The organism is Methylobacterium sp. E-046 (assembly GCF_022829625.1).
In the GTDB taxonomy this organism is placed as follows: Bacteria; Pseudomonadota; Alphaproteobacteria; order Rhizobiales; family Beijerinckiaceae; genus Methylobacterium; species Methylobacterium longum.
Genome location: NZ_JAKSYP010000212.1, coordinates 115,344 through 169,402, shown reverse-complemented (window position 1 = coordinate 169,402; position 54,059 = coordinate 115,344). Strand labels below are relative to the sequence as shown.

61 protein-coding genes (2 of these 61 cut by a window edge) are annotated in these 54,059 nt (G+C 69.5%); 21 read left to right on the top strand and 40 right to left on the bottom strand.

What is annotated here, in order from left to right:
* The 7 genes from MKK82_RS22835 to MKK82_RS22805 form a co-directional block, all read right to left on the bottom strand.
* Positions 1–468, bottom strand: partial view of a hypothetical protein gene (locus MKK82_RS22835; RefSeq protein ID WP_238285518.1) — the 5' portion only. Its footprint begins 162 nt before the window's first position; 468 of the gene's 630 nt are visible here — the first part of the coding sequence; the start codon lies at positions 466–468; its stop codon lies beyond the left edge, outside the window.
* Between the two features lie 13 nt (positions 469–481).
* Positions 482–1,336: an ABC transporter permease gene (locus MKK82_RS22830; RefSeq protein ID WP_238285519.1), complete on the bottom strand. Its 855-nt coding sequence runs from the start codon at positions 1,334–1,336 to the stop codon at positions 482–484.
* Positions 1,333–2,082 (bottom strand): ABC transporter ATP-binding protein, encoded by a 750-nt coding sequence (locus tag MKK82_RS22825; protein WP_238285520.1) that lies wholly within the window; start codon positions 2,080–2,082, stop codon positions 1,333–1,335. Before MKK82_RS22825 ends, MKK82_RS22830 begins: the two co-directional genes overlap by 4 nt.
* Complete coding sequence (locus MKK82_RS22820) at positions 2,079–2,321, bottom strand: hypothetical protein (protein ID WP_238285521.1); 243 nt, start codon at positions 2,319–2,321, stop codon at positions 2,079–2,081. Before MKK82_RS22820 ends, MKK82_RS22825 begins: the two co-directional genes overlap by 4 nt.
* On the bottom strand, positions 2,321–2,752 hold the full coding sequence (locus MKK82_RS22815) for a hypothetical protein (protein WP_238285522.1): 432 nt from the start codon (positions 2,750–2,752) through the stop codon (positions 2,321–2,323). The genes MKK82_RS22820 and MKK82_RS22815 overlap by 1 nt, the downstream gene beginning before the upstream one ends.
* A 73-nt stretch (positions 2,753–2,825) precedes the next feature.
* Complete coding sequence (locus MKK82_RS22810; RefSeq protein ID WP_243986917.1) at positions 2,826–3,809, bottom strand: YVTN family beta-propeller repeat protein; 984 nt, start codon at positions 3,807–3,809, stop codon at positions 2,826–2,828.
* Between the two features lie 121 nt (positions 3,810–3,930).
* Positions 3,931–5,190, bottom strand: a complete 1,260-nt coding sequence (locus MKK82_RS22805; RefSeq protein ID WP_238285524.1) for an ABC transporter substrate-binding protein — start codon at positions 5,188–5,190, stop codon at positions 3,931–3,933.
* A 204-nt stretch (positions 5,191–5,394) separates the two neighbouring features.
* Between MKK82_RS22805 and MKK82_RS22800 the strand changes: the two genes are divergently transcribed.
* Genes MKK82_RS22800 through MKK82_RS22770 form a run of 7 tightly spaced genes read left to right on the top strand, consistent with a single transcriptional unit; the run spans position 5,395 to position 10,885 of the window.
* Positions 5,395–5,922 carry a DUF3280 domain-containing protein gene (locus tag MKK82_RS22800; RefSeq protein WP_243986916.1) on the top strand — a complete coding sequence of 176 codons (528 nt, stop codon included), beginning with the start codon at positions 5,395–5,397 and terminating at the stop codon, positions 5,920–5,922.
* A 27-nt stretch (positions 5,923–5,949) separates the two neighbouring features.
* On the top strand, positions 5,950–6,651 hold the full coding sequence (locus MKK82_RS22795) for a (5-formylfuran-3-yl)methyl phosphate synthase (protein WP_243986915.1): 702 nt from the start codon (positions 5,950–5,952) through the stop codon (positions 6,649–6,651).
* Positions 6,648–7,223 carry a uridylate kinase gene (locus tag MKK82_RS22790; protein WP_238285527.1) on the top strand — a complete coding sequence of 192 codons (576 nt, stop codon included), beginning with the start codon at positions 6,648–6,650 and terminating at the stop codon, positions 7,221–7,223. The genes MKK82_RS22795 and MKK82_RS22790 overlap by 4 nt, the downstream gene beginning before the upstream one ends.
* On the top strand, positions 7,220–8,782 hold the full coding sequence (locus MKK82_RS22785; RefSeq protein ID WP_238285528.1) for a DUF6513 domain-containing protein: 1,563 nt from the start codon (positions 7,220–7,222) through the stop codon (positions 8,780–8,782). The genes MKK82_RS22790 and MKK82_RS22785 overlap by 4 nt, the downstream gene beginning before the upstream one ends.
* 4 nt (positions 8,783–8,786) lie before the next feature.
* Positions 8,787–9,377 (top strand): DUF447 domain-containing protein, encoded by a 591-nt coding sequence (locus MKK82_RS22780; protein ID WP_238285529.1) that lies wholly within the window; start codon positions 8,787–8,789, stop codon positions 9,375–9,377.
* A gap of 21 nt (positions 9,378–9,398) precedes the next feature.
* On the top strand, positions 9,399–9,932 hold the full coding sequence (locus MKK82_RS22775) for an SRPBCC family protein (RefSeq protein ID WP_238285530.1): 534 nt from the start codon (positions 9,399–9,401) through the stop codon (positions 9,930–9,932).
* On the top strand, positions 9,929–10,885 hold the full coding sequence (locus tag MKK82_RS22770; RefSeq protein WP_238285532.1) for a YncE family protein: 957 nt from the start codon (positions 9,929–9,931) through the stop codon (positions 10,883–10,885). The genes MKK82_RS22775 and MKK82_RS22770 overlap by 4 nt, the downstream gene beginning before the upstream one ends.
* 230 nt (positions 10,886–11,115) lie before the next feature.
* Here the strand turns inward: MKK82_RS22770 and MKK82_RS22765 are convergent, their stop codons facing one another.
* The 8 genes from MKK82_RS22765 to MKK82_RS22730 all read right to left on the bottom strand — a co-directional run bounded on the left by MKK82_RS22765 (position 11,116) and on the right by MKK82_RS22730 (position 16,386).
* Positions 11,116–11,316: a hypothetical protein gene (locus MKK82_RS22765; RefSeq protein WP_238285533.1), complete on the bottom strand. Its 201-nt coding sequence runs from the start codon at positions 11,314–11,316 to the stop codon at positions 11,116–11,118.
* 86 nt (positions 11,317–11,402) lie between these two features.
* The gene (locus MKK82_RS22760; protein ID WP_238285534.1) at positions 11,403–12,566 is read right to left on the bottom strand and encodes an alpha/beta hydrolase; all 1,164 of its coding nucleotides are present in this window, start codon (positions 12,564–12,566) and stop codon (positions 11,403–11,405) included.
* Between the two features lie 150 nt (positions 12,567–12,716).
* The gene (locus tag MKK82_RS22755; RefSeq protein WP_238285535.1) at positions 12,717–12,917 is read right to left on the bottom strand and encodes a hypothetical protein; all 201 of its coding nucleotides are present in this window, start codon (positions 12,915–12,917) and stop codon (positions 12,717–12,719) included.
* A 79-nt stretch (positions 12,918–12,996) separates the two neighbouring features.
* Positions 12,997–13,452, bottom strand: a complete 456-nt coding sequence (locus tag MKK82_RS22750) for a response regulator (protein ID WP_238285536.1) — start codon at positions 13,450–13,452, stop codon at positions 12,997–12,999.
* Positions 13,453–13,642: 190 nt separating this feature from the next.
* Positions 13,643–14,515, bottom strand: coding sequence for a dienelactone hydrolase family protein (locus MKK82_RS22745; RefSeq protein WP_238285537.1), 873 nt, complete (start codon positions 14,513–14,515; stop codon positions 13,643–13,645).
* Positions 14,516–14,605: 90 nt separating this feature from the next.
* On the bottom strand, positions 14,606–15,010 hold the full coding sequence (locus MKK82_RS22740) for a hypothetical protein (protein WP_238285538.1): 405 nt from the start codon (positions 15,008–15,010) through the stop codon (positions 14,606–14,608).
* Between the two features lie 120 nt (positions 15,011–15,130).
* A complete protein-coding gene (locus MKK82_RS22735; RefSeq protein ID WP_238285540.1) occupies positions 15,131–15,622 on the bottom strand; it encodes a DUF192 domain-containing protein in 492 nt (163 codons plus the stop codon).
* 158 nt (positions 15,623–15,780) lie between these two features.
* Complete coding sequence (locus MKK82_RS22730) at positions 15,781–16,386, bottom strand: cold-shock protein (protein WP_238285541.1); 606 nt, start codon at positions 16,384–16,386, stop codon at positions 15,781–15,783.
* A 349-nt stretch (positions 16,387–16,735) separates the two neighbouring features.
* Between MKK82_RS22730 and MKK82_RS22725 the strand changes: the two genes are divergently transcribed.
* Positions 16,736–17,749 carry a DUF1624 domain-containing protein gene (locus tag MKK82_RS22725; protein ID WP_238285542.1) on the top strand — a complete coding sequence of 338 codons (1,014 nt, stop codon included), beginning with the start codon at positions 16,736–16,738 and terminating at the stop codon, positions 17,747–17,749.
* A gap of 12 nt (positions 17,750–17,761) precedes the next feature.
* On the opposite strand, the gene efp is transcribed toward MKK82_RS22725, so the two are convergent.
* Entirely contained in the window at positions 17,762–18,385 is a 624-nt protein-coding gene (efp, locus tag MKK82_RS22720; RefSeq protein WP_238285708.1) for an elongation factor P, read from the bottom strand.
* Between the two features lie 206 nt (positions 18,386–18,591).
* Between efp and epmA the strand changes: the two genes are divergently transcribed.
* The 5 genes from epmA to MKK82_RS22695 all read left to right on the top strand — a co-directional run bounded on the left by epmA (position 18,592) and on the right by MKK82_RS22695 (position 22,897).
* Entirely contained in the window at positions 18,592–19,647 is a 1,056-nt protein-coding gene (gene epmA, locus MKK82_RS22715) for an EF-P lysine aminoacylase EpmA (protein ID WP_238285544.1), read from the top strand.
* Positions 19,644–20,699 (top strand): lysine-2,3-aminomutase-like protein, encoded by a 1,056-nt coding sequence (locus MKK82_RS22710; RefSeq protein ID WP_238285545.1) that lies wholly within the window; start codon positions 19,644–19,646, stop codon positions 20,697–20,699. The genes epmA and MKK82_RS22710 overlap by 4 nt, the downstream gene beginning before the upstream one ends.
* 4 nt (positions 20,700–20,703) lie before the next feature.
* The gene (locus MKK82_RS22705) at positions 20,704–21,315 is read left to right on the top strand and encodes a glutathione S-transferase family protein (protein ID WP_238285546.1); all 612 of its coding nucleotides are present in this window, start codon (positions 20,704–20,706) and stop codon (positions 21,313–21,315) included.
* Positions 21,316–21,415: 100 nt separating this feature from the next.
* Positions 21,416–22,063: a dimethylmenaquinone methyltransferase gene (locus MKK82_RS22700; protein WP_238285547.1), complete on the top strand. Its 648-nt coding sequence runs from the start codon at positions 21,416–21,418 to the stop codon at positions 22,061–22,063.
* A 6-nt stretch (positions 22,064–22,069) separates the two neighbouring features.
* Positions 22,070–22,897 carry a YdcF family protein gene (locus MKK82_RS22695; protein WP_238285548.1) on the top strand — a complete coding sequence of 276 codons (828 nt, stop codon included), beginning with the start codon at positions 22,070–22,072 and terminating at the stop codon, positions 22,895–22,897.
* On the opposite strand, the gene MKK82_RS22690 is transcribed toward MKK82_RS22695, so the two are convergent.
* From MKK82_RS22690 to MKK82_RS22655, 8 genes are all read right to left on the bottom strand, one after another.
* Positions 22,834–23,142 (bottom strand): DUF3253 domain-containing protein, encoded by a 309-nt coding sequence (locus MKK82_RS22690; protein WP_238285549.1) that lies wholly within the window; start codon positions 23,140–23,142, stop codon positions 22,834–22,836. The genes MKK82_RS22695 and MKK82_RS22690 overlap by 64 nt on opposite strands.
* Positions 23,139–23,900, bottom strand: coding sequence for a DUF599 domain-containing protein (locus MKK82_RS22685; protein ID WP_238285550.1), 762 nt, complete (start codon positions 23,898–23,900; stop codon positions 23,139–23,141). The genes MKK82_RS22690 and MKK82_RS22685 overlap by 4 nt, the downstream gene beginning before the upstream one ends.
* Positions 23,901–23,993: 93 nt before the next feature.
* On the bottom strand, positions 23,994–24,278 hold the full coding sequence (locus MKK82_RS22680) for an acylphosphatase (protein ID WP_238285551.1): 285 nt from the start codon (positions 24,276–24,278) through the stop codon (positions 23,994–23,996).
* Between the two features lie 53 nt (positions 24,279–24,331).
* Positions 24,332–25,180, bottom strand: a complete 849-nt coding sequence (locus MKK82_RS22675) for a formate/nitrite transporter family protein (RefSeq protein ID WP_238285553.1) — start codon at positions 25,178–25,180, stop codon at positions 24,332–24,334.
* A gap of 157 nt (positions 25,181–25,337) precedes the next feature.
* Positions 25,338–25,769 (bottom strand): gamma-glutamylcyclotransferase family protein, encoded by a 432-nt coding sequence (locus tag MKK82_RS22670; protein ID WP_238285554.1) that lies wholly within the window; start codon positions 25,767–25,769, stop codon positions 25,338–25,340.
* A 465-nt stretch (positions 25,770–26,234) separates the two neighbouring features.
* Positions 26,235–28,238: an acetyl/propionyl/methylcrotonyl-CoA carboxylase subunit alpha gene (locus tag MKK82_RS22665; protein WP_238285556.1), complete on the bottom strand. Its 2,004-nt coding sequence runs from the start codon at positions 28,236–28,238 to the stop codon at positions 26,235–26,237.
* A 100-nt stretch (positions 28,239–28,338) separates the two neighbouring features.
* The gene (locus MKK82_RS22660; RefSeq protein ID WP_238285557.1) at positions 28,339–28,779 is read right to left on the bottom strand and encodes a hypothetical protein; all 441 of its coding nucleotides are present in this window, start codon (positions 28,777–28,779) and stop codon (positions 28,339–28,341) included.
* A gap of 162 nt (positions 28,780–28,941) precedes the next feature.
* A complete protein-coding gene (locus MKK82_RS22655) occupies positions 28,942–29,520 on the bottom strand; it encodes a L,D-transpeptidase (RefSeq protein WP_238285558.1) in 579 nt (192 codons plus the stop codon).
* A gap of 182 nt (positions 29,521–29,702) precedes the next feature.
* Here MKK82_RS22655 and MKK82_RS22650 point away from each other — a divergent pair, with 182 nt between their 5' ends.
* Positions 29,703–30,632 carry a histone deacetylase family protein gene (locus MKK82_RS22650; protein ID WP_238285559.1) on the top strand — a complete coding sequence of 310 codons (930 nt, stop codon included), beginning with the start codon at positions 29,703–29,705 and terminating at the stop codon, positions 30,630–30,632.
* Between the two features lie 10 nt (positions 30,633–30,642).
* On the opposite strand, the gene ribB is transcribed toward MKK82_RS22650, so the two are convergent.
* From ribB to MKK82_RS22630, 4 genes are all read right to left on the bottom strand, one after another.
* A complete protein-coding gene (gene ribB / locus MKK82_RS22645; protein ID WP_238285560.1) occupies positions 30,643–31,719 on the bottom strand; it encodes a 3,4-dihydroxy-2-butanone-4-phosphate synthase in 1,077 nt (358 codons plus the stop codon).
* Positions 31,720–31,753: 34 nt separating this feature from the next.
* Complete coding sequence (gene aroC / locus MKK82_RS22640) at positions 31,754–32,854, bottom strand: chorismate synthase (RefSeq protein WP_238285561.1); 1,101 nt, start codon at positions 32,852–32,854, stop codon at positions 31,754–31,756.
* 200 nt (positions 32,855–33,054) lie between these two features.
* Positions 33,055–33,669 carry a DUF3578 domain-containing protein gene (locus MKK82_RS22635; protein ID WP_238285562.1) on the bottom strand — a complete coding sequence of 205 codons (615 nt, stop codon included), beginning with the start codon at positions 33,667–33,669 and terminating at the stop codon, positions 33,055–33,057.
* The gene (locus MKK82_RS22630) at positions 33,666–34,799 is read right to left on the bottom strand and encodes an anhydro-N-acetylmuramic acid kinase (RefSeq protein ID WP_238285563.1); all 1,134 of its coding nucleotides are present in this window, start codon (positions 34,797–34,799) and stop codon (positions 33,666–33,668) included. Before MKK82_RS22630 ends, MKK82_RS22635 begins: the two co-directional genes overlap by 4 nt.
* 124 nt (positions 34,800–34,923) lie before the next feature.
* Here MKK82_RS22630 and tyrS point away from each other — a divergent pair, with 124 nt between their 5' ends.
* Both tyrS and MKK82_RS22620 read left to right on the top strand, forming a co-directional pair.
* Positions 34,924–36,195 carry a tyrosine--tRNA ligase gene (tyrS, locus tag MKK82_RS22625; protein ID WP_243986914.1) on the top strand — a complete coding sequence of 424 codons (1,272 nt, stop codon included), beginning with the start codon at positions 34,924–34,926 and terminating at the stop codon, positions 36,193–36,195.
* A 37-nt stretch (positions 36,196–36,232) separates the two neighbouring features.
* Positions 36,233–36,919, top strand: coding sequence for a response regulator (locus MKK82_RS22620; RefSeq protein ID WP_243986913.1), 687 nt, complete (start codon positions 36,233–36,235; stop codon positions 36,917–36,919).
* 123 nt (positions 36,920–37,042) lie between these two features.
* Here MKK82_RS22620 and tatC read toward each other — a convergent pair whose 3' ends face one another.
* From tatC to argS, 6 genes are all read right to left on the bottom strand, one after another.
* On the bottom strand, positions 37,043–37,843 hold the full coding sequence (tatC, locus tag MKK82_RS22615; RefSeq protein ID WP_238285566.1) for a twin-arginine translocase subunit TatC: 801 nt from the start codon (positions 37,841–37,843) through the stop codon (positions 37,043–37,045).
* Entirely contained in the window at positions 37,840–38,424 is a 585-nt protein-coding gene (tatB, locus tag MKK82_RS22610) for a Sec-independent protein translocase protein TatB (RefSeq protein ID WP_238285567.1), read from the bottom strand. The genes tatC and tatB overlap by 4 nt, the downstream gene beginning before the upstream one ends.
* Before the next feature lie 104 nt (positions 38,425–38,528).
* Positions 38,529–38,801: a twin-arginine translocase TatA/TatE family subunit gene (locus MKK82_RS22605; RefSeq protein WP_243986911.1), complete on the bottom strand. Its 273-nt coding sequence runs from the start codon at positions 38,799–38,801 to the stop codon at positions 38,529–38,531.
* Between the two features lie 147 nt (positions 38,802–38,948).
* Positions 38,949–39,953 carry a beta-N-acetylhexosaminidase gene (nagZ, locus tag MKK82_RS22600; protein ID WP_238285570.1) on the bottom strand — a complete coding sequence of 335 codons (1,005 nt, stop codon included), beginning with the start codon at positions 39,951–39,953 and terminating at the stop codon, positions 38,949–38,951.
* 291 nt (positions 39,954–40,244) lie between these two features.
* On the bottom strand, positions 40,245–41,603 hold the full coding sequence (locus tag MKK82_RS22595) for an SPOR domain-containing protein (RefSeq protein ID WP_238285572.1): 1,359 nt from the start codon (positions 41,601–41,603) through the stop codon (positions 40,245–40,247).
* Between the two features lie 48 nt (positions 41,604–41,651).
* The gene (argS, locus tag MKK82_RS22590; protein WP_243986904.1) at positions 41,652–43,403 is read right to left on the bottom strand and encodes an arginine--tRNA ligase; all 1,752 of its coding nucleotides are present in this window, start codon (positions 43,401–43,403) and stop codon (positions 41,652–41,654) included.
* 276 nt (positions 43,404–43,679) lie between these two features.
* On the opposite strand from argS, the gene MKK82_RS22585 reads away from it, so the two are divergent.
* Complete coding sequence (locus tag MKK82_RS22585) at positions 43,680–44,078, top strand: hypothetical protein (protein WP_238285576.1); 399 nt, start codon at positions 43,680–43,682, stop codon at positions 44,076–44,078.
* Between the two features lie 152 nt (positions 44,079–44,230).
* Here MKK82_RS22585 and MKK82_RS22580 read toward each other — a convergent pair whose 3' ends face one another.
* Positions 44,231–45,478: a deoxyguanosinetriphosphate triphosphohydrolase gene (locus MKK82_RS22580; protein ID WP_238285577.1), complete on the bottom strand. Its 1,248-nt coding sequence runs from the start codon at positions 45,476–45,478 to the stop codon at positions 44,231–44,233.
* A 153-nt stretch (positions 45,479–45,631) separates the two neighbouring features.
* On the opposite strand from MKK82_RS22580, the gene MKK82_RS22575 reads away from it, so the two are divergent.
* The 3 genes from MKK82_RS22575 to MKK82_RS22565 all read left to right on the top strand — a co-directional run bounded on the left by MKK82_RS22575 (position 45,632) and on the right by MKK82_RS22565 (position 48,604).
* Entirely contained in the window at positions 45,632–45,958 is a 327-nt protein-coding gene (locus MKK82_RS22575) for a HesB/IscA family protein (RefSeq protein WP_238285578.1), read from the top strand.
* A gap of 139 nt (positions 45,959–46,097) precedes the next feature.
* On the top strand, positions 46,098–48,056 hold the full coding sequence (locus tag MKK82_RS22570; protein WP_243986902.1) for a hypothetical protein: 1,959 nt from the start codon (positions 46,098–46,100) through the stop codon (positions 48,054–48,056).
* A 59-nt stretch (positions 48,057–48,115) separates the two neighbouring features.
* On the top strand, positions 48,116–48,604 hold the full coding sequence (locus MKK82_RS22565) for a DUF2165 family protein (RefSeq protein ID WP_243986900.1): 489 nt from the start codon (positions 48,116–48,118) through the stop codon (positions 48,602–48,604).
* A 107-nt stretch (positions 48,605–48,711) separates the two neighbouring features.
* Here the strand turns inward: MKK82_RS22565 and MKK82_RS22560 are convergent, their stop codons facing one another.
* The 3 genes from MKK82_RS22560 to MKK82_RS22550 are packed head-to-tail and all read right to left on the bottom strand — an operon-like array spanning position 48,712 to position 51,199.
* Entirely contained in the window at positions 48,712–49,446 is a 735-nt protein-coding gene (locus MKK82_RS22560; RefSeq protein WP_238285581.1) for an ABC transporter ATP-binding protein, read from the bottom strand.
* On the bottom strand, positions 49,427–50,164 hold the full coding sequence (locus tag MKK82_RS22555) for an ABC transporter permease (RefSeq protein ID WP_238285582.1): 738 nt from the start codon (positions 50,162–50,164) through the stop codon (positions 49,427–49,429). Before MKK82_RS22555 ends, MKK82_RS22560 begins: the two co-directional genes overlap by 20 nt.
* A 51-nt stretch (positions 50,165–50,215) precedes the next feature.
* Positions 50,216–51,199 carry an ABC transporter substrate-binding protein gene (locus MKK82_RS22550; RefSeq protein WP_238285584.1) on the bottom strand — a complete coding sequence of 328 codons (984 nt, stop codon included), beginning with the start codon at positions 51,197–51,199 and terminating at the stop codon, positions 50,216–50,218.
* Between the two features lie 187 nt (positions 51,200–51,386).
* Here MKK82_RS22550 and MKK82_RS22545 point away from each other — a divergent pair, with 187 nt between their 5' ends.
* A complete protein-coding gene (locus MKK82_RS22545) occupies positions 51,387–51,764 on the top strand; it encodes a 4a-hydroxytetrahydrobiopterin dehydratase (RefSeq protein WP_238285585.1) in 378 nt (125 codons plus the stop codon).
* A gap of 14 nt (positions 51,765–51,778) precedes the next feature.
* Here the strand turns inward: MKK82_RS22545 and MKK82_RS22540 are convergent, their stop codons facing one another.
* On the bottom strand, positions 51,779–52,000 hold the full coding sequence (locus MKK82_RS22540; protein WP_238285586.1) for a hypothetical protein: 222 nt from the start codon (positions 51,998–52,000) through the stop codon (positions 51,779–51,781).
* Between the two features lie 182 nt (positions 52,001–52,182).
* On the bottom strand, positions 52,183–54,059 hold the 3' portion of the coding sequence (locus tag MKK82_RS22535; protein WP_243986898.1) for an efflux RND transporter permease subunit. It continues 1,186 nt past the right edge of the window; 1,877 of the gene's 3,063 nt are visible here — the last part of the coding sequence; the start codon falls outside the window, past its right edge; its stop codon occupies positions 52,183–52,185.

Genomic DNA, 54,059 nt, shown 5'->3' with positions numbered 1-54,059 from the left:
GGCGTCCGAGGCGCTCGGAGCATCCTTGACCTGGCTGATCTTGTCGGCCTCGTCGCGGATCCGCTCCGCCATCCGGCGTTGACCCTGCGCGTAGCGGCCGATGCCGCTCATCACCTTGTCGCGCTCGCCGTTAAGCACCTCGAAGACGCCCGCGTAGACGCGGGTCAGCGCCTTGTCCTTGGCGTCCTTGTCGGTCCCGAGCTTGCTCACGAACGCGTCGAGGAGCGGTCCGACCTCCGACAGATCTGTGCGCCGGGAGGCGATCTTCTGCGCCAGCACCGCGGCGTCGTTGTCGCTGCCCCAGTCGCCGGCCGCTGCGATGTCGGGTCCGGTCCAGAACTGGCCAGGGCTCAGAGAGGCGACCTTGCGCTGGACACAGGGCCAGTCCGGATCCTGCCGGGGCTGCGCCAGGGCCGGCGGGACCAGGGAAACGAGGCCGAGGAGGCCGAAGAGGGCGGAACGATTCATCGGACGGACTCCATCAGGTGTTCTCGCCGGGCGGCCCGCCCCGCCGGGCCATGATGCCGCGGCCGGGGTCGTAGGCGATCACCGCCATGCCGAAGAAGGCGAGTGCGACACCGACCACCACCGCGCAGGCGACCGGCTCGAACTGGACGTAGAGGGCGTAGCGGACGAGCTGCACCGCGTGGCTGAACGGGTTCAACTCGCAGATCCAGTACAGGGTCTCGGAGGATTCCCGGATCCGCCACAGCGGGTAGAGCGCCGAGGACGCGAAGAACATCGGGAAGATCACGAAGTTCATCACGCTCGCAAAATTCTCGAGCTGGCGCACGAGCGAGGACAGGAACAGGCCGATCGCCCCGAGCATCAGCCCCGTGGCCAGGAAAGCCGGGAGTGCCGTCAGGTAGCCGAGGGGCGGGATGTCGGTCTCCCAGAAATACGCGACCGCGAGGAACGCGTAGGCCTGGACGATGGAGACCGCGACGCCCGCGATCAGCTTGGCGAGCAGCAGCAGCCAGCGCGGATAGGGCGAGGTCAGCAGCACCTTCATCGAGCCGACCTCGCGGTCGTAGACCATCGAGAGGGACGATTGCATGCCGTTGAACAGCTGGATCATCACGGCGAGGCCGGGGACGACGTAGGCCTCGTAGAGGACGTAGGTCTGGTAGGGCGGCTCGATCGACACGCCCAACGTGTTGCGGAACCCCGCCGCGAAGATGAACAGCCAGACCAGCGGGCGGACCAGCGCCGAGAAGAACCGCTCCTTCTGATTGAAGAAGCGCAGCAGTTCCCGGCGAACGATGCCGCCGAGGCAGATGAGGTAGCCGACGGCGTCCAGACGGCCGATGCGCTGAGCGGTCACGTCGGCTTTCATGCCGCGGCCCGCCCCGGCTCGGCCACGATGCGGCGGAACGCGTCGGCCAAGGCCTCGCCCGGGGCGCCGATGGCGCCGGCTCGGCCGCGGGCCACGATGCGCCCCCGGTGGAGCACGACGGCATCGTCCTCGGGGTCGATCTCCTCGAAGATATGGGTCGCCCAGAGCACCGAGAGGCCTTCCTCGCGCACCAGGGCGCGGACGATCGCGACGATGTCGGCCCGCGACTCGAGGTCGAGGCCCACGGTCGGCTCGTCGAGGAGCAGAAGGTCGGGCCGGTGGATCAGCGAGCGGGCGATCTCGATGCGGCGCGACTGGCCGCCCGAGAGCGTGCGGACCTTGTCGTGGCGCCGGTCCGCCAGACCGACCCGGTCGAGCAGCACGCCGACGCGGGCCTTGCCTGCAGCGCGGGCGATCCCGTGCAGGCTCGCGTGGTAGAGAAGGTTCTGCTCGACGGTGAGATCGGTATCGAGGGTCCGGGCCTGGAACACCACGCCGAGGCGAGCGAGGGCGCGGGAGGGCTCCCGGTCGAGCGCGTGGCCGAAGATCGCCACGCGTCCCGTCTGATTGTTGTAGAGCCGCGTGATCACCGAGAACAGCGTGGTCTTGCCGGCGCCGTTGGGCCCGAGGAGCGCGGCGAAGCGCCCGCGCGCGACCGCGAGCGAGACGTCGTCCAGCGCAGCCCGCGCCCCGAACCGGTGGCCGACCCGCTCCACCTGGAGGGCCGGCGTCCCCGCGGGGCTCATCGTCCCAGCACCTTCCGGGCGTCGGCGACCGCGTCGAGGCACTCGTCGAACTCGCCCTCCTTCTGCTCCCGCTCGGCGACGCGCAGGGCCTTCCTGAGCTTGGGCACAGCCGTTTCGGGCGGGTTCAGCGCGAGGGCGTCGCGGATCATCGTGATGCCCTCGGCGCAGGAGGACGCATCGTCGGCGGCGAGCGCGGGGCCCGCGAGGACGAGGCAGGAAGCCATCAGGAATGCACGCATCACTTCACCGTCAGAGTGCCGGTCATGCCCTTCGACTCCAGGCCCCGCGCCTCCCAGGTGTAGGTGCCGGGCTTGATGGCGACGAACTCGATGGCGATCTCGCCGGGATCGTCGAACTCGAGATGGTCGGGCGGGCCGCCGCCGTGAATCTCCTTGTGCTCGATCACGATCTGATTGAACCAGATATATCGGAAGAACTCCGAAGCATAGAACTTGTATTCTTGACGGCCCTTCGCGACGATCCGCAGGCGGTAGGCCTTCCCGGACTCCAGGGTGATGTCCTTGTTCTCGACCGCGAAGTCATTGCCCTGATCATCGCCCAGGACGAGGTCCGGCAGGTTCTCGCGCTTCTTGGTCAGGTCCAGGGCCAGCGCCGGCCCGGCCGCGAGCAGCCCCGCGCAGGCGAGGGCCGCCATCCGAAAGATCCGCATCCTGTCGTTCCCCAAATCTCGGCGCCGCGTGTTCCGCGACCCGCGTTCACTGCGGCGGGCAGGCCGCGTCGGATCAGTTCGGTGAGATCGCCACGCCCCAGGGCAACAGGCCGACCGGGATGCTCTTGACCACCTTCTCGGCGGTCACGTCGATCACCGACACGTCGTTCGACGTGCCGTTCGTGGTGAACAGCATCTTCTGGTCCGGCGTGAAGGCCAGCTGCCAGACGCGCTGGCCCACCGGCAGGTACTTCTCGACCTCGTAGGATTTGGCGTCGATCACGGCGACGCGGTTGGCCGGACCGAGGGCCACGAACGCCTTGCTGCCGTCCTTCGTGATCCGGATGCCGACCGGCTGGATCGCCTCGTCGTTCACGCTCGGAATCTTGAAGGTGATCTTCTTGATCACCCGATGCTGCGCCACGTCGATCACGCTGACCGTGCCGCCGACCTCGGCCGACACCCACAGGAACTTGCCGTCCGCGGTGAACTCCGCGAAGCGCGGCCTGGCATCCACCAGCACGTTGTCGATGACCTGGAAGGTCTTCGTATCGATGAAGTGGGCCATGTTGGTCGTCTCGGAGGTGTTGACGAGGATCTTCCCGTCCGGCGAAAGGCCCATCCCCTCCGGCTCGACACCCACCGGCACCTCGGCCAGCACCTTGTTCTTCTCGATGTCGATGATGGTGACTTGGCTGTCGTCCTCGTTGGCCACGTAGAGCGGGTTGCCCGAGGCATCGAGGATGAACTGCTCCGGGTCGGGGCCCGACCGCAGGGAGCGCACGACCTTTCCGGAGCTGGTGTCGAGCACGTCGATGCGGTCGTCGTCGCTGGCGCAGACGAACAGCTCCTTGCCGTCCTTCGACACGGTCACGCCGCGCGGCCGCCGACCCACCTTCCAGGTGCCGGTGACCGCCATCGTGGCGGTGTCGATGACGCTGACCGAATTGCCCTTCTCGTTGGTGATGTAGGCGGTGTAGGCGGCGGCCGGCCCGGAAAGGGCGAACCACGCACCGAGGGCGAACACACTCAGACCTGCCTCGACGCGGCCGCTCATGCCATTCCCTTCCCTTGCGCCTTCCCGACGTCCTGACGGGACGTTCTCGTCGGCCAATAGTAGTGCGATTTCCGCGCGTTGCGAGGGTGCCGCGCGTCCATCAACGCCGCAGGCACCCCGTTCACTTGAACTTGCAGGTGGTCTCCGGAAGATCCACCCCCAGCGTATCGAGGGGCGTGCGCTGGTGCAGAAACCCCTGCTCGGGCGCCACGGAGACCAGCGCCTTAGGCTGAACCACGATGATCGCCTGCCGCAGCTGATGGTCCCAGGGCCGGTAGCTCAGCGGCACGCCCTTGTAGGCCGGCAGCGTGAAATCCGGCTCCACCAGGTAGGGCGCGATCACCGCCGGATCGTTGGTCTTCTTGGCGGTCACGGCCTCGCCGACCGTCCGTACCGCGGCCCAGACCTGATAATCCAGGGGGCGCATCAGCCGTGAGGCGAGCCGCCGGAACCGGTTCTGCGCCTGCGCGGCACCCCAGGTCTCGAGAACCGGGGACCACGTCGTCGGCGTCAGCGCCTGCGTGCCGCCGACCGGCCGGGGATCCACCGTGCGGTAGGAGACGTAGTCGCCCCAGTCGCCCTCCTCGTCGGCCACGATCGCCAGGTCGTAATCGAGGCCCCGGGTGAAGACCATCGCCTCCGCCCGGGTGGGCGTGTCGCCGCGCGCCTTGGCGAGCGGGCCGAAGGTCCAGGGCTTCTCCGCGGTGATCTTCAGCGCGAACTTCCGCGCCGAGTTGCGCACCGCGTCGGCATAGGCCTTGTCGGCATCGGTCGGGCCGACGATCAGGAAGATCTTCCGCCAGCGCATCACCGTGAGGTACTGCGCCAGGGCGTCGGTGAGCATCGCCCGGGACGGCAGGACGTGGAACACGTTGGCGCGGCAATCCGCGCCGCGCAGCCGGTCGTCCGAGGCGCCCGCGTTGAGCACGACCACACCCGAATCCTTCACCGCATCCGACACCGCCAGGACCGCGTCGGCCGGCAGCGCCAGGATGAGGTAGCGGACCCCCTTCGCGACGAGGTTCTTGGCGGCCGCCACCGGATCCGACTTGTCGTCGGTGAGCGCTACGTCGTCGAGCGCGTAGGTCTGCTTGGTGAAGCGGCCGGTGGTGTTGTTGTCGGCGATGCCCATCCTGGCGCCGGCGAGCCCTTCATCCTCGGGCGCCGCCTCGGCGTCGTAGGAGGACGGGGCGGGCTGCGGCCGGTAGATCAGGCCGATATGCGTGTCGAGCGGCTGCGTCGGTGGTGGCGGCGCGGGCTGCGGCGCCTGCTGCTGCGCGTGTCCGACGGCCGGTGCCAGTGCGAGCAGGACGAGCGCCGTCCGGATCAGCCGCCGACGGCCGGGCCGCGGGACAAGGGTCTCGAATGCAGGATCGTGCATAGGCGCGGCCTCTATCAGCTTCCGCTCCGGCCGCTCAACCGCGACTGGTCGTCCCGACGTTCACGATCCCGTCGTGGCCCGTCGCGACCCGTCGTGGGTCATGGAAGCCGCGAAGTACATTGCCAAATTGTCCCTTCGCCCGACCTATGCGGGGACCGAGGTCGCCCGAGGCGGCGGCCGGATCGTCGAGAGAAAGGCCCATCCATGCGCCACCTGACCCTGCAAGCGGCCATTGCGTGCGGTCCCGTCGCCCTGGGGGCAGGTCTGCCCGGTGCCGCCCTCGGTGCCGAGAAGGCCGCCGTGTTCACGGTGGAGCTGTTCGAGCCCGGCGCCTCGTACGGAGCCCGAGCCCGGCCGGCTGACACCAAGAAGCTCGCCCTCGTGACCGACGAACTGCGCAAGGCGCTCCACGAGAAGGCTGGGCTGGAGATCGTCGACACGGCGCCGAAGGCCGATATCGTGGCGAAGGAGGGACCGCTCTACAAGTGCAACGGCTGCGCGTCGGATATCGGCAAGAGCCTGGGTGCGGACCTCGTCGTGACCGGCTATGTGGAGAAGGGATCGGGTCAGATCTTCAATCTGAATGTCACCATCGCCGAGGCCGAGACCGGCAAGACGGTGCGGGGTGGCCAGGTGACGATCCGGGCCGACACCGAGGACACCTGGGCCCACGCCATGCGGTGGGTGGTGAAGAACCGCCTGCTCGCCGAGCCGCTCCCCGGGAAATCCTGAGGCGTTCCGTCACATTTTGAGTCGTCCGTGCCCGCGTCCACCATCGAAGACAGTGCCCTCCCCCGTCTCCTCGTCAGCGTCCGCGACCCCGCCGAGGCCGAGGCGGCGCGGCTCGCCGGTGCCGACCTGATCGACGCCAAGGACCCCGGGCGGGGTGCCCTGGGCGCCCTCGACCCGGTCGTCGTGCGCGAGATCGTGGTCCGCGTGGCCGGCGCCGCACAGACCAGCGCGGTGGCCGATCCCGTCGCCACGGGCGTGGCCGCGATGGCGGCGACCGGCGTCGACTGGGTGAAGACCGGGCTCGACGCGGACGGTCGGCGGACCATCGCGGCCCGCGCCGAGCTTGCCGCCGCGGCGCCCGGCCGGCTCATCGCCGTGCTCTTCGCGGAGGACGGGCCGGCAGCCGCGCTGGTGCCGGAGTTGGCGCGGGCCGGGTTCGCCGGCGCCATGATCGATACCGCGGGCAAGGGCGGCGCCCGCCTGCCCGATCTGGCCGGGCCCGAGGATCTGGCGGCCTTCACGGCCGCCTGCCGCCGGCACGGGCTCATGAGCGGCCTCGCGGGCTCGCTGCGCGTCATCGACATCCCGAACCTCCTGGGACACGGTTCGGATTACCTCGGGTTCCGCGGCGGCCTCTGCCGCGACTTCGACCGGCGCAACGGCATCGATCCGCTGCGGATCGCTGAGGCGCTGCGGGTCCTGCGGCCGAGCCGGCGGGACGCCGCGTGACTGCGGTCTTCAAGATCGGCGGCAGCCTGGAGGCGGATCCACACCGCCGCCGCGCCGTGCTGCAAGCCCTGGCCGACGGCACGCATGGACGCTGCATCGTCGTCCCGGGCGGCGGCACCTTCGCGGGCGCCGTGCGGGCGGCTCAGGCCCGCGAGGGCTTCAGCGACGCCGAGGCCCATCGCCGGGCCCTGGATGCCATGAGCGACGCGGCCGGAATCTTCCGAGGGATCGAGCCGCGGCTCGTGCAGAGCTTCGAGCCCTGGGCGGAATCCACCACCGTCACGGCGCGGATCTGGAACCCGCGCAGACTGCGGGGCGGGCACCCGGACATCCCCGAGACCTGGGACGTGACCTCCGACAGCCTCGCCCTCTGGCTCGCCGGTCGGATCGATGCGGATCGCTGCGTGCTGGTGAAGTCGGCGGACGCCGCCGGCGGGCAGGATGCCGCCACGCTGGCGCAGCACGGTCTCGTGGACGCCGCCTTTCCGGCCTTCGCGGCCCGCTACGGTGGCCGGATCGAGATCTGGGGACCGAGCCGCACCGTGGCGGTCGCCATGAGGGATGCCGCATGAGCGCGCCCGAGCACCTCGTCTTCATCACCGGTCGCCTCGCCCGGGCCCGCCTGGAGAAGGTCGCGGCCGGCCTGCCCGAGACGTTCCGGTGGAGCATCGCGGATGCCGGCGTGAAGGTCGCGGCGTTGATGACTGAGGAGATCATTCGCCGCCGCGTCACGCTGCCCGAGGCGGCCACCCGGGTGATCCTACCGGGTCGTTGCCGGGCCAACCCTCAGCACCTCGCCGAACATTTCGGTGTTCCCGTGGAGCGCGGCCCCGATGAGGTGGTCGACCTGCCCGCCTGGCTCGGCCTGACCGCCCGGAAGGTCGACCTCTCCCGCCACGACCTGCGGATCTTCTCCGAGATCGTCGATGCGTCGAAGATGAGCGTCGCCGAGATCCTGGCGAAGGGGCTCGACCTCGCGCGGCGGGGCGCTGACGTCATCGATCTCGGCGGCCTGCCCGACACGCCCTTCCCGCACCTCGAGGACGCGGTGCGGGCTCTGAAGAACGCGGGGCTCAAGGTCAGCGTCGACTCGTTCTCCCGCGAGGAACTCGCCCGCGGCGCGGCGGCCGGAGCCGATTTCCTGCTGAGCCTGAACGAGGAAACCCTCGACCTCGCCTTCGAGACCGAGGCGGTGCCGGTGCTCGTGCCGACGCGTCCGGACGACCTGCCCTCCCTCGACCGTGCCATCGCTCGGATGCAGGAGGCCGGGCGACCGTTCCTGGCGGATCCGATTCTCGAGCCGATCCACCACGGCTTCGTCGACTCTGTCGCACGCTACCGCGACACCCGCGCCCGCTGGCCCGGGATCGAGATGATGATGGGCACCGGCAACCTGACCGAGTTGACCGAGGCGGATTCGCTCGGCGTGACCGCGCTCCTCGTCGGCATGTGCTCCGAACTCGCCATCCGCAACGTGCTGATCGTCCAGGTCTCAAACCACACCCGCCGAACCGTCGAGGAGCACGACGCCGCGAGACGGGTGATGTATGCCGCGAAGGCCGATTCCTCGCTCCCGAAGGGCTACGGCCGGGCCCTGCTGGCGCTCCACGACAAGCGTCCCTTCGTCCAGACCTCCGAGGAGCTTACCCAGGCCGCCTCCGAGGTGCGCGATCCGAACTACCGGATCGCGGTCGCGGAGGACGGGATCCACGTCTACAACCGCGACATCCACAAGGTCGGGACCGACGCGATGGCCTTCTTCCCGGACCTGGACGTCGCGAGCGACGGCGCCCACGCCTTCTACCTCGGTGCGGAACTCGCCAAGGCCGAGACCGCGTGGCGGCTCGGCAAGCGCTACGTGCAGGACGAACCCCTCGACTGGGGCTGCGCTGCCGATGCCGATCTCGAGGACGCCACCGCTTTCAAGAAGGCGGGTCACACCCGCCATTCCGGGCCCGACGCCCCGCCGCCGGGCACCCGCGACGCGCGCCTGTCCGGGCCGGAGGCCGATGCGGGTCCGCCCCGCACCGTGTCGGAGGCTGAGGCGCGCGCCGAATCCGCCCCCGAGCGACCGCAGGACCCGCCGGCGAAGCTGGTCTGTGGCCGCCTCGTGCCGGCCGACAGGGCGTGATCCGATGCCGCTGATCCTGGAGACCGTCGTCACGACCGTGTCACCTGCGGGTGAATTGCACCTCGTCCCCTTCGGCCTGATCGGCGAGGCGGACGGCTATGTGCTGGCGCCGTTTCGACCGTCACCGACGATCGTCAACCTGGAGGCGATTCCCAGCTTCGCGGCCTCCAGTCCGCGCGACATCAGGGTGATCGCCGGCGCCGTGACCGGCCGGCGCGAGTGGCCGACGCGGGCCTGTGACGTCATCCCGGGCCGCCGCCTCGCCGACAGCTTCGGCCATGCCGAGTTCGAGGTCGCCGGTGTCGAGCACCACGAGACGCGGCCGCGCTTCCTCGGACGCCTGGTCCACAGCGCGGCGCACGCACCCTTCATCGGTTATAACCGCGCCCAGGCCGCCGTTCTGGAGGCCGCCATTCTTTCAACGCGGCTTCACATGCTGGAGCCCGACAAGGTGTTGACGGAGATGGCCTATCTCGCCATCGCCATCGGCAAGACCGCGGGTCCACGCGAGCGCGAGGCCTGGGGCTGGATCGAGGACAAGGTCGCGGCGGCTCTCGGCTCCGAGGCGCGCGTTCTCGGTCGCGACGACCGCTGAAGGCGGGAGGAGAAGGACAAGATGAAGAAAATTACCCTGGCCTTGGCGGCCACGGCGGCGCTAGTTGCCGCCACCGCGCAGGCCCATGGCCCGACCCGGCGCAAGATCACCGAGTCGATCGAGATCAACGCGCCGGCCGACAAGGTCTGGGCGGTCGTCGGCGACGTGAAGAACGCCGATTGGGTTCAGAACGTCGCCAAGACCGAGCTGACCGGAGATCCGGCGAGCAAGTTCAAGCGCACCCTGACGCTGAAGAACGGCGATCAGATCGCCGAGACGAGCAACAAGTACAAGCCCGAAGACAAGACCTGGTCCTACTATATCGACAAGGTCGACGTGAAGGATCTGCCTGCCAACGACTATTCGGCGACGATCACGGTCGAGCCGGCCGGCGACGCGAAGTCGAAGGTCGAGTGGAAGGCCGCCTTTTACCGCGGGTACATGAACAACGATCCGCCGCCGAACCTGAACGACGAAGCGTCCGAGAAGGGCGTCGGCGACTGGATCAAGGCGAGCCTCGCGAACCTCAAGGCGAAGGTCGAGAAGGGTTCATGAAGCTGCGGCTGGGCCAGGCGGCACGCGCCGCCGGCCTCGTCCTCATCGCGTCGGCCGCGCATGCCGAGCCGGCGCGGGAAGCGGTCGTCACGGCCCAACTCGGCGGCGCGGTCGAGATCGTCGACCTCGCCGCCGGCACGGTCGTGCGGCGCATCCCGGTCGACGGGGCGCCCGCCGGGATCGCGCTCTCTTCGGATCGCAAGCGCGCCTACGTCACCCGGCCCGAAGGTCACGGTCTGGCGGTGATCGACCTCGACGCCGGTCGTGTCTTGTCGGAGGTGCCCCTGCCCGGGGGACCGCTCGGCATCGCGGCCGATCCGCGGGGCGGCCGGGTCTACGTGGCCGATTGGTACGGTCATCGCCTGTTCGTGCTGTCCGAGTGCGACGGCACCCTGACGCCGGACGGCGAGATCGTGGTCGGCGCATCGCCGTCCGGAATCGCCGTCAGTCCGGACGGGGCGACGCTCTACGTGGCGAACCGCGAGGCCGACACCGTCTCGGTCGTCGATGCTGAGGCGCGCCGGGAGACCAAGGTCATCCCGGTCGGGCAGCATCCATTCGGCATCACCCTCGATGCGCCCGCCGGACGCGCCTACACGGCCAACGTGACGAGCGACGACGTCTCGGTGATCGACCTCGCCGCCGGCCGTGAGATCGGCCGGATCCCGACCGGCCGGCGCCCCTACGTCATCGCCCTCTCCGGCGGGCGGGGTTTCGTCACCGACCAGTATGCCGGCAGCATCACGGCCTTCGATCTGGCGACCCTCAAGCCGATCGACGACATCGATGTGGGCGATCATCCCGAAGGCATCGCGGCCGACGGCGCTGGCCGGATCTACGTGGCCAACTGGGGCGACAACACGCTCAGTGTCCTCGACGCGCAGACGCTCAAGGTCCTCAAGACCATTCCGACAGGAAATGGACCCCGCTCGTTCGGAACCTTCCTGCGCTAGGGGACAACCGGGACCCCGCCCCCGACGGAGGCGCCCGGATCGGCGAGCGTCGCAGGACGAATTCCGGCACTTCTGCGCGTCCCGAAGGCCCCGCGAGGGTTGCTCTCCGCGTCCTTCACCGCAGGAGGTGGCCGGATGACGGAACCTCGACGAACGAGCGAAGGTCGCGCGGTGTCCGAACAGGACCGCCGGGGAATTTCGCGAGCCCGGGCCGAGGGGTCCGCGGATCCTCAGAAAGTCCGACGATGCGGGGCCCGGTGGTACGCCACGCGGGCGACCACCAGGGCGCCGCCGATCTGCAGGAACCCCGTCTCTCCGAGGTCCGGAAGGGCGAGTTGCGCCTGGATCAGCACCCGGGTGAGTGCGTTCAGCGCCATCAGCGTCAGGCAGAAGGCCGCTGCGGCGAGCAGGCTGGCGACGAACTCGGGCATGATCAGACCCCGTTTCGAACGGGATCAGCTTAGCAAGCCTCGCGCCAACGCCAAGGCGCCGACGCCGTCGCCAAGGGCGCCGCGCGTCAGCGCTTGCGGGGTGCGGGCGCCGGGCTCCCGGCCTGCACCGCCGGCGTCGGACGGGGCGTTTCCACCGCGAGCCGCTTGACAGGCCAGCCGTCGCTCCAACGTTCCATGTCGGCGAGCCGCGCATTGTTCTTGAGCGCGGTGGCGTCCGAGCCGCCGAACGCCGCCGCGGCGGCGAGGTCGAAGGTCTTCCAGAAGCCCAGGTAATCCAGGGCGTCCACCCGGGCGACATTGATCTGGGAGACCAGCGTCTGCTGCTCGCCCGTCAGCGCCATGTCGGCCGACCAGCGGAAGGGCGGCGGCTTGGTGGCTTCCTTCGCGTCCTTGGGCTCCGGACCCGGCTTGATCGCCCCGCCGTCGTAGGCGGTATCGAGCCCCGCCGGCGCCGCCAGCGTCGCGGTGAGCGCGGGGAAGCCGTGATCGTCCGAGAGCGCGCGCACGAACAGCTTGCGCTCCAGTGGCACGGCCGCGGCTTCGCGCAGCAGGCGCTTGGCGGCGAGATCGGCTGCCCGCGTATCCTTGTCGCCGACCATGGTGACGATGAGGGTCGACGGATCGATCGACGCCAGGTCGCCGAGGGTGATGCCCCGCGACTTGGGGCCGCTCGCGATGCCGCCGGGCGTCACCGCGAAGATCAACTTGGGGATCGGCAGGCCACGGGTCTTGGAATCGGCGGCCAGGTCCATGGCGAGCGGCGCCCCGGCGAGGTGGCCGATCATCGCGACGCGCGCGAGATCGGGCTTGGCCGCAGCGTCCGACGCGAGATCGCCGAAGGCGGCCTTCAGAAGATTCTCGGCGATACCGGGCGCATCTGCCGGACGAGTCCGGTTCACCTCCTGAAACCGCGGCATTAGAACGAGCCAGCCCTGGCGGACCAAGTGATCGATCCAGCCGCCGTAGCTCTGCGGGTTCACCACGCCCCAGCCGTGCAGGAGGATCGCCACCGGCCGGCCGGCCTGCGGTGCGTCGCCGGCGGCGTAGAACGCGAAGGTGGTGGCCGTGCCGCGCCCCAGCAGGCGCTTCGTCACGGTCGCCTTGCGATCACCGACGCCGCCCGGCCCCTCGGCCGGTTGCGGTGGCGGTGTGGCGGCCTGCGCGGCGAGGCCGGACAGGGCCAGGATCGCGGCCGCGGCGAGCGATCCGCGAAGATCAGGGAGACGCATGAAGGGCTCGATTGAGAGACGCGATGCGTCGGCAGATCCAGAGAGCGCTGAATAGCAGATTCTCCGGTCTTGGCGACTCACCGCCGACCTCATCGTGGCGACCTCGTTCTGCCGCGTCAGAGGATGTTCCACATCGGCCGGATGTCAGGCCTAGGCTGCGCGCCCCTGCCCCGGCTCGATGCTGTCGAGACGCTGCGCCAACGTGGTCAATTCCACCGGCAGGTCGTCGTGGGCGTCGCCGTAGAAGCCGCGAAGCTCCTCCCGCACGGTATCGAGGACGGCGATCGCGTCCGTATCCCACGAGCCGGGGCGACGGAGGCTATCGGCGTGATTGGCGGCGACGATCTTCATGGTTGCGTACGGGATCGATTGTATTGGGTTGGACCGGACGCAGCATGCGCCGGGAGTGGCGTACAACACCGCCGTCGCCTCAGGTTTCCAAACCCGGCGTGATAATTTTTCCGCCCGGTCCGATGACGGACGGACCAGGCGCGGCCGAGGGCCGGCCCGCGGCCTGCTCCACCCAGGCGAGGATGTCCTCGGCGCGCCAGGGTTTTGGGATGAAGGTGGCCGACACGCGCAGGTCGCTCGGCTGATCGCCCGCATCGCCGGAGGTCAGCAGGACGCGCACCCGGGGCCACGTCACCCCGATGATCCGCGCCAGCTCGAATCCGCCGATCGGGCCGGGGGTGCGCACGTCCGAGAAGACGACGCTGACCTCGTCGCCCCGATCGTTCAGGATGGCGAGCGCCCGGTCGGCGGTCTCCGCCTCGATCACCGTGAAACCGGTATCCTCCAGCAACGTGGCCGCGAGGAAGCGCTCGTCGGGCTGGTCCTCCACGACGAGAATGACGGGCTTCTGGCCAGGCTGTACCGGTTCGCTCATGGGCCAGGACACTCTACTGGGGCTGAACGGCGATCGCCGCGATCGGTTCAACGGACCGATCGCAACGAAGTGCCGGACCCGCGCAGGCACAGATCCTCCTTGGATCCTTGCATAATCGACAAGTTGTGGCCGTGTCCTGAGTAACACAGACCGCGATGATCGTCCCCTTCCGAGCCGAAGATCGACGATGTCAGCCGACGCCGTGCGCCTTGAGAAAGGCGAGCGCCCGGCTCCAGCCGTCCTCGGCGGGCTCGCGACGATAACTCGGGCGGTAATCGGCGTGGAAGCCGTGCGGCGCGTCGGGATAGACCACCAGCTCGACGCTCTTGCCTGCCGCCTTCGCCTTGTCGCGGGCCTCCTCGACGGCTGCGACCGGGATGCCGGTATCGGCGCCTCCGTAGAGGCCGAGGAGCGGCGCGTTGATCTCGGCGGCCACGTCACCCGCGGTCCGCGGCTGGATGTCCGTGCGCTCGCCGCCGACGGGTCCGTACCAGGCGACCGCCGCCTTGAGGTCGCGGCGATGCGCGGCGTAGAGCCACACGTCGCGTCCGCCGCGGCACCAGCCCATCACGCCGAGGCGGTTCAGATCACCCTTGGAGGCCGAGGCCGCCCAGGCCGCGGTGGCGTCGAGATCGCCGATCCACTGCGCGTCCGGCGTCTTCGAGATAACGTCCCGGATGATCACCTTGGCATCCGTCATCGTGGAGAGATCACCCTGCCGGGCATACAGTTCCGGGGCAACCGCGCAGTAGCCGGCCTTGGCGAGACGCCGGCAGACGTCCTTGATGTAGTCGTGGACGCCGAAGATCTCCTCGATCACCAGGACGACCGGGAAGGGACCCGCCCCTTCGGGAACGGCGCGATAAGCGGGCATCGGTCCGTCCGCCGCCGGGATTTTCACCTCGCCGGCCTCGATTCCCGCGGTGTCGGTATGGATCACCTGAGCCTCGACGCGGGTCGTGGCCAGCGTGAGGCCACTCATCAGGCTCGTCATCACGAAGCCGCGCCGTGACAGCGGCGGTGTGATCAACCCGTCGAGTCCCGCTTGATCCTGCTCTGCCATAAGGACGCTCCCAAACCCCGATATGGAGGGCTATCCGGGCATGCAGGTCGCGGTCAATTCATCGGCCCGGCGGCAAAGGCGCCGAGGTCGTCACGCCCCTGCGGCGGCGAGCGCGCGGGCCGGCCGTCGGTGCGCCGTCCGGACGGTCTCGGGCGCGTCGCGCGGCTGCAGCACGTCGGCCAGGCTCACGAAGACATCCGCGGCCGGCGACATCACGGCCCGGATGCCGTAGCCGAGCGCGAAGGAGCGGAGTAGGTCGGCGTCGCGTCCGATCCCGAACCGGTCGAGGGCGGCGAGGAACGCTTCGCGGAACAGGCTCGGCCGGCACCAGCGCTTCTCGGCCATCTGCAGCGGCCAGTCCCACAGGCCCTCCGCCCGCCGCGCCGCAACGACCTCCCGGGCGATGAAATAACCGGTGGCGCGGTGCTCGATCCCGTCCGCCTGCACCGACCAATCGTCATTGCCGAACAGCTCGGCCCCGGCCACGTCGCTCATCGGATCCTCCGCGCTGGAGCACCGTCCCGGCCTCCCGGAACATTGCCGGAACACTGGCGCGGATCTCTGCGGCGGTCAAGGCGATTGTTCCCGATGCGTTCACTGATCGCGCGGCGCCTGTCAGCGCGCCTTGAACAAGGGATGCTCGATCCGGTCGCCGGCTTTGATCCCGAGCTTCGCCGCTGTCCCGGCGTTGAGCTCGAGGACGGCGACGACCGGACTGCCGGACGGGATGATGGCGGTCGAGAGCGGCTCCGTATCGGCGGCGATGCGGCTGATAGTGCCATCGGGCCGGATGAAGACCATATCGAGCGGGAGATAGGTGTTCTTCATCCACATCGTGACGGGTTCATCCCGCTCGAAATCGAAGAGCATCCCGTGATCGGGCGCCATGCTCCGGCGGAACATCAGGCCGCGGGACCGCCCGGCATCGTCGCGCATCACCTCCACGTCGAAGCGACGGGGACCGGACTGCGTGACGATCGTCAAGGGCTCCGACTTGGCGGTCGCGGCCCGCGCCGCCTGGGCATGGACGGCGGGGAAGGGCGCGGACGCGGCGAGGCTCAGGCAGGCCAGCGCGGCGGCCGAGACGGCACGGGACAGGACTCTCACGGGCTCGGGCCTCTCATGGGATGACGCGCAAACTGCTCGGCCGGGTGCGCCGACATAGACCAGGACGCCCGCAGAGGGAATCCGATCCGGTCGAGGCGGAGCCTCGTCAGGTCGGGCCTTGTCGGGCGTCGACGCGGCGGCCTCGTGAGCCTGCCGCGTCAGTGGGAGGCCGGCAGCGCCCCGTCGATCAGCCGCACCTCGGCGGCCATGACGCCCTTGGACCCGTCCCCGTACCGCACCAGCACCGCATCGCCGGGCTTCAATTCGGCGATGCCGTACCGGCGCAGCGTCTCCATGTGGACGAAGATGTCGGGAGTGCCGTCGCCGCGGGTCAGGAATCCGAAGCCGCGCAGGCGATTGAACCATTTCACCACGGCTGTCTCCAGCCCGCTCGTCGGCGTCACGGAGACGTGGGTGCGCGGCATCGGCATCTCGGAGGGATGCAGCGCCGTCGCCTGATCGAGCGAGACCACCCGGAACGCCTGCCAACCCCGCGGCCGCTCCACGGCCTCCACGACGATGCGCGCGCCCTCGCTGGCCGCCTGGAAGCCGTCCCGCCGCAGGCAGGTGACGTGGAGCAGGATGTCCGGCGCCCCGTCGTCCGGCACGATGAAGCCGAAGCCCTTGGAGATGTCGAACCACTTGATGCGGCCTGCCACCTCGACGAGGTCGAGCGCCTCCTCCTCGTGCGGGTTGGTCTCGTCGGTCCGAAGACCCACGATCCGCTCGGGATTCTCAGCCCCGCTTCCGCGTTCGTCAGACATGGCCGAGCAACCTACACCGAATCACGCCGCGCGCTCTCAAGGCAAGATTAACGAAGTCCTGATTCCCGGGAAGCCCATTTGACCGGCAGAAAAGGCCGCACGAGATGCAATCTTGGCCCTGGGAGGCGGCGCAGCAACAGTCGATCGGTCGCAGCAGGGGCGCCGAACGGGGCTCCGGTTCGATCACCACAGGGCCGATTTCGTGACCGAAGGCGGCCGACCGGAAGGGGGATCCAACCCTGACCGCGTGTCACGTTTTCGAGAGCGGATCGGCACCCCGCGCGGTCAGGTCCCCCGTCGCCGGCGACGGGATGGCATCTGCACCGCCGACATGGTTTGGGATCGGCTCATGCGCGCAGACATCGCCCTCGACCGTCCCGCCACCGCACCCGGCGCCGCCCTCACGCGCCGCCGTCTCCCGATCGTCGATGCGACCCGCGCCGCCGCGCTCGCCGCGATGGCGACCTACCACACGCTCTGGGACCTCGGTCATCTGCGTCTGACCGGGGAGAATTATGCGGGCACGCCGGCCGGACGGCTCGCCGCCGAACTGATCGCCGGCACCTTCCTGGTGCTCGTCGGCGTCGGGCTGGTGCTGATGAACGGCCGGGGAATCCGCCTCAGGCCGACGCTTCTGCGGCTGGGGCGGATCAGCGCCGCGGCCCTGGCGGTGACAATCGGAACCTGGGTCGCCTTCCCGGACGCCTTCGTGTTCTTCGGCGTCCTGCACTGCATCGCGGTCGCGAGCGTGGTCGGCCTGCCGTTCCTGTTCCTACCGGCGCCCGTCACGGCGCTCGCGGCGGCGGCGGTGATCGCCGCGCCGCAATTCGTGCGGGCGCCGATCCTCGACGCTCCGGCACTGCTCTTCCTGGGACTGGGGACAGTCACGCCGCGGACCAACGACTACGTGCCGCTCTTCCCGTGGTTCGGCCTCGTGCTGTCCGGCATCGTGCTCGGGCGGATCGGCCTACCGCGGCTGGCGGATTCCCGACTCGGCGCCTGGCAACCGGCGTCGCCCTTCGCCCGATCGGCGGTCTTCGCGGGACGTCACAGCCTCGCCATCTACCTCATTCACCAGCCGGTGCTGCTGGCGCTGCTGACCGGCCTCGTCACGCTGACCGGCCCCAACCCGCGGGCCGGCGTCCGGGCCTTCCGGGCCGATTACGCGACGATCTGCACCCGTACCGGCGGCGAGCTGCCCCTCTGCCGGATCGCCGCCCGCTGCACCTCGGAGGCGTTGATGCGCGAGGACCTGTTTCGGGAGGACGGACGGCCGTTCAGCGGATCCGAGCGCCTGCGCGCGCAGGCCCTCTCCCAGGGCTGCTACGCGGCCATCGAGCGGGCCGCGCAGGGGACGCGCTGACGGATCCTCGGATCAGTCCTTCGCGCGCTCGACATAGGCACCGTCGGCCGTCATGACGACGACGCGGGTTCCGGCCGCGATGTGCGGCGGCACGGTGGTGCGGACGCCGTTCGACAGTGTGGCGGGCTTGTAGGAGGACGACGCCGTCTGGCCCTTCAGGACCGGCTCCGTCTCGGCGACTTCCAGCGTCACGCGCTGCGGCAACTCGATGGTCAGCGGCACGCCGTTATGGGCCGAGAGCATCACGGCCATGCCCTCCTGAAGGTACGGGGCGGCGTCGCCGACCACGTCCTTGGGAACGGCGATCTGCTCGTAATTCTCGGGGTTCATGAAGTGGAACCCCTCGCTGTCGCTGTACAGGAAGGTGTGCTCGCGATCCTCCACGAAGGCGCGCTCGACCTGCTCGGTGGTGCGGTAACGCTCCGACACCTTCACGCCGTCCGTGATGCGGCGCATGTCGAGCTGGGTCACCGGGGTGCCCTTGCCGGGATGGATGTTCTCGGCAAACAGGATCACGTAAAGCCTGCCATCCTTCTCGACGACGTTGCCCTTACGGAGCGTTGAAGCGATCACCTTCACGGAATGACGTCCTGCATTGACAAGGGGGGCGGCACGCGCCAAGCGCGGGCGCTGCATCTCGGTCCCCGCCACTATCGCATCTGCGGCCCGGTTGCCAGCGCGCGGGTGTGAAGCCTCCGGGGCGGGCTGCGCGTCGCGACGAGGGCGGTAGCGCCCCGCCAGGGTCAGGGCCAAGGATCGGACGTGCCTGGGAACGAGCAATCCGACCGAAGCCGATCGCGTCCCGACCGACGAGGATCGCCGCCGGGAACCCGGGGCCGGTCATGAGCCAGCCGGCCGATTCCTGGTGGTCGCCGGACCGCCACGTCGATCGCCGCCCGGCGCTGCTCCTGCGCAACCGCATCCTGGCCGCGTTCCGCGCATGGTTCGACGCCGGCGGGTTCGTCGAGGTCGACGCCGCCTGCCTGCAGGTCTCGCCGGGCAACGAGGCCCACCTGTCGGCCTTCGCCACCGAGGCCCTGGGCGCCAGCGGGGCGCGCACGCCGCTCTACCTGCACACCTCGCCGGAATTCGCCTGCAAGAAGCTGCTGGCCGCGGGGGAGCCGCGCTTGTTCAGCGTCGCCCGCGTGTTCCGCAACCGCGAGCGAGGGCCGCTGCATCACCCCGAATTCACCATGCTGGAATGGTACCGGGCCGACGCCGCCTACGTGGCGCTCATGGAGGATTGCGCCGCCCTCCTGAGCCTCACCGCCGAGACCGCCGGTATCTGCCGGCTCACCTTCCGGGGTCGGGAGGCGGACCCGCGCGCGGAGCCGGAGCGGCTGACGCTGGCCGAGGCCTTCGAGCGCTTCGCCGGCATCGATCTGCTGGCAACCGTGGCGCCGAGCGGAGAGACGGATCGCGACGCCCTCGCCGACGCCGTCATCGGCGCAGGTCTGCGGGTGGCCGCCGACGACACCTGGGCGGATCTGTTCTCCCGCGTCCTGGTGGCGCGGATCGAGCCGCATCTCGGGATGGGGCGCCCGACCATCCTGTATGGATATCCGGTGTGCGAGGCGGCCCTGGCCCGCCCGGCGGCGCACGACCCCCGCGTGGCCGAACGCTTCGAGCTCTACGCCTGCGGTGTGGAACTCGCCAACGGATTCGGCGAGCTGACTGACCCGGCGGAACAGCGCCGCCGCTTCGAGGCCGAGATGGCGGAGAAGCTCCGGGTCTACGGCGAGCGTTACCCGATCGACGAGGACTTCCTCGCCGCGCTCGGGCACATGCCCGAGGCCGCCGGGATCGCCCTGGGCTTCGACCGGCTCGCGATGCTCGCCTGCGGGGCGAGCCGCATCGACGACGTGATCTGGACCCCGGTCGTGGAGACCCTGCCGTGAACCGTGTCCTGCGCAGCGCCGCCGATCTCGCCGCCGCCGGGCTGGTCTCCGACCTCGACGCCGAGGCCCTGCGCGCCGTGATCGCGCGCTACGCCGTATCGGTCACGCCCGACATGGCCGAGTTGATCGACCCCGATGACCCGGACGACCCGATCGGCCGACAGTTCGTTCCCGTCGCCCGGGAAAGCGTCACCGAGCCCGAGGAGCGCGCGGATCCGATCGGCGACGCCGCCCACGCGCCGGTGACCGGGATCGTCCACCGCTACCCGGACCGCGTGCTGCTCAAGCCCCTGCACGTCTGCCCGGTCTATTGCCGCTTCTGCTTCCGCCGGGAGATGGTCGGACCGAACGGTCTCGGGACTTTGACCGACGCCGAACTCGACGCCGCCCTGGCCTACATCGCGGCGGATCCGCGGATCTGGGAGGTGGTGCTCACGGGCGGAGATCCCCTTGCCCTCTCGAGCCGCCGGCTCGGCGTGATCGCGGAGCGCCTCGCCGGCATCGCGCACGTGCGGGTCATGCGCCTCCACAGCCGCGTGCCCGTGGTCCAGCCGGCCCTCATCACCGACGCTCTGGTGCAGGCGCTGCGGCAGTTCCGGGGCGCGGTCTTCGTGGCGCTGCACGCCAATCATCCGCGGGAGTTCACCCCGGAGGCCCGCACCGCCTGCGCGCGGCTGGTCGACGCGGGGATCCCCATGGTCAGCCAATCGGTGCTGCTGCGCGGCGTCAACGACGAGGCCGCGACCCTGGAGGCGCTCATGCGCGCCTTCGTGGAGAACAGGATCAAGCCCTACTACCTGCACCAGGGCGACCTCGCCCCCGGGACCGGTCACCTGCGCACGAGCGTCGCCGAGGGCCAGGCGCTGATGCGGTCGCTGCGCGGGCGTCTCTCGGGGCTGGCGCAGCCGACCTACGTGCTCGACATCCCCGGCGGTCATGGCAAGGTCCCGGTCGGTCCCGGCTACCTGCGCGAGGCCGCGGACGGCCTGCAGGTGACAGATCCGAACGGGCGCGAGCACGCCTACCCGCCGAAACGTGACGGAGAACTCTGAGACGATGCGCAGGCTCTGGGGACGGCTCACCTCGGTCAACGTGCAGAAGGCGGTCTGGGGCCTGGACGAGGCCGGCCTCGCCTACGAGCGGATCGAGGCCGGCGGTGCGCACGGCGTGGTCAACGACCCCGCCTACCGCGCCCTGAATCCGAACGGTCTGGTCCCGACCCTGGAGGAGGACGGCTTCGTCCTCTGGGAGTCGAACGCCATCCTGCGCTACCTGGCGGCGACCGTCCCCGCCCTGGCGCTGCCGGAGGCTCCCCGCGCGCGGGCCCACGCGGAGCAGTGGATCGACTGGCAGTCGACCAGCTTCACGCCGGCCATGCGCGACGCGTTCTGGCAACTCTTCCGGTCCGCCGATCCCGACCACGCCCTCGTCGCCGAGTCCCTGAAGAGGAGCGAGGGGATGGCGGCGATCCTGGAGCGGCACCTCGCCGACCGGGCCTACGTGGCCGGCGATCGCTTCGGCATCGCCGACATCGCCCTGGGCTGCGCGGCACATCGCTGGCTCAATCTGCCGGCCGAGCGGGCCGAGCGCCCGGCGCTGCGCCGCTGGTACGACAGCATCGCCGCGCGTCCGGGCGCCGCGCGGGCGCTGGGCGAACCGGTCGGCTGAGCACGCCTCGGGCTTGCCGGCGCGCCCGCCCGATACACCTTGGCAGATATACCTTGGCAAGGCGCGCCGCCCGCAGCGGGCCGCCGTGACGGAGTTCCCCATGGCGATCGACCCGACCTTGCGCGACGCGCTCTCCGCCGTGACGCCGGCCAGTCTCGCCCGCGCCCTCACCCGCGCGGGCGTGAAAGCCTTCAGCCCGCGCGGGCTGGCCGGCCGCGGCGAGCGCGCGATCGGCGAGGCCTACACGCTGCGGATGATCCCGGCCCGCGGCGATGCGGTGGGCGACCTCGCGGCGGCGGTCGACGCCATTCCCGAGGGCGCGATCGTGGTGATCGATACAGCCGCCTCCGGTCTCGCCCTGCCGTTCGGTGCGATCCTCGCGGCGCGGCTCGGCCAGTGCGGCGCCGCGGGCCTCGTCACGGACGCCGCCCTGCCGGAGGTGGTCGGGCTGCCGGTCTGGAGTGCGCCGGAAGCGGCGGCGGGGACGCTGGCCCTCGTGTCCGTGCAGGAGCCGGTCGCGTGCGGAGGCGCCGCGATCCATCCCGGGGATATCGTGGTCTGCACCGAGAGCGGCATCGTCGCCCTCCCGGTCGCGCTCGCCGAGCGCGTCGCCCTGGAGGCCGTCGAGCAGCAGCGGCTCGATCTCTGGATCCAGCGCGAGGCCGAGCGGGGCGAGAGCCTCGCGAGCCTGCTGCCGCCCGATGCCGCGGCACTCGCCCGGTTCGAGGCCGAGACGAAGCCGGCCTGATCGCCCGTGTTCTTTCCCGCCTCCAAGGTGATCTACTTCCTGATCACCCCGTCGAACCTCTTCATCTTCACCGTCCTCGCCGGGCTTCTACTGTCGGCGACGACGCGGCTGCGGCGCACCGGAACCGGTCTGGCGACGCTCGGGGCCCTCGGCCTCGCGCTCGGCGGTCTGGCGCCGCTCTCCGAAGCGCTCCTGCTGCCGCTGGAGCAGCGCTTCGCACCCTTTCCCGCGGACGCCCCGGCCCCGGCCGGCATCATCGTGCTCGGTGGCGCCGTCGAGGCGGGCCTATCCGAGGCCCGTGATCAGGTCGTCGTGAACGATGCCGGCGAACGGCCGATCTACCTCGCCGAGCTCGCCCGGCGCTTCCCCGGCGCGCGCCTCGTCTTCTCGGGCGGCAGCGGCTTCATCGGCGGCGGCGTCGCCGAGGCCGATGTCATCAGCCGGCAGGCCGACGTCATCGGCGTTCCCCGCACGCGGCTGATCCTGGAGAACCGCTCGCGCAACACGTACGAGAACGCCGCCTTCACGGCGGCGCTGGTCCAGCCGAAGCCGGGGGAACGCTGGCTCCTCGTGACATCGGCGTGGCACATGCCCCGGGCGATCGGCTGTTTCCGGCAGGCCGGGTTCACAGTCGACGCCTTCCCGGTGGATTACCGGACGCGGGGCTGGTCGGACCTGACCCGCGTCAACGGCTTCGCCTCGGACGGTTTGCTCCAGCTCGACCTCGCCGTGAAGGAGTGGGTCGGCCTGGCCGCCTACCGCTGGTCCGGCTACACGCCCGACTGGCTTCCCGGCCCGGAGCCAGCGCCCGCCCCCGGGAGCGCCAGCCGGTAGATGCCGCGGAAATCGTCCGGATCGACCCGCTTCCCCTTGCGCAGGATCGCGATCCGGCCGGCATGGGCGAGGCGTACGGCGACGCGGCGCACGGGCTGCATCAGCGGCCCCCAGCCGTCCGGATGCGGACCCCCGAGGGCCCGCGCTACCTCCGAGGGGCAGACGGTCTTGTCGGCGCCGCGCTCCGCCACGAGGCTGAGCATCGTCGTCTCGATCGCCGCATCGTCCGGCTTGGCGTCGGTCATAACCTGATATCCTTCGCGGAGATCGGCAGCGGCCCCTCGTGGGGTCCCTCCCCCGCCTCCAGCAGAGCCTTGCGGATTTCGGAGGCGAATTGCCGCCGCCACATGATGACGACGACCGCCGTCGTCGAGACGATGAGCACGTAGGGGCTCACGAACCAGCCCAGATAGGCGAGCGCGAAGAAGAAGGCCCGCTGGCCGCGGGCGAAATGCCGTCCGGCGGTCACGTTCATGGCCGCGAGCCGCCGCACCGCCCGCATCATCTCGTCCTCGCTGGCGCCCGAGCCCTTCGACGGGATGGCCCCGAGGAGGATCGCCGCGTAATTGAACAGGCGGTACGCCCAGGCGAACTTGAAGAAGGCGTAGACGAAAACCACCGCGAGGCCGGCGACCTTCAGTTCCCAGGTCAGGCGGTTCGCCACCGTGCCGAAGGGCAGCGTCGCGAAGAGGTTCAGCACGTCGTCGCCGGAGCGCGACAGGGTCAGCACCGAACCGAGGGCGATGAGGGAGGTCGAGGCGAAGAAGGCGGTGCCGTTCTGCAGGGACGCGTTGATCTGCGTGTCGACCACGCGGTTGTCGCGCCCGATGATCTGCCGGGCCCAGTTGGAGCGGTGACCGTTCATGATCTGGCTGAGCGAGACCATGCGCCCGCGCAGGCGCCCCACCGAGAGCCCGTACGCCATCCAGGCCAGGATGAAGTAGAGGAGCGCGCCGAGATCCAGGGGCGAGAAGGCGGTGCTGCCGACGGTCAGGTCGTTCATGATCTCCGGACGGCGGATTCGCGAGGGGTCGCGGTGCCATAGCAGCCCGAAGCCCCGTTCAGAACCCGCCCGGACTGGCCAGCACCGCGGAGGTCAGTCGCGCAGGATCTCGAAGCCCTCCGGCGCGGCGAGGTCGTCGCGCTCACGGACATCCATGTCGGAGACGCGCGCCCCGGGCGGTCCGAACCGGCAGGCGGTCTCCATCGCCGCCACGGCGTCGGCCGGTCCGCTGAACAGCGCCTCGACCGATCCATCGTCGCGGTTGCGCACGAAACCGCGCAATCCCCGCGCGCGGGCTTCGGAGCGGGTCCAGACCCGGTAGGAGACGCCCTGGACGCGGCCCCGGACGATGATGGAAACGGTGCGCGTCGCGCTCATCAGGTCCGTCTCCACCGGGCACGGCCCGCGCGACTGCGCGGGCCTCCGTTGTCCTACTCGGCCGCCATCGGGTGACGGAGGCTCGCGCCAACCGCGGCGCTGCGCGGTGCGCCGGTACGAACGTGGGTGGAGTAGAGCATCAGGCCGGTGAAGGCGAGACCGCCGACGATGTTGCCGACCAGCGTCGGGATCTCGTTCCAGATCAGGTAATCCATCACGGTCAGGTGGCCGCCCATCAGGATCGCCGACGGGAACAGGAACATGTTCACCACCGAGTGCTCGAAGGTCATGAAGAAGAACACCGTGATCGGCATCCACATGGCGATCACCTTGCCGGGCACCGAGGTCGACAGCATGGCGCCGATCACGCCCGTGGAGACCATCCAGTTGCACAGCATCGCCCGGACGAAGAGCGTCAGCATGCCCGAGGCGCCGTACTTCTCGTAGCCGAGGGTGCGGGCCTCGCCGATCCCGGCGATCAGCTTGCCGACGGCGTTGGGCTCGGTGGCGAAGCCGAAGGTGAACACGATCGACATCATCACCGCCGTCGTGAGGGCGCCGGCGAAATTGCCGACGAAGACCAGCACCCAGTTGCGGGCGACGCCGGCCACGGTGACGCCGGGCCGCTTGTCGATCAGCGCCAGAGGCGTCAGCACGCAGACGCCGGTGAACAGGTCGTAGCCCAGCAGGTACAGCATCGAGAAGCCGACCGGGAACAGCAGCGCCGCGACCAGCGGCTGTCCGGTGGTCTGGTTGATGGTCACCGCGAAGGCGGCGGCCAGCGCCAGGATCGCGCCGGCCATGTAGGCTCGGATGAAGGTGTCCTTGGTGGCCATGAAGACCTTCGCCTCACCGGCGTCGACGGCTTTTTTCACGAAATCGGCAGGCGCCAGATACGACATGCGACATGCTCCCTCACAGGCGCCGGCCGATCGGCGTTGACCGACGGGCGCGCTGCGCAATCACGGATGGCTGGCCGGGCACGGTGCTGCCGCTCGCCCTCCAGCTCGATCCGGGGAAAGCACGTCGCGTACCAAGTGCCGGCCCATTGCCGAACCGTCAGGCCGTAAGTCCCCGCGTCCAACTGCTGAGCTCGCGGATGTAGGTCGGGGGCAATTGCGCCGCGCGCGCCGCGGCGACGACCGCCTCGAGGTATCCGGGCCGCGGACGGCCGGGGGCGGTGGAGCATCCGAGGTAGATGAGGGCGCGCCGGATACCGGCCTCGGTCCTGACCGGCAGCGTAGCCTTCGTGTAGAGGCCGCCCGCCACGCCCTCGTAGCGGTCGAGGGCCGGTATGTCATCGAGCGCGAGGTCCCAGACGACGCCCCAGACGGCGCGGCGGGGATCGCGAACCACCGAGGCGTAGCCCTCGCGCATGACGATGAAGCGATGTCCCGTCAGGAGGCCTTCCCCGATCAGGCGCGAAACCGGGCAGCGCCGGGCCATCGCGGCGGCATCCATGTTGGCGCCGTAGGCGAAGTAAAGGGGCATGCGGTGGTGCCGTTTAGTTCCTCGACGCGGTCCGCGCCGCGCCGCGGACCGATGTCCCCGTCATACCGCGGCGGGCCGCACGACGCCGTCCGAAGCCGCAGATCTTCATGGAGTCGGTCCCAGCCCCCGATCCCCGGTGCTGCGAAGCAACCTCGGAGGCCGTCTTCCGTGATGACGGCATCTCCAGCAGGGATGCCACGGGGTGAGCCGCCGTCGGAAATCTGGCCCAGGGACTCAGATTGGACCGATAGGGCTCCGTCCTACGACGTCGCGGCGAAAACCTGCCCCGACAGCTCCTCCGGCGCATTCGGATCGCCGGAGCTCAGCGCCGTCATCGGCATGACGAAGCCGATGACGACCTCGGCCACCGCGACATCGTTCAGCGCCGTCGCCGACAGCTTTGTCTGCCCGTCAGGATGGCGCCGGGACTGGTGCTCACGGCAGCGGCGGCATCGCGCGTTGCACTCAGGCGAACTCGAGGATCACCGCGTCGACCGCGAGGCTGTCGCCCTCCTTGGCGTGGATCTTCTCCACCTTCGCGTCGCGCTCAGCCCGGAGGACGTTCTCCATCTTCATGGCCTCGACGATGGCGATCGGCTCGCCGTTCTTCACCTCCTGGCCTTCGGCGACCAGGATCTGCTTCACGAGGCCGGGCATCGGGCAGAGCACCTGCTTGCCCGAGCCCGCCTGCTCCTTGACTGGCATCAGCGCGGCGAGTTCCGCCTCGCGGCGGGTGTAGACCCGGGCCTCGGCGGCCGCGCCGGCATGCTGCAGGAACACGCCGTTGAGCAGGCTACGGACCTGGATCGCCACACGCTCCGACCCGATCGTCCCGATCCAGACCGGCTCGCCGGGGCGCCACACGCTGGCCACCGTCAGGGCCGTCCCGTCCTCGCGGGTGACCAAGAGATCCTCGCCCTCAGTCTCAACGGTGACGGGGAAGGTTTGACCGGCCAGGATCACGACCCGGTCGCGCTCGAACGCGAAGAGGCCCGGAGCCCGCATCTGGCCGGAGATGCCGCGCTTGCGCTGGTTGAGCTTGTGGTCGATGGCCGCGGCGGCCGCCATCATGCGGATCGCCACGGGACCCGCCGGCTCCGGGGCGGTGAACCCGTCCGGGAACTCCTCGGCGATGAAGCCGGTGGAGAGGCACCCCTCCTGCCAGCGGGGATGCGCCATCAGAGCGGATAGGAACGGGATGTTGTGGCGGATTCCGTCGATGGCGAAGGCGTCCAGCGCCTCGGCCTGAGCGGAAATCGCCTCGCCGCGGGTCGGCGCCCAGGTGACGAGCTTGGCGATCATCGGGTCGTAGTGGATGGCGATCTCGCCGCCCTCCTCGACGCCGGTATCGTTGCGGACGATCGCCTTGCCCTGCTGGCCCTCCTCCGGCGGCCGGTAGGTGGTCAGTCGGCCGATGGACGGAAGGAAGTTGCGGGTCGGGTCCTCGGCGTAGACGCGGCTCTCCACCGCCCAGCCGTTGAGCTTCACGTCGTCCTGGGTGATCGGCAGCTTCTCGCCGGCCGCGACCCGGATCATCAGCTCGACGAGGTCGAGGCCGGTGATCATCTCGGTGACCGGATGCTCGACCTGCAGCCGGGTGTTCATCTCGAGGAAGTAGAACGACTTGTCCTGTCCGGCGACGAACTCGACCGTTCCGGCCGAATCGTAGTTCACGGCCTTGGCAAGCGCGACCGCCTGCTCGCCCATCTTGCGCCGGGTCTTCTTGTCGAGAAGCGGCGACGGGGCCTCCTCGATCACCTTCTGGTTACGTCTCTGGATCGAGCACTCGCGCTCCCCGAGGTAGACGACGTTGCCGTGCTTGTCGCCGATCAGCTGGATCTCGATGTGGCGCGGGTCGGTGATGAACTTCTCGATGAAGACCCGGTCGTCGCCGAACGAGGAGGCCGCCTCCGACTTGGCGCGGGCGAAGCCCTCCGCCACCTCCTCGCCCGAGAAAGCGATGCGCATACCCTTGCCGCCGCCGCCCGCCGACGCCTTGATCATGACCGGGTAGCCGATCTCGTCGGCGATCGTCCTGGCGTGCTCGGGCGATTCGATCACGCCGAGGAAGCCCGGCACGGTGGACACCTCCGCGGCGGCCGCCGCCTTCTTGGATTCGATCTTGTCGCCCATGGCCGCGATGGCGCCGGGATTCGGGCCGATGAACACGATGCCGGCGGCTTCGAGGGCCTTCGGGAAGGCCTCACGCTCGGAGAGGAAGCCGTAGCCGGGATGCACGGCCTGGGCGCCGGTCTTCTTGCAGGCCTCGACGATCTTCTCGATGACGAGATACGATTCGGAGGCTGAAGCCGGCCCGATGTGAACCGCCTCGTCGGCCATGGCGACGTGGACCGCGTCGCGGTCGGCGTCCGAGTAGACCGCCACGGTCCTGATGCCCATCCTTCGGGCGGTCTTGATGACCCGGCAGGCAATCTCGCCCCGGTTGGCAATCAGGATCTTGTCGAACATCGCTGGCGCACTGCTTTCGAGATCGCCGGATTGCACACCGGCTTGACTGTCCCGATAGATCAGATGCGCGGCGGACGGAAGCTGCGCCTTGGTCGAAGCCTCAGGCCGCGAGGGCGAAGGTCATGCGGGCGGGCTGGACCGCGTCGCGGATCCGGCGGTTGGCTTCCAGCGCGAAGACCATCAGCGATTCGGCGCTGCCCTGCGCTTCGCGGACCACTTCCATGGCGATCCGGGCGCCGACCGCGCTCGGGCCCTCACGTCCGCTCAGCGAGGCGGCGAGCCAAACGGCGACGTCGCGATCGATGTAGCCCGTCGGCCGGGTGCCCCACACGGCGAAGTCGACGACCGAGGCCACCAAGAAGTCCGCGAAGGCGTCGGAGCCGATCACCGCCCGCTCGAGGGCGATCAGGAGGTCGGCATCCTCGCGGCTCATGAAGCCCTCCGGCAGGACCTCGCGCTTCAGGACCAGCAGGTCCTCGTCGCTGATCGCGCCCGCCGAAACCGCATGGTTGCAGAACTGTTGAACGGAGATCATGGTCATGGTTGCCTGCTCCTCCGACCTTTGCTGCGGCCGGTGCTTGTCCCTGTGTGTCTTCAACTTACGGGACGGCTTCCCTGCCAGAGGTTAATGGCCAGATCTGAACGGAAGTTCAGGTAAACACGCCGCGATCAAGCAGGCTTATTGGGACGTTGATCAGTTGCGTTACCGGACGATGACCGTGGCCCCGACCGGGACCCGGTTGTAGAGGTCGACGACGTCGATGTTGCGCATCCGGATGCAGCCCGACGACACCGCCTGCCCGATCTTCTCCGGCTCGTTGGTGCCGTGGATCCGATAGAGCGTGTCCTTGCCGTGATCGGAGAGGTACAGGGCGCGGGCGCCGAGCGGATTCATCGGTCCGCCCTCCATGGCATGGACATGCGGCCAGCGCTTGATCATCTCGGCCGGCGGGTTCCAGGCCGGCCATTCCGCCTTGCGGTCGATCCGGGCGGTGCCGGACCAGCCGTAGGCCTCGTCACCCACCGACACGCCGTAGCGCATCGCCTTGCCGTCCGGCAGGACAAGGTAGAGCTGTCGCTCCTGGGTCTCGACCACGATCGTCCCCGGCGGCTGATGCGTCGGGTCGCTGACCTGATACCGGGCGAAATGCGGATCGAACTCCGCCTCGGGAACGAGCGCCATGAACGCTGCGTCGCGGGACGACAGGGTCGGATCGGGCACGCCTTTGAAGGTGCAGCCGGTCAGGCCCATGATGCAGGCGAGCGCCGCTAAGATGCGCATGATCCCCTCCCCCGCGGCCGTTTCCGATCTCGAACGGTCCGCCACCGCAGGTCTATTCAACGGAAGATTTGCGCAACCATAGGATCAGCGGGCACGCGGCCGTAGTCCGCGCGTTGCGCCCGTGGCACATTGCGGGCTCCTGTTGCGGGCGCGCGACAGGATCGCATCCGGGAGCGACCGTCTTGACCACCCTGTACGTGAGCCATCCCGCCAGCTTCGACCACGAAGTCCCCGAAGGCCATCCGGAGCGGCCGGCCCGGATGCGCGCCGTCGAGCGCGCCCTCGAGGACGAGCGCTTCGCCGGCCTGGTTCGGGCGTCCGCCCCGCGGGCCGCGCTCGAGACCGCCGCGCTCGCGCATCCACGATCCTACGTCGACGCCGTCGTCGCAGCCGTGCCGGAGACCGGCATGGTGTCAATCGACTCCGACACCATCCTGTCGCCCGGCAGCCTGGAGGCGACCCTCCGGGCGATCGGCGGCGCCACCCACGCCCTGGATGCCGTCATCGGGGGTGAGTGCCGCAACGCCTTCGTGGCCATGCGTCCACCCGGCCACCACGCCGAACGCACGCGGTCGATGGGGTTCTGCCTGTTCAACCACGCCGCCATCGCCGCCCGCTACGCCCGGGAGAAGCACGGCGCCGAGCGCGTCGCCCTGGTCGATTGGGACGTCCACCACGGGAACGGCAGCCAGGACATCTTCTGGGACGATGCCGCGGTGCTGTACTGCTCCACGCATCAGATGCCGCTGTATCCGGGCACCGGATCCGCCTCCGAGCGGGGTGAGAAGGATACGATCGTCAACGTGCCGCTCCGGCCGAACGATGACGGTGCGGTGTTCCGTGAAGCGTTCGAGGCCGGCATCCTCACGCGCCTGGAGCGCTTCAGGCCCGACGTCATCGTCATCTCGGCGGGCTTCGATGCCCACCGGCTCGACCCGCTGGCGAACCTGCGCCTGGAGGCGGAGGATTTCGGTTGGGCCACGCGGCGGCTCATGGATGTGGCCGATCGGTGCGCGAACGGGCGGATCGTGTCCGTCCTCGAGGGCGGGTACAGTCTCGAAGGCCTGGCGAAGTCCGCCGCCGCGCACGTGGACGCGCTGATGGGCCGGTGACGGCGTCCCCTCACCCGTCGAGGGGTTCGTCGCCGAGGTGCTCGATGCCGAAGCCGGAGAGGCCCACATAGGCCCGCGAGGTCGTCGCGAGGTTGCGGAATGAGACCACGCCGAGATCGCGCAGGATCTGGGCACCGAGACCGACTTCGCGCCACTGCCGGGCGCGTATCGCTTCCGTGCCCTCATCCGTGACGTTCTTCACCGGAACGCCGGCCGCGCCGTCGCGCAGGTAGACCAGCACGCCGCGCCCGGTCGACGCGAAACGCTTCAGGACCGCGTCGATCTGCTTGCCGCCGCCGATCACGTCGGCGGCGACATTGGAACGGTGGAGCCGCACCAGCACGTCCCGGCCGTCGCCGATCTCGCCCATGACGAAGGCGAATTGCTGGATCGACTCGAAGGGTGTGGAAAACGCGTAGGCGGTCACGTCCCCATGATTGGAGCGCACCGGGAAATGCCCGACCCGCTCCACCAGCCGATCGCGCGCCTGACGGTAGGCGATGAGATCGGCCACCGACACCTGCTTCAACCCATGCTGGCCGGCGAAGGCCTCGATCTGCGGACCCTTCATCACGGTGCCGTCGTCGTTGGCGAGTTCGCAGATGACCCCCACCGGCGGCAGCTCCGCCAGTCGGCAGAGATCGACCGCCGCTTCTGTGTGCCCCGAGCGCATGAGGACGCCGCCGTCCCGGGCGATCAGCGGAAAGACGTGTCCGGGCCGCACGAAGTCGCCCGCACCCATGTTGCCGTTGGCCAGCGCCCGCACCGTGTTGCAGCGCTGCTCGGCCGAGATACCGGTGGTCAGGCCGTGCTTGACGTCGACCGTGACGGTGAACGCCGTGCCGAGCGGCGCGTCGTTCGATGCGACCATCGGGGCGAGATGCAGCCGCCGCGCCTCGTCCTGCGTGATCGGCGCGCAGACGATGCCGCAGGTGTTGCGGATGATGAACGCCATCTTTTCCGGCGTGCAGAGCGAGGCGGCGACGACGAGGTCGCCCTCGTTCTCGCGGTCGTCGTCGTCGGTGACGACCACGATCTCGCCGCGGGCGAAGGCCGCGATGGCCTCGGTGACAGTGCAGTGGGGCACGGGCATTCTCGGGTCGTTGGGGCGAGGACCAGGGTCAGGGCTGCTGCCCGACCTGCCCTCGATGGCGCAGATAGTGATCGGCCAGCACGCAGGCCATCATGGCTTCCGCCACCGGCACGGCGCGGATGCCGACGCAGGGGTCGTGACGCCCCTTGGTGACGAGATCCACCTCGTCACCGTCGCGGGTGACCGAGCGGCGGGACGTCAGGATTGAGGAGGTCGGCTTCACGGCGAAGCGCACCACCACGGGCTCGCCGCTGGAGATGCCGCCCAAAATCCCACCCGCGTGGTTGGCGAGGAAGCGCGGGCGGTCGCCGTTGCCGGCGCGCATCTCGTCCGCATTGTCCTCGCCGCGCAGGGCCGCGGCTGCGAAGCCGTCGCCGATCTCGACGCCCTTCACGGCGTTGATCGACATCATCGCGGCGGCGAGGTCGGCGTCGAGCTTGCCGTAGACCGGCGCGCCAAGGCCCGGCGGAACGCCCTCCGCCACGACCTCGATGATGGCGCCCACCGACGAGCCGTCCTTTCGGATCCCGTCGAGGTAGGTCTCGTAGAAGGAAGCCGTCTCGGCGTCGGGGCAGAAGAACGGGTTGTTTCCGACCTCGTCCCAGTCCCAGCGCGACCGGTCGATGGCATGCGGTCCCATCTGCACCAGTGCGGCCCGGATGCTGATCCCCGGGATGACCTTCCGGGCCACGGCCCCGGCCGCGACCCGCGCGGCAGTCTCGCGCGCGGATGAGCGACCGCCACCGCGATAGTCGCGGATGCCGTACTTGGCATCATAGGTATAGTCGGCGTGACCGGGCCGGTAGCTGTCGCGGATCTCGGAGTAGTCCTTCGAGCGTTGATCAGTGTTCTCGATCATCAGGGCGATCGGCGTGCCGGTGGTGAACTGCCGGCCGTCCGTCCGGTCATCGGAGAACACGCCGGACAGGATCTTCACCTGATCGGGCTCGCGGCGCTGCGTCGTGAAGCGCGACTGACCGGGCTTCCGGCGGTCGAGCTCGGCCTGGATCTCCTCGGCCTCCAGGGGCAGGCCGGGCGGGCACCCGTCGACGACGCAGCCGAGCGCGACTCCGTGGCTCTCGCCGAAGGTGGTGACGCGGAACAGATGGCCGAAGGTGTTGTGCGACATGGCGCGGCTGCCTTAGCGCGGGAGCGCCGGGGGCACAAACCCGGTCCGTGCAGAGCGCCCCGGCGGACGCGATCGATCCCGCGCGCGCCGTCGCTCGGCGGACACGCTGACGCAACGGCGAGCGGTGGAACAGCGATGAAGATGGCGGTGCCGGACTGCTTCGCAGCCCTCGTCGAGGACGCCCAAGGAGCGCAGCGCTCTCACGCGCCGCCCCGCGAACGGGGCGGATCGAGACCACCCCGCGCCTTCAGCGCCCGGTACGCCGCGACCGCGGTGGCGAGATCCCGGTGCAGCCTCCGCTCGTCGCCCAGGGCGCGGAGGTCATAGGTCTGGCCGAGGATATGGGCCGCCTCGTAGCCCTCCGGCAATTCGCCGACGCTGCCGAGGGTGATCGTCGCGTTCGGCAGCGCCGCGGCAAAGTCGGCCAAGCGTGCCCGCAGCGCCGCACCGCTGGCGCGCAGATGGGCGCAGGCCGCCGGGCCATGCTCACGGATCGCCGCCACGGTCCCCTGCGCGAGCGACAGATGAACCGCCTCGCGATGCGCCGGAAAGAGGTAGACGAGGTAGTAGCCCCGCGTCGCGCTGGTGGTGATCGCGGGATCGAAGACCGCGATCCAGGGGATCGCGGCCCATTTGCTGCCGCGGCCGGGGCTGCCCTTGACCAGGAACGGCCCGTCGATCGGCACCAGGGCGGTGCGCAGTTCCCCCGGGGCGCCCCTCCGGATGATCGAAGCCAGTGGATGACCGGCCGGTGGGTCGAGCCGGGCGAGCGGGTACTCCTCGACGATCCGCCGAAGTGCGTAGCCCAGGCTCACGGTCGCGCCAGCACCCCGCCGGTCAATTCCTCGCGCACCCCGGTGGTCGACGGAAGGGTGATCGGGAGACCTTTCAGCGAGCGCACCGCGAGATACGCGAAGGCCTGCGCCTCCAGGTAGGCGGAGGACCAGCCGATCGCGTCGGCGGTCGTGATCTCGGCGCGCAGGTGATAGTTCAGCAGCCGCACCAGCTCGCCGTTGCGGGCGCCGCCACCGGCCACGATCCAGCGGGTCGGGACCTCGGGGGCGTGGTCGAGGGCGCGGGCTACCGCGCGCGCCGTGAAGGCCGTCAGCGTCGCGGCGCCGTCCTCGGTGGAGAGCTGGCCGGCGAGCTTGTGGGAGAACCAGTTCCGGTCCAGCGATTTCGGCGGCTTGCGGAAGAAGAACGGGTGGGTCAGCAGCCAGGCCAGCAGCTGCTCGTCGGGACGGCCACGGGCCGCGGTCCGGCCGCCGTCGTCGAGGTTCTTGCCCTCGCGCTCCTGCATCCACTCGTCGATCAGGGCGTTGCCAGGTCCAGTGTCGAAGGCGATGACGCCGCCCTTCGAGTCGATCAGCGTGGCGTTGGCGACACCGCCGATATTCAGGATGCCGAAGGGGCCGTCGAAGCCCGACGCCTCGGCCAGGGCCTTGTGGAAGACCGGCACCAGCGGCGCGCCCTGCCCGCCCGCCTCGATATCCGCCCGGCGCAGGTCCGAGACCACCGGGATGCCGAGCCGGCTCGCCAGCGCCTGCCCATCCCCGATCTGGATCGAGATGCGCTGGTCCGGCCGGTGGATCACGGTCTGCCCATGGAAGCCGATGACGTCGATCTCGGACGCCGCCAGCCCATGCTCCTCCAGGAACCGCTCCACGGCCTCGGCATGGGCGAGGGTGACGAAAGCCTCCGCTTCCGGCAGACGGCCCGGCCTGTCGCCGGGATGGAGGACCGATTCGGCATCCTTGGTGGCCGCGCGCAGCAGCGCCTTCTCGTCGTCGGCATAGCCACGGTAGCCGGTCGGGCCCAGTGGTTCGAGGAAGTTGTTATGGCCCTTGACGACGTGGACCCGCTCGCCGTCGGTCTCGATCAGCGCGATGTCGACGCCGTCCAGCGAGGTGCCGCTCATCAACCCGATCGCGCGCATCATCGCCATCCTCACCTGCCCCGTGCCTTTCCGCGAACGCCCTGCTAAGAGCGCGCCGTATCCTGTACCCAGCGCGAGCTAGCACGCGGAGCCTCGGCCTGTCGCGCGAAGCCCGCGACCCGAGATTGCATCCATGACCGCCGACAGCTTCGCGCCGAAATCCGATTTCCTGCGGATCCTGACCGAGCGCGGCTATATCCACCAGACATCGGACCTCGCCGGCATCGACGCGGCGGCGCTCGAAGGTCGGCTGACGACCTATGTCGGATACGACTGCACGGCGCCCTCGCTCCATGTCGGGCATCTCCTGTCGATCATGATGCTGCACTGGCTGCAGGCGACCGGGGGCAAGCCGATCGCCCTCATGGGCGGCGGCACCACCCGGGTCGGCGATCCGTCCGGCCGCGACGAGACCCGCAAGATCCTCACCGTCGAGCAGATCGACGCCAACAAGGCCGAGATCCGCAAGACCTTCGACCGGTTCCTCCGCTTCGGCGATGCGGACGGCGACGCCGTGATGGTCGACAACGCCGAGTGGCTGACCAAGCTCAACTACATCGAGATGCTGCGCGACGTCGGCCGGCATTTCTCGGTGAACAGGATGCTGTCGATGGACAGCGTGCGCCTGCGCTTGGAGCGCGACCAGGAATTGTCGTTCCTCGAATTCAACTACATGATTCTGCAGTCCTACGACTTCGTGGAGCTGAACCGCCGCTACGGCTGCGTCATGCAGATGGGCGGCTCGGACCAGTGGGGCAACATCGTCAACGGCATCGATCTCGGCCGCCGCATGGGCACCCCGCAGCTCTACGCGCTGACATGCCCGCTGCTGACCACTGCCTCGGGTGCCAAGATGGGCAAGACCGCTGCCGGGGCGGTGTGGCTCAACCCGGACCTGCTCAAGCCCTACGATTACTGGCAATTCTGGCGGAACACCGAGGACGCGGATGTCGCCCGCTTCCTCAAGCTGTTCACGCTGCTGCCCATGACGGAGGTCGAGCGGCTGTCCACGCTGGCCGGCTCCGAGATCAACGCCGCCAAGACGGTTCTGGCCACCGAGGCCACCGCGCTGATGCACGGTCGCGAGGCTGCAGATGCCGCCGCCGAGACCGCGCGCAAGACGTTCGTGGAGGGCACGCTCGCCGCAGACTTGCCGAGCGTCAGCGTCCCGGCGGCGGTGCTGGATGCGGGGCTCGGTGTGCTGACGGCGTTCGGGCCGGAGGTCGCCAAGCTGGTGCCATCGACCAGCGAGGCGCGGCGCCAGATCAAGGGCGGCGGCCTGCGCGTCAACGACGTTCCCGTAACCGACGAGAAAGCGCTGCTCGGCCCGAGCGATCTGACGCAGGACGGTGTGATCAAGCTGTCGTTCGGCAAGAAGCGGCACGTCCTCCTGCGCACGGAATGAGTCGCGCATCGGGGCGAGCGGATCGAGATACCGTCAGGTGAGCACATCGGGCCGCATTCTCGTCATCGACGACGAGCCACCGATCCGCCGCCTGTTGCGGACCGGCCTCGGCACGCAGGACTACACCGTCGTCGAGGCGGGTGATGGCGGGTCGGCGCTCGCGGCGCTGGGCGCGGGCGAGATCGACCTCGCGATCCTTGATCTCGGCTTGCCCGACATGGCGGGCCACACTCTTCTCGCCGCGATCCGGGAGCGCTGGGCGAGCCTGCCGATCGTGGTCCTGTCGAGTCGCGACGACGAGCGCGGCAAGGTCGAGGCGCTGGATCTCGGGGCCGACGACTACGTCACCAAGCCGGTCGGCATGAACGAGCTCCTCGCCCGGATCCGTTCTGCGCTGCGCCATCGCCTCGCGATGCAGAGCGAGCGGCCGGTGTTCCGCATCGACGATCTCTCGGTCGATCTGGTGCGGCGCATCGTGCGCATGGGCGAGCGCGAGGTGAAGCTGTCGCCGCGGGAATACGATTTCCTGCGGGTGCTGGTCCAGCACGCCGGCAAGGTACTGACGCACGCGCAGCTCATGCGCCACGCGCCGTCCTCGTCCGATCCCCAGTACCTGCGGGTCTACATGCGCCAGCTCCGCCAGAAGCTGGAGCCGGACCCGGAGCGACCGCGCTACCTGCTCACCGAAACCGGTGTGGGCTATCGGCTGCGGGCCCCGGATTGACGTCAGGCCGCGCCGACGGTCGCTTGGCCCGTACAGCGCGGCAACCCGGCGGCGCCACATCGGCGGCGCACCCGCTTCACGACGTTTGGCCGGCGACCCGACTGAGGCAGCCGAGCCGGGCCGTCAGGGCTCCAACCCGTCCTCGATCCGCCGCGCGGCGCGCAGCCGCTCCACCCGGGTCACCGAGAATATTGAGGCCTCGTAGAGGAGCAGCATCGGCAGCGCCAACGAGAGCTGCGAGATTACGTCCGGTGGGGTCAGGATGGCGGCGGCCACGAAGACCAGCACGATGGCGTAGCGCCGCTTCTCCCGCAGGAACTTCGCGTCGATGATGCCCACCTGACCCAACAGCGTCAGGATCACCGGCAGCTGGAACGCGATTCCGAACGCGAAGATCAGCGTCATGATCAGCGACAGGTACTCATCGACCTTCGGCAGCAGCTTGATCGTCGGCTCTCCGGCCACGCCCACCTGCTGGAGCGACACCGAGAACTTGATCAGCAGCGGCATCGCCAGGAAGAACACCACCAGCGCGCCGAGCAGGAAGAAGATCGGCGTGGCCACGAGGTAGGGCAGGAACGCCTTGCGCTCGTTGCGGTAGAGGCCGGGCGCCACGAAGGCGTAAATCTGCGTGGCGATGACTGGAAAGGCCAGGAAGGCCGCGCCGAACACGCTGAGCTTGATGTTGGTGAAGATCTGTTCGAGGAAATGCGTCGCGATCAGCTCGGCGTTCTGTGTCCCTACGATGGACGTGTAGGGATAGACCAGGACGTTGTAGATGTCGCGCGAGAAGAAGAAGCAGGCGAAAAACATCAGCACGAAGGCGATGAGCGACTTGATCAGCCGCGCGCGCAGCTCGATCAGGTGTTCGAGCAGAGGTGCCCGGGAGGCTTCGATCTCGGCCTCGTCCGCTTCGGTAATCATCGGACAGCGGCGCCGTTCTTCGGGTCCACAATGGTGTCGTGCGCGGTGGGCGGCTCCGGCGACGGTCCGAAGGGGTCGTCCACCGAGCCGGGCACCGGCAGTGGCATCTCCGCCGTATCGGGCGGGGAACTCGTATGCGACGCGACCAGCGGCGCGGGCTCGGGTAGCGCGGGTTCCGCCACTTGGGACGCGGCTTCCTGCTCGGCTTTCAGCTGCGCCGTCGCATCGGCGAGGGATCGCGTCTCCACGGTAGGCAGCTCAGGGCCGAGCTTCTCGGGGCCGGTCTTGGCCCGTCCCTCGACCGCGCCTTTCAGCTCGTCGCGGATGGTCTGCACGGGGTTGAAGGTCGAGCTCGCGGTCCGCACGGTGTTGCGGATCCCGTCGACCTCGCGCCGGACGTCATCGAGCTCGGCCTCGCGGATCGCCTCGTTGAACTGCATCTGAAACTCGCCGGCCATGCGGCGCAGCTTCGACGTGACCTGGCCGACGGTGCGCAGCGCCTTCGGCAGATCCTTCGGCCCGATGACGATGAGGGCGACGCCGCCGATCAGCATCACCTCGCCCCAGCTCATATCCAGCATGTCGTCGACGGTCCTGCTGCCCTGCGGCCCGGACCTCAGTCCGGACCCCGTCAGGCTCTACACGAGCACGCGTCCCCTGACAGTCCTTAAGACCGCCCTCTTCCTCAAACCGGCTTGCGCTCGCCGCCGGGCAGGTTGCTCGCCGGGATGGCGGTGCCGGGGCTGGTCTCGGCCGCGTGCGGGATGGTGCGGACGGGCTCGCTCGGCGGGGTCACCGTCTGGCTCGCCTGGGGAGTCTCATCCTCGGCCATGCCCTTCTTGAAGGCCTTGATGCCCTTGGCCACGTCGCCCATCAGGTCCGAGACTTTGCCGCGTCCGAAGAGCAGCATCACGATGACTGCAACGATGACCCAGTGCCAGATACTCATGCTGCCCATGGCAACCTCCTGCGGGCGCCCCGAGAAAGCGGGAGCGTAACGCCACGTCCGGTTGAGGATTTCGGGGCGAACCTAGGGATCGCGCGGCCCGAACACAAGCAGAGGCGACTTCGGCACCGGTGGAAGGCCGCGATGGAAAGCCGCGGGTCAGGCGGCCGCGAGGGCGGCGGCGAAGCGCGCCCGGGCTTCCGGGACGTCGAGCGGGTCGCCGGCGGGATCGAGCCGTGCCAGCGCGGCGGCCGCCCTGGCGGCGGCCCGGCCATCGAGGAGAGGCGCAGCCGTCGCGACATCCTGCATCTCGTGCATCGCGCCGTTGCAGTGCAGCCCGACATCGACGCCCGCCGCGAAGGCGCGTTCGGTCCGCTCGCGGAACGTGCCGGTCAGCGCGTGCATCGACAAATCGTCAGTCATCAACAGGCCGTCGAAGCCGATCGCTCCGCGGATCACGTCACGGATGACGGTGGCCGATTGTGTCGCGGGCCGCTCGGGATCGATGGCCGTGAAGACCACGTGCGCGCTCATCGCCATCGGAAGGTCGGCGAGTGCGCGGAACGGCCCGAAATCCTGTGTCGCCAAGTCGTCGCGGGTCGCATCCACGACGGGCAGGCCGTGATGGCTGTCGCAGGCGGCGCGCCCGTGGCCGGGGATGTGCTTCATCACGGGCAGGACGCCGCCGGCCATCAGGCCTTCGGCGATAGCCCGGCCGATCTCCGCGACCGACGCCGGGTGGGTCCCGTAGGCCCGGTCGCCGATGATGTCGTGAGACCCGGGCGCCGGCACGTCGAGGACCGGCGCGCAATCGACATTGATCCCGACCTCGGCCAGATCGTGGGCCATCAGGCGTGCGCCGAGGTGAGCGATCGCCGCGGCACGGCCTTCGAGCCGGCCGTAACGCCCCCCCGCCGGATAGGCCGGCCAGTGCGGCGGTCCCATGCGCTGAACGCGGCCCCCTTCCTGATCGATCAGGATCGGCGTTCTGTCGGAGCCGACGCAATCCCGGAGCGCATCCGTCAGGGCACGCACCTCCTGCGGTGTGCCGATGTTGCGCTTGAACAGGATGAAGCCCCACGGCCGCGCGTCGCGGAAGAAGGCCGCCTCGTCGGCGGAGAGCGACTTGCCGGCGCAGCCGAGGATCAGGGCACGGGATGTCATCGGGACGTCTCGGGGACTCGTCAGTGGCGGCGCGGGGATGAGAAACGCCCGTTGACTCGGATCGGTGACCGCAGACTCGGGCGGGAACAGGGACGCTGCAAGACGAAACCACGATTCCGGGGGTTTCGACCGCTCTGCGATGGCTCGGGTGTTGCGGGCGGGACTCGGAGCCGGCGGACACATCCGGATGGGTGGTTCGCCCGCCGTCTTGCCCCGCGCAGCGGTAGGGTACCGCGCGGGGGCGTCTCCTCAGACGCTCCTCCTAGGCGTGACGGCCCGGCTTCCGGCCTATCAGTTCTTTGCCACGAAGCACTGGCCGCCGGCGCCCTGCAGGGCGCTGCACAGGCTCGACGCCGCGCCCTTCTCAAGCGGCCCGACGCGGACGCGGAAGATGGTCTTGCCGTTCACCTCAGCCTGCCGGATCAGCTCCGGCTTGCCGGCAAGCTGCGTGTACTTGGCCTGCATCTGGCGGAGGGCGGCCTTCGCCTCGGCAGCGGAACTCCGCACGCCGAGCTGTACCGAGAACCCGCTCACGGGACCGCTCCGGACGGCGTCATCGTCGGAGATCGCCGTGCTCGATGTCGTATCCGGCGCCGCAGGCGCCACGGTCGCGACCCGCTGCGCCGCCTTCGGGGGCGGCTTGACCGCGACGGGCTTGGGCGCGGCCGCCTCCACCGGGGTAGCCTCCGGCGGAGGCGTCATGGGGGCGGGCGTGGCGGTGGCAAGGCCGGCCGCAGCCTGACGCATCGGCGGCGCCTTGGCCGGCGGCTCATCCGTGGGCAGCACCATGGTGGGGATCGGCGCGGGACCCGCATCGGCCTGGGCCTCCCGGGCCGGCGGTGCCGGCGGTGCATCGGGTTTCACCGCCACCGTCCGGACGCGCCGGGGCTCTCCGAAGGCCTCGAATGGACCGTTGCCGGGTGTCGTGCCGCTCTGGGCACCGCCGGCCGGCCCCGTTCCCTGAGCGGTGCGCGCGGCTTCCGCCACGTCGAGGGGCTGTTCCTCGCGGTTGACGATCTTGATCTGCCCGTCCTTCTTGCCCTTTGGGTCGTAGATCTGCCGGTTCTGATCCGGGATCTCCACGCCGTCGGCCACCTTCGGCGCCACCTTGAGCGGCGTCGAATCGGCTTGCACCACCGGCACGCCACCGTGATCGGAGTGGCTCAGGCCTTTGTAGGTGAGCGCACCGGTCACCGCGACGGCCACGACGGCGATGCCGGCGCCGACCGAAACCAGCCGGCGGCGCGGGCTGACCCGCCGCAGCGGCCGGTCGGTGTCGTAGGCGCCGTCCGCGTCGTTCTGCGCCGCACCCAGGTCGGCGCCGTAGGCCGCGCCCTCGGGATGCGTATCCTGTTCCACCGAGGCGAGATACTGGTCGAAGGCGTCGGCGGGGGTCGCTTTCTGAGCCTCCGGAACGAAGCTGGGCTCGATCCGCGCGGACCAGCCGGCCTGCGGCGACGCGGCTGCGACGTTGCGCATCTCGTCGCGGGCCGCCAGCAGGGCACGGAACGGGTCGTCCTGGCCGACGATCCGGGCCAGTTCGGCAAGCGGGTCGGACTTCGCGGCCGCCTGCGGCGCACGGGTACCGTCCTGACGCAGATCGCGCGCAAGGGCGTCGAGATCGACCTGAGCGCGCGAAGCGTTCGTCATGGCAAGATCCTCACATCAACGCCGGTCACCCGCCCGATGCGGACAGGCTTATCGCATCTCGTCCGGCGCGGTCACACCGAGCACCGCAAGGCCGGCGGCAAGCGTGCTCCGAAGAGCCTCGACGAGCGCCAGCCGGGCCCACGTCGACTTTCGATCGCTTGCATTAACAAACCGTAATTGCGGCAAGTCTTTGCCCTTGTTCCAGAAACTATGAAGCGCGGACGCGAGCTCATAGAGGTGGAATGCGATCCGGTGCGGCTCGTGCGCCACGGCGGCCGATTCGAGGACCCGCGGGTATTGCGCGATGAGGCGCATCATCTCGATCTCACCCACATCGGTGAGCAGGCCGAAATCCGCTTCTTTCAGCAACGCCGGAGCCGATAGGTCCGCATCGGGAAAGGCCTCGCGCGCCTGCCGCTGCACCGAGCGGACACGGGCATGGGCGTACTGGACGTAGAAGACCGGGTTGTCCTTCGACTGCTCGACCACCTTGGCGAGGTCGAAGTCCAGGGTCGCGTCGTTCTTGCGGTAGAGCATCATGAAGCGGATCGCGTCGCGGCCCACTTCATCGATGACGTCGCGCAGGGTCACGAACTCGCCGGACCGCTTGGACATCTTCACCGGCTCGCCTGCGCGCAGCAGCCGCACGAGTTGGCAGAGCTTGACGTCCAGCGTGGCCTGACCGTCGCTCACCGCCTTCACGGCCGCCTGCATGCGCTTGACGTAGCCGCCATGGTCGGCCCCGAGCACGTCGATCAGTTCGGTGGCGCCCGCGCGGTACTTGGCCCGGTGATAGGCGATGTCCGAAGCGAAGTAGGTGTAGGACCCGTCGGACTTCAGGAGCGGCCGGTCGCTGTCGTCACCGAATTCCCGGGTGCGGAACAGGGTCTGCTCCCGATCCTCCCAGTCGTCCGGCAGCTGGCCCTTGGGAGGTGGCAGCCGGCCCTCGTAGACGAGGCCCCGCTCCCGCAACTCCTGCAGAAGCGTCTTCACGGCCCCGCTCTGCTGCAGCGTGCGCTCGGAGAAGAACACGTCGTGGCGGATCCCGATCGCCGCGAGGTCGGCCCGGATCATGTCCATCATCATGGCAAGCGCGGTTTCACGGACCAACGGAAGCCACTCCGCCTCGGGCCTGTCGAGGAGCACGCGGCCGTGCGTCTCCGCCAGCTTGGCGCCGACAGGCTTGAGGTAATCGCCCGGGTAGAGGCCCTCGGCGATGGCGAAGGGCTCGCCCAGGGCCTCGCGGTAGCGCTCGAAAGCCGAGCGGGCGAGCACGTCGACCTGAACGCCGGCGTCGTTAATGTAATATTCCCGCGTCACCTGCCGGCCGGCGGCGACCAGCAGGTTGCACAGGGCATCGCCGAACACCGCACCGCGGCCGTGGCCGACATGCATCGGGCCGGTGGGGTTGGCCGAGACGTACTCGACGTTGATCGGGCCGCCGGAGAGTTGCGCGCGGCCGAACGCCTCCGGCGCCGCGAGTGCGCTGCGCAGAACCTCGTGGAAAATCGCCGGTACGAGCCGCAGGTTGATGAAGCCGGGCCCGGCAACGCTCACCTCCGCGATCCGCGGATCCGCCCTGAGCTCCGCCGCCAGGGCCTTGCCGAGGGCCTTCGGGTTCGTTCGAGCCTCCTTGGCGAGGACGAGGGCCGCATTGGTGGCGAGGTCGCCGTGCGCCGAATCGCGGGGCGGCTCGACCACCACGCGGGCGAGGTCGAGACCGTCGGGCAACTGGCCGGCGCGTGTCAGGGCCTCGACGGCCTCGCGCACACGCGCCTCGAACAGGGCGAAGATGTTCATCGGTGTCGGTCTCGCTCGCGCGGGGATCTCGTCGCTCGGGCCATCCGGCCTGCGCCCGCCCGGGCCGTCTAGCAAGGGGCCGGAAGGGTGTCACGGCAGGTCCGCGCTTGTGCCGGCCGCCGACGGCTGCGCAGTGGCCCGCTCGCTTACCCGCAACCGGCGCGGTCACGTTATCCAAGGCGACGAATACCGATTTTTCAAAGCGTATCTTGCCTCGGAGCGGACGAGGTCGTGTCGTCGCGGTCGATCGCGACATTCTCGATCCTGGAGAGACCGATGAAAATCTTGACGATTGCCGGTTCAGCGCTCTGCGCCCTCATCCTGGCCGCTCCGGCCGCGGAAGCCGGCGGTTTCCGGGGCGGCGGCTTCCACGGCGGCTACCGGGCCGGTGGTTTCGGCTATCGGGCCGGTGGTTTTGGCTATCGGGCAGGCGGATACGGCTACCGCGGCGGCTATTACGGGCGCGGCTACGGGTACGGCCGTGGCCTCGGCTACGGGCTGGCGGGAGCCGGTCTCGGCCTGGGCCTCGGGCTCGCCGCCGGCAGCCTCTACGGCGGGTACGGCTACGGCGGATACGGCTACGGCTACGGCTACCCGGCCGCCTACGGTGCCTATGGCTACGGCTACCCGGCCGCCTATGGCGGTTATGGCTACGGTTACGGCTGCGGCTGCTGATCGCCGATGCGCCCCGTCCGCCGATGAAGCGCGGCGGGGAGCACGTTCGTCACCGGGCGGCGCAACGTGGTTGTCGACGGCGTCCCCGGTGGGAAGTAGCGGTGCGCTTCACGGCCCGCCGCCCACCTAAGGAAGCGTCGGTGTCGTCCGCGTCACGGCTCAGCGAGTGGCAAGCCCCGGCTCGGCAACTCCCAATGGAGATCCGGCGTCGCGGCGTGGAGCTTGCGGTGGGCCAGCACCGCGTAGGTGTCGGTCATGCCGGCGATGTAGTCTGCGACCCGCCGGGCGACGCGCGCCTGCGGGGCGCCGTCGAGACCGGTGCGCCACTCCTCCGGCATCCGCGACGGATCCGCCGAGAAGGCCGCGAACAGATCGTTGACGATCGCGTCGGCCTTCTTCCGGACCGCCACGACGCCCGGATGCCTGTACATCCGCTTCCACAGGAAGCCCATGATGTCCGCGTCCGCCGCCGCGATCGACGGTGAGAAGGCGATCACCGGCGCTTCCGCTCGTCGGATGTCCTCGACGGTCCGGGGATCGAGGGCAGCGATCCGACGGCTCCCCTCGCGGATCACGTCTTCCACGAACCGCGTGATCACGCGCCGCGCCAGTTCGTGCACCACGCGGGACGCTTCGAGGCCAGGGTGCAACCGGTCGATCTCGTCCAGGATCTCGGCCAGGAACGGCACGGCGCGCAGCTCCGGGATATCGAACAGGCCGGCGCGCAGTCCGTCGTCGAGGTCGTGAGCCGCGTAGGCGATGTCGTCGGCGAGCGACGCGGCCTGCGCTTCCGGGCCGGCCTGGCTCCAGAGATCCAGGGAATTCAGCGTGTCGTACTCGAGGATCGCGGCCGGAATGCCGCGGGCTGCGTAACGCGGTGTCGGCTGCCCGTCCGCCGTCAGCAGCGGCCCGTTGTGCTTGACGAGGCCCTCCAGCGTTTCCCAGGCCAGGTTGAGGCCGTCGAAGCCGGCATAGCGCCGCTCCAGACGCGTGACGATCCGGAGGGCCTGCGCGTTGTGGTCGAAGCCGCCATGAGCGGCCATGCAGGCGTCCAGCGCGTCCTCGCCGGTATGGCCGAAACAGGTGTGGCCGAGATCGTGGCTGAGTGCCAGCGCCTCGGCGAGATCCTCGTCGAGGCCCAGCGCGCGGGCCAGCGCGCGACCGATCTGGCTGACTTCGAGGGTATGGGTCAGGCGCGTTCGATAGTGGTCGCCCTCGTGATGCACGAAGACCTGAGTCTTGTGCTTCAGCCGCCGGAACGCCGTCGAGTGGATGATCCGGTCACGGTCGCGCTGGAAGTCGCTGCGCGTCGGTGAGGCAGATTCGGGGATCAGCCGCCCGCGGGTCCGGCCGGGATCGGTGGCGAAGGGCGCGCGCCAGCGCTCACCGTTAGGCCGCACGAACGTCTCTCGCCATCGCCTGCACCCTGGTCATGAGCCCTTCCCGGTCCGGCGCGTTGCGGCGCGGGCCGGTGCCCCATATCTTGTGAACCGTGGCGCCCGGGACAACGGCCCGGCGGCGCCGTCCACCGAACACTGCGTGGCCAGAAACAGATGGCTGACATCACCCTGACCGACCGCGCCGCCAAGCGCATCAACGAGATCATGGGTTCCGAACCGCCGGGCTCATCCCTGCGCATCAGCGTCAACGGCGGCGGCTGCTCGGGCTTCTCCTACGCGTTCGACATCACCCGCAGCCGCGAGGCGCAGGATGTCGCGATCGAGCGGAACGGCGCGACCGTGATCGTCGATCCGGTTTCGCTGGAATACATGAGCGGCTCGACCATCGATTTCGTGAACGACCTGATCGGGCAGTCCTTCAAGATCGAGAATCCGCTTGCCACCGCGTCCTGCGGCTGCGGAACGTCCTTCTCCCTGTAGGCCCCGCCTCGCGCGCCGTTGCACCCGTACGACACCCGGACCGGCATGGAGTCTCGCTCCCGCCGGCACGATTGCCTCGCCCGGCAAAACGCGGCACGCCTGCGGGATACCTGACAAGAGCCCTGGTTCGGACCCCGCCATGATCCACCCGAAGGCCCGCGCCCGCCTCCGGTCGGCCCTGGCGGCAGCCGGAGCGATGGCCCTGTTCGGCCTCGTTGCGCCGTCGCCCCTCCTCGCCCAGGAGGGCGCGGCGGCCGTCCAGGACGTCACGGTCACGGATGTGGTGCTGCCCCTGGGCGGCACGCTGCTCAGGGCGCCCAGATTGACCGCGAGCGGGACTCGCCTGTCGAAGGAGGATCTCGCCGGGATCCTGCGGCCCGATTCCGCCGTCCCGTGGGAAACCCGGCTGGCCCGGCTGGACGCCGGCAGCCTGACGATCCCGGTGCTCACCTCGGAGAATGTCGGCAGCGGCGACAATCGGCAGACCGTCACGTACCGGGACGTCGTCGCCCGCGACGTCCGGGCGGGCCGCGTCGGCGAGCTGACGGCCGCGGGTGCGACGGTGAGTGCCGTCGCGGGTCCGAACCGGGGCTCCGGCACCTACGGTGCGGTGCGGGCGACGGACCTCGACCTCGCGGCGCTCAGCCGCCTTTATACGGTCCCGGGCGACGGCAAGGGTCCGATCCAGCGGGTCTACGGGACCATCCAGGTCTCGGACGTGACCTACGCGGATGCGCGGGGAACCACGGTGAAGATCGCCCGGCTCAGCGGGCGCGAACTCGGCGGCCGCCAGGTGCCCGACGGGTGGAACGGCGCCTTCGCGATTTTGGCTGCGGGTTTCCAGGACGGAACGGATCGCCGCGTCTTCGCGGCTGCGGCGGCCGACCTGATCGAGGCGAGCGCCCTCGGAAGCCTGGAGATGCAGGGTTTCAGCGTGAGCGACACCGATCCCAAGGGGCCGGCGCTGTTCGAGATCGGCCGCGCCGCCTACGCCTCCGCGGGGGCGGATGCCGGCACGTTCCTGGACGACGTCTCGCTCTCGCGGGGCAGCCTGCGCGCGCGGGTCGCGCGGCTTGCGCTGACCGGAACATCGCTCGCCCCGACGATCGCCGGGCTCCAGGGGATCGCCGCAGAACCCACGTCGGGTTCCGGGCTGTCCGACGTCGAGATGCGCCGCCTCGCACCGAATCTCGGCAATCTCACCGTGAGCGACCTGTCGATCGAGCTTCCGCCGGACTCCGGCACCGAGAAGCTGCCGCTCCGGGATGGGCGCGTCCCGACCCGGGCCACCGGTCCCGAGCCGGTCCGGCCGGGTCCCGGCAGGACTCCGGAGGCTAAGGGTCCGGATGCCAGAACTCCGGATGCCAGGGCTTCGGATATCAGAACCGCCGATCCCCTCGCCGTCACCGTCTCACCGCAGCCGCCACGCCGAATTGCCCTGCGCGAGGCCGTCCTCGCCCTCGGTCCACCGAGCAACGGCGTACCGAGCACGAGCCGCCTCAGGCTCACGGGTCTGAGCATGCCCGCCGACCTCTTGGCGGGCGCGCCGATCGTCGGCATGCTTCCAGCCTACGGCTACCGGAACCTCGATCTCGACGTTGTGGCGGATGCATCGCTGGACGAGAAGGCCCGCGACCTGTCTCTGCGCGAGATCAGCGTAACGGGACGCGATATCGGCTCCGTGCGGCTGGAAGGCACGCTGGGCGGGATCGGGCCGGAGCTGTTCTCCGGCACGTTGCCGGCGGCGACGATGCTGATGTTCTCGGGCAGCGCCAAGACCCTCGACCTGACGGTCGAGAATGCCGGCCTGTTCGAACGCTTCCTCGCCGCACAGTCGAAGGATCTCAGCCTCAAGCCGGACGAGCTGCGCAAGGAATACGTCACCGCCAGCCTGCTGGGCGTGCCGGTCATCCTCGGCAACAGCGCAGCCGCGAAGGGCATCGGCGCCGCCATGGGTCAGTTCGTGATGAAGCCCGGCAAGCTGGCGGTCCGCGCGAAAGCCAAGGAGCCGTTCGGCATCGGGTTCATCGACCTCGGCGCGGCGCGCTCGCCGGCCGCCGTGCTCGACCGGCTGGATGTCGAGGCCAAGGCAAACTGAGGGCCCCGATCCCGGCCTCCAAAGGGCAGGCGGCCGGGATTTCAGGAGGGTGGTTCCCCATGATGGCTGCCCGCCTCTCGAAGATCGTGCTCGTGGCGGCCCTGGCGCTGACCTGCACGCTCGCGGTGTTCGGGAACGTCGTCGACCCGACGACCAATTATAGTTTCGTCCAGCACGTCCTCTCGATGGATACCGTGATGCCGGGGTCCGGGATCACGGACCCCGCGGTCCAGCATGCGGCGTTCATCGTGATCGTCGCCGGTGAGGCCGTAACGGCCCTGCTCCTCTGGCTCGGCGTCTCGTTGATGCTCAGCCGGCTGAGGGCACCGGCGGCGCGATTCGCGCGGGCGAAAACCTGGGCGATTGCCGGCCTCAGCGTCGGCTTCCTGGTTTGGCAGGCCGGCTTCCTGGGCATCGGCGGCGAGTGGTTCGGCATGTGGATGTCGAAAACCTGGAACGGCCAGGAAGCCGCCTTCCGGTTCGCCATGACGGTTCTGGGTGTTCTGATCTACGTGGCGATGCCGGATCCCGAGGAGCCGGTCGCGTGATCCCGACAGCCGCACCTCACTGGTGAAGGTCGGCCGTCACGCCTCGGTCCGTTCCACCGGTGGGCCAGTCGGTCCGCGTCGTCGCGGTCGGCGAGTGTCTGCGGCCGCTAGACCGCGATGATCTCTGGGTATAGCGCGGCGAGCGTTGCCCGGGTCGCCTCCGCCCAGGCCCGATCCCGCGCCCCGCGCTCCCGGTCGAGGGGTACGTCGGCGACGAGGCTGGCCGGACGTCGGGAGAGCAGCAGCAGCCGGTCGGCGATCCCGATCGCCTCGGCGACGTTGTGGGTCACCATCAGGACGCTCATGCCGGCCCCGTCGACGGTGTCGACCACGAGCCCGCGCAACTCGGCGGCGGCGGCATCGTCGAGCGAGACGAAAGGCTCGTCGAGCACCAGCACGCGGGGATCGTCGGCGAGCGCCCGCGCCAGCGCCACCCGCCGCTGCATCCCGAGGGACAGCGCCTTCGGGTAGCTGGCGCGCCATGGGGCCAGCCCGAGACGCCCGAACAAGCCGTCGAGGTCGCGCCCGCGCCGCGCGCGCGGCAGACCAAGGCGGATATTGTGCTCGACGCTGCGCCAGGGCAGCAGCCGCGGCTCCTGGAAAACCATCCCGGCCTGTTCCGCGCCGGAAACCTGGCCGGTGTAATCGGTGTCGAGACCGAGCAGGATCCGTAGCGATGTGGTCTTGCCGGCGCCGGACGGGCCGATCAGGCAGACGATCTCGCCGGCCTCGACTCCGAACGCGAGGTCGCGGACCGCCTCGACCGGCTCGGCACCACGCGACCGGTACCATTTCGAGTCGATCGAAACCCGGAGGACGGGATCAGCGCCAGCGGCGGACATGAGCTTCGAGCCGCTGCAGGAGGAGAACGTCGATTCCGATCATCACGGCCATGAACACGAGGCTATAGCCGATGATCGCGGCGACGTCGGTGCTCTGGACGAAGTAGTAGTTGATCGCGAAGCCGACCCCGTCCGGGCGGCCGAGCAGTTCCACCACCAGCACGATCTTCCAGGCGAGCGACAGGCCTGAGCGCGACGCAGTCACCACGTAGGGCTGGAGCTGCGGGATCAACACGTCGCGGGCCCAGGTCAGCCGGTCGAACCGATACGCCCGGGCCATCTCGTCGAGTTGCGGGTCGAGGTTGCGGGCGCCCTCGCGCACGATCACGGCGACGTTAGGAAGCTTGTTCAGCACCACCGCGAGGATCGCGGCCGCCTCGGTCAATCCGACCCAGACATAGGCCAGCACGGTGATCACCAGGGCTGGGGTGTTGAGCAGGACGAGGAGCGGGGTGTCGAGGGTGAGATCCGCGGCCTTCGAGCGACCCAGCGCGACGCCGAGCGCCACGCCGAGGACCATCGCGATCCCAAAGGAGATCGCGACTCGCAGCAACGTCACGCCGACATTGTGGATGAGGTCGCCGCGTTCCGCCTCCTGGATGATGAAACGCAGCACCGCCATGGGCGCCGGCAGCAGGCGCGAACCGGCCTCCAGCGCGGCGGCCTGCCACGCGGCGACGAGCACCAGAAGGGATGCGATGCGGGTCAGCGCACCCATGCGGATCCGGTTGTCGGCATCACCCGCGTGAATGCCCCCCGCGCCGGCGCCTCAACCATTGCGGCCCGTGTCGTAGTAAAGGTCGGGAGGAAGGGCGCTCCCCTTGCCGACGAGGCGCGCCCCGCCGAGGCGGGACATCACCGTGTAGAGCTTCTCGGCGTCGGCGCGCTCCTCCGCCACGGATCGGCGCGGGATGCCCGCCAGGAAATCCCGCTTCAGCGCCTCGAAGGTGGCGTCGTCCTCGGCGGCCATGAGGGGGCGCACTATCTGCCACGTGGCGGGATCCTGCGCGAGCATGTCCTTGGCCGCCCGCGAAGCCCGCACGAAGCCGGCTACGGCGGCCGGCTTCTCCTTCACGACCGTATCCTGGAACAGGTAGCCGATCAGCGCCACGTCGCCGGCGACGCCCAACGCGTGCATGATGTCCTCCGCGCCGACGAGGCGGCGGTATTTCTTGGCCTCCAGCCGCGCGCAATAGGTCCAGTAGGTCAGCGCCGCGTCGAGGGCGCCCTGCTCCAGCTTCAGGGTAATCAGCGGCGGCGCGCCGTAGGCGATCTCGGCGGCGCGCTCAAGGTCGATCCCGGCCGCATCCTTGGCCTGCGCCTTGAGCAGCAGCCAGTTCTTGTCGAGGGGGCCGCCGGCGACACCGAGACGCTTGCCGTCCAAGTCCTTGAGGGTCTTCACAGGACTGTCGGCCGGCACCATCACGGCGCCCTCAGACGTCGAGTACGGGATGAACCGCACCGCCTGCCCGTCATTGCCGAGGCGGGCCGCCCAGAGCAGGTCCCCGATGATGGTGTCGACTTGCCCGCCGATGAAGCTGATCCGCGCCGCGTCGTTACCCGCGAGCTTGACGGCGTCGAGCGTGAAGCCGTTGGCCACGTCGAGACCCCGGGCCTTGATCACCGCCGCTTCCCAGGTGGACGTGCCGAAGGGCAGGCTCCCAAGGCGGATCGTCGGTCCGTCGGCGCGCGCCGCTCGAAGCCCGAGGCCGCCGAGCACGCTTCCGGCGAGCATCGCGCGCCGTGACAGCATCACGCCTTCTCCCATCGTCTTGCGCAGTCCTCGGTGGCGCGAGACTGGGGTAAGGACCCGGCCCATTGCCATTGGAAACAGGTCATAGGGCTCGCACCGGCCTCCGTCCATCGTGCGGAACACGCTTGCGCGCAACCTGCCACAGCGGCACCTTCGATCCAGGCACGTTTACGGGAGGGACCGGACCATGAGTGAGCGACGTGAAGAGGCCTTGGACCACGCCACCGTCGAGGCGCGGCTGAAGGCCGAGCTGCCCGCGTGGCGGCTGGAGGAGGGTTGGATCCGCCGGACCTACAAGACCGCGGGCTGGAAGAGCACGCTCATGGTGATCAATACCGTCGGCCACCTCGCTGAGGCCGCGTGGCACCATCCCGACATCACCGCCTCCTATGCCTGGGTCGAGGTCCGGCTGATGAACCACGCCGCGAAGGGCATCACCGACAAGGACTTCGCCCTCGCCCGCAAGATCGAGGAGGTGGTGGCCTGGCAGCCCGGCCAGGAGGGACAGGGTCTGGAGGGGACGCCCACCGATCCGCGATTCGCCTACATCAAGTACGACAAGTAGCGCCGAGGGAGCCGTCACCGCGGCTCCTTCACCCGACGGCATTCGGTCTTGAGGTAGGCGCTCCTGCCGATCTCGTCGCGCCGCTCGGTCCGCGCGATGATCTCCTGCCAACCCGTGGCGCAGCCGAGCTCGTTGGCGACCCGGATCTTGCGGACCTCGAGGGCCTGATCGTCGGTGCAGGCCTCCTGGGCCAGGCCGTTGGCGCAGACCAGAACGACGGCGATGAAGGCATTCATGGGCGCTCGGATCCTCGTTCCAGCCCAGCCCTACGCGCCAGACCATCGCAAAGTTTCCGCCCACGCGACACTGCGCGCAGGGATACCCTCCACGGTCGACCCGTCCTGAGGGGGCGAAAGGACGGGTCGACCGCTTGTCGCGGCGCTGGAGGGCGCCGCGATCTCGTCCGCTTGACGATCGGTCAGGCGCTGTGCGTCGCTCCGCCGCCGCTCGCCGGCCGGATCCGGTAGCAGCCAACATAGAGGGCGGGCAGGAACAGCAGCGTCAGGACGGTCGCCGCCAGGATGCCGCCGATCATGGCGAAGGCCATCGGCCCCCAGAACACCTCCCGGGCGATCGGGATCAGGCCGAGACTCGCCGCCGCCGCGGTGAGCAGGATCGGGCGCATCCGGTGGTGCGTCGCCTCGAACACGGCATCCCAGGGCGCCAGCCCGTCGGCCCGGAATTCCTCGATCTGGCTCACGAGGATCACGGCGTTTCGGATGATGATGCCGATGAGCGCGAGGATGCCCAGGATGGCGACGAACCCCATGGGTTTCTCGAACAGCAGCAGCGCCGGCACCACGCCGATCAGTCCCAGCGGCGCCACGGCGAAGACCAGCAGCACCCGGCCGAAGCTCTGGAGCTGCATCATCAGCAGCAACGCCATGGCGAGCAGCATGACCGGCACGACGGCCGCGATCGGACCCTGACCCTTGGCGGATTCCTCGACCGCACCGCCGGTCTGCAGGGTGTAGCCCTCCGGCAGCGCCTTCGCGAAGGCGTCGATTCCGGGCTGCAGGGCGGTCACGATGGTGGCCGGCTGCGTCATATCGTGGATGGTCGCCCGTACCGTCACGGTGGGGAGCCGGTCGCGGCGCCAGACGATCGGCTGCTCCAGGTCGTAGCCGATCCGCGCGAAGGCGAGGAGCGGCACCACCGACCCGCTGGCGAGGCCAACCTGAAGCGATTGCAGCGTGTCGAGCGAGGATCGTTCGGCGGCGCCCGCTCGGCCGACGACGTTCACGAGGTAGATCGAATCCCGCACCTGGGTGATCGCCTGACCGCCCTCGATCCCGTTCAGGATGCCGGCCACGTCCTGGCTGGTGACGCCGAGCTGCCGGGCCTTGTCCTGAAGGATCTCGACCCGCAGCACCTTGCCGGGCTCGTTCCAGTCGAAGGTCGGCACGTCGAGCCGCTTGTCGCCGGCCACGACGTTGGCGAGGTCCAGGGCGAGACGGCGCACCGTCTCCATCCGGGGTCCGCTCAGCCGGTACTGGACGGGCCGGCCGACCGGGGGACCGAGGCTCAGCGGCTGCACCAGGACGTCGGTGCCGACGAAGTCCTGCCGCGCCACGTCCTGGAGGCGGGTCATCACCCGATCGCGGACCTCCAGAGACTTGGTGACGATCACGATCTGTCCGAAGAACGCGTTGGCGAGCTGCTGGTCGAGGGGCAGGTAGAAGCGTACCGCCCCCTGCCCGACATAGGACGACCAGCTCGACACATCGGGATCGTCCTTCAGCCGCGTTTCGAACCGATCCATCTGCGCGCGGGTCTCGGCGATGGTGGCGTTTTGCGGCAGGGTGAGGTCGACCAGCACCTCGGACCGGTCCGAGGACGGGAAGAATTGCTGCTGCACGTGGCCCATCCCGACGATCGCGGCGACCATCAGCGCGAGGCAGACCACCACCGTCGTCCAGTGCCAGCGCATGGCGATCCGCAGCGCCCCGACGAACAGGCGAGTGAAGATTCCCTCCTTCTCGGTGTGGTGCTTCATGGTCTTCGGGAGGAGCGTGACGCCGACGAGCGGTGCGAACAGGACCGCCACGACCCAGGAGACCAGCAGGGCGGCCGCGATCACCACGAACAGCGAATAGGTGTATTCGCCCGCGCCGGAGCCGTTGAACCCGATCGGCAGGAAGCCCGCAACGGTCACGAGCGTCCCCGTCAGCATGGGGAACGCCGTCGACGTGTAGGCGAAAGTCGCGGCCTTGCGGAGCGTGTCGCCCCGCTCCAGGCGGGCCACCATCATCTCGACAGTGATCATGGCATCGTCGACCAGCAGGCCCAGCGCGA

Coding starts and splice junctions, on each gene's coding strand:
- MKK82_RS22830 (WP_238285519.1), bottom strand. CDS start 1,336: ATGAAAGCCGACGTGACCGCTCAGCGCATCGGCCGTCTGGACGCCGTC.
- MKK82_RS22825 (WP_238285520.1), bottom strand. CDS start 2,082: ATGAGCCCCGCGGGGACGCCGGCCCTCCAGGTGGAGCGGGTCGGCCAC.
- MKK82_RS22820 (WP_238285521.1), bottom strand. CDS start 2,321: ATGCGTGCATTCCTGATGGCTTCCTGCCTCGTCCTCGCGGGCCCCGCG.
- MKK82_RS22815 (WP_238285522.1), bottom strand. CDS start 2,752: ATGCGGATCTTTCGGATGGCGGCCCTCGCCTGCGCGGGGCTGCTCGCG.
- MKK82_RS22810 (WP_243986917.1), bottom strand. CDS start 3,809: ATGAGCGGCCGCGTCGAGGCAGGTCTGAGTGTGTTCGCCCTCGGTGCG.
- MKK82_RS22805 (WP_238285524.1), bottom strand. CDS start 5,190: ATGCACGATCCTGCATTCGAGACCCTTGTCCCGCGGCCCGGCCGTCGG.
- MKK82_RS22800 (WP_243986916.1), top strand. CDS start 5,395: ATGCGCCACCTGACCCTGCAAGCGGCCATTGCGTGCGGTCCCGTCGCC.
- MKK82_RS22785 (WP_238285528.1), top strand. CDS start 7,220: ATGAGCGCGCCCGAGCACCTCGTCTTCATCACCGGTCGCCTCGCCCGG.
- MKK82_RS22780 (WP_238285529.1), top strand. CDS start 8,787: ATGCCGCTGATCCTGGAGACCGTCGTCACGACCGTGTCACCTGCGGGT.
- MKK82_RS22775 (WP_238285530.1), top strand. CDS start 9,399: ATGAAGAAAATTACCCTGGCCTTGGCGGCCACGGCGGCGCTAGTTGCC.
- MKK82_RS22770 (WP_238285532.1), top strand. CDS start 9,929: ATGAAGCTGCGGCTGGGCCAGGCGGCACGCGCCGCCGGCCTCGTCCTC.
- MKK82_RS22765 (WP_238285533.1), bottom strand. CDS start 11,316: ATGCCCGAGTTCGTCGCCAGCCTGCTCGCCGCAGCGGCCTTCTGCCTG.
- MKK82_RS22760 (WP_238285534.1), bottom strand. CDS start 12,566: ATGCGTCTCCCTGATCTTCGCGGATCGCTCGCCGCGGCCGCGATCCTG.
- MKK82_RS22755 (WP_238285535.1), bottom strand. CDS start 12,917: ATGAAGATCGTCGCCGCCAATCACGCCGATAGCCTCCGTCGCCCCGGC.
- MKK82_RS22750 (WP_238285536.1), bottom strand. CDS start 13,452: ATGAGCGAACCGGTACAGCCTGGCCAGAAGCCCGTCATTCTCGTCGTG.
- MKK82_RS22745 (WP_238285537.1), bottom strand. CDS start 14,515: ATGGCAGAGCAGGATCAAGCGGGACTCGACGGGTTGATCACACCGCCG.
- MKK82_RS22740 (WP_238285538.1), bottom strand. CDS start 15,010: ATGAGCGACGTGGCCGGGGCCGAGCTGTTCGGCAATGACGATTGGTCG.
- MKK82_RS22730 (WP_238285541.1), bottom strand. CDS start 16,386: ATGTCTGACGAACGCGGAAGCGGGGCTGAGAATCCCGAGCGGATCGTG.
- MKK82_RS22725 (WP_238285542.1), top strand. CDS start 16,736: ATGCGCGCAGACATCGCCCTCGACCGTCCCGCCACCGCACCCGGCGCC.
- efp (WP_238285708.1), bottom strand. CDS start 18,385: ATGCAGCGCCCGCGCTTGGCGCGTGCCGCCCCCCTTGTCAATGCAGGA.
- epmA (WP_238285544.1), top strand. CDS start 18,592: ATGAGCCAGCCGGCCGATTCCTGGTGGTCGCCGGACCGCCACGTCGAT.
- MKK82_RS22705 (WP_238285546.1), top strand. CDS start 20,704: ATGCGCAGGCTCTGGGGACGGCTCACCTCGGTCAACGTGCAGAAGGCG.
- MKK82_RS22700 (WP_238285547.1), top strand. CDS start 21,416: ATGGCGATCGACCCGACCTTGCGCGACGCGCTCTCCGCCGTGACGCCG.
- MKK82_RS22690 (WP_238285549.1), bottom strand. CDS start 23,142: ATGACCGACGCCAAGCCGGACGATGCGGCGATCGAGACGACGATGCTC.
- MKK82_RS22685 (WP_238285550.1), bottom strand. CDS start 23,900: ATGAACGACCTGACCGTCGGCAGCACCGCCTTCTCGCCCCTGGATCTC.
- MKK82_RS22680 (WP_238285551.1), bottom strand. CDS start 24,278: ATGAGCGCGACGCGCACCGTTTCCATCATCGTCCGGGGCCGCGTCCAG.
- MKK82_RS22675 (WP_238285553.1), bottom strand. CDS start 25,180: ATGTCGTATCTGGCGCCTGCCGATTTCGTGAAAAAAGCCGTCGACGCC.
- MKK82_RS22670 (WP_238285554.1), bottom strand. CDS start 25,769: ATGCCCCTTTACTTCGCCTACGGCGCCAACATGGATGCCGCCGCGATG.
- MKK82_RS22665 (WP_238285556.1), bottom strand. CDS start 28,238: ATGTTCGACAAGATCCTGATTGCCAACCGGGGCGAGATTGCCTGCCGG.
- MKK82_RS22660 (WP_238285557.1), bottom strand. CDS start 28,779: ATGACCATGATCTCCGTTCAACAGTTCTGCAACCATGCGGTTTCGGCG.
- MKK82_RS22655 (WP_238285558.1), bottom strand. CDS start 29,520: ATGCGCATCTTAGCGGCGCTCGCCTGCATCATGGGCCTGACCGGCTGC.
- aroC (WP_238285561.1), bottom strand. CDS start 32,854: ATGTCGCACAACACCTTCGGCCATCTGTTCCGCGTCACCACCTTCGGC.
- MKK82_RS22630 (WP_238285563.1), bottom strand. CDS start 34,799: ATGGCGATGATGCGCGCGATCGGGTTGATGAGCGGCACCTCGCTGGAC.
- tyrS (WP_243986914.1), top strand. CDS start 34,924: ATGACCGCCGACAGCTTCGCGCCGAAATCCGATTTCCTGCGGATCCTG.
- tatC (WP_238285566.1), bottom strand. CDS start 37,843: ATGATTACCGAAGCGGACGAGGCCGAGATCGAAGCCTCCCGGGCACCT.
- tatB (WP_238285567.1), bottom strand. CDS start 38,424: ATGCTGGATATGAGCTGGGGCGAGGTGATGCTGATCGGCGGCGTCGCC.
- MKK82_RS22605 (WP_243986911.1), bottom strand. CDS start 38,801: ATGGGCAGCATGAGTATCTGGCACTGGGTCATCGTTGCAGTCATCGTG.
- nagZ (WP_238285570.1), bottom strand. CDS start 39,953: ATGACATCCCGTGCCCTGATCCTCGGCTGCGCCGGCAAGTCGCTCTCC.
- MKK82_RS22595 (WP_238285572.1), bottom strand. CDS start 41,603: ATGACGAACGCTTCGCGCGCTCAGGTCGATCTCGACGCCCTTGCGCGC.
- argS (WP_243986904.1), bottom strand. CDS start 43,403: ATGAACATCTTCGCCCTGTTCGAGGCGCGTGTGCGCGAGGCCGTCGAG.
- MKK82_RS22585 (WP_238285576.1), top strand. CDS start 43,680: ATGAAAATCTTGACGATTGCCGGTTCAGCGCTCTGCGCCCTCATCCTG.
- MKK82_RS22575 (WP_238285578.1), top strand. CDS start 45,632: ATGGCTGACATCACCCTGACCGACCGCGCCGCCAAGCGCATCAACGAG.
- MKK82_RS22570 (WP_243986902.1), top strand. CDS start 46,098: ATGATCCACCCGAAGGCCCGCGCCCGCCTCCGGTCGGCCCTGGCGGCA.
- MKK82_RS22565 (WP_243986900.1), top strand. CDS start 48,116: ATGATGGCTGCCCGCCTCTCGAAGATCGTGCTCGTGGCGGCCCTGGCG.
- MKK82_RS22560 (WP_238285581.1), bottom strand. CDS start 49,446: ATGTCCGCCGCTGGCGCTGATCCCGTCCTCCGGGTTTCGATCGACTCG.
- MKK82_RS22555 (WP_238285582.1), bottom strand. CDS start 50,164: ATGGGTGCGCTGACCCGCATCGCATCCCTTCTGGTGCTCGTCGCCGCG.
- MKK82_RS22550 (WP_238285584.1), bottom strand. CDS start 51,199: ATGCTGTCACGGCGCGCGATGCTCGCCGGAAGCGTGCTCGGCGGCCTC.
- MKK82_RS22545 (WP_238285585.1), top strand. CDS start 51,387: ATGAGTGAGCGACGTGAAGAGGCCTTGGACCACGCCACCGTCGAGGCG.
- MKK82_RS22540 (WP_238285586.1), bottom strand. CDS start 52,000: ATGAATGCCTTCATCGCCGTCGTTCTGGTCTGCGCCAACGGCCTGGCC.